The sequence below is a fragment of the Mesorhizobium sp. WSM4807 genome, assembly GCF_055811615.1.
Genome location: NZ_JBVVQY010000007.1, coordinates 250319 through 298109 on the forward strand (window position 1 = coordinate 250319; position 47791 = coordinate 298109).

General features: G+C 61.4%; 44 protein-coding genes and 1 pseudogene. 21 read left to right on the top strand and 24 right to left on the bottom strand.

Annotated features, from left to right (window positions below; all coding sequences use genetic code 11):
• Positions 1 to 208: 208 nt before the first annotated feature.
• On the bottom strand, positions 209 to 1096 hold the full coding sequence (locus AC0L3N_RS12190; protein ID WP_095496498.1) for a LysR substrate-binding domain-containing protein: 888 nt from the start codon (positions 1094 to 1096) through the stop codon (positions 209 to 211).
• Positions 1097 to 1171: 75 nt separating this feature from the next.
• Between AC0L3N_RS12190 and AC0L3N_RS12195 the strand changes: the two genes are divergently transcribed.
• The gene (locus AC0L3N_RS12195; RefSeq protein WP_473547875.1) at positions 1172 to 2764 is read left to right on the top strand and encodes a zinc-binding metallopeptidase family protein; all 1593 of its coding nucleotides are present in this window, start codon (positions 1172 to 1174) and stop codon (positions 2762 to 2764) included.
• Between the two features lie 22 nt (positions 2765 to 2786).
• Complete coding sequence (locus tag AC0L3N_RS12200; protein WP_473547826.1) at positions 2787 to 3719, top strand: dimethylarginine dimethylaminohydrolase family protein; 933 nt, start codon at positions 2787 to 2789, stop codon at positions 3717 to 3719.
• A gap of 74 nt (positions 3720 to 3793) precedes the next feature.
• Here AC0L3N_RS12200 and AC0L3N_RS12205 read toward each other — a convergent pair whose 3' ends face one another.
• Positions 3794 to 4801: an ornithine cyclodeaminase family protein gene (locus AC0L3N_RS12205; RefSeq protein ID WP_473547827.1), complete on the bottom strand. Its 1008-nt coding sequence runs from the start codon at positions 4799 to 4801 to the stop codon at positions 3794 to 3796.
• Between the two features lie 159 nt (positions 4802 to 4960).
• Between AC0L3N_RS12205 and AC0L3N_RS12210 the strand changes: the two genes are divergently transcribed.
• Positions 4961 to 5422, top strand: coding sequence for an Lrp/AsnC family transcriptional regulator (locus AC0L3N_RS12210; protein ID WP_473547828.1), 462 nt, complete (start codon positions 4961 to 4963; stop codon positions 5420 to 5422).
• A gap of 106 nt (positions 5423 to 5528) precedes the next feature.
• On the opposite strand, the gene AC0L3N_RS12215 is transcribed toward AC0L3N_RS12210, so the two are convergent.
• Both AC0L3N_RS12215 and AC0L3N_RS12220 read right to left on the bottom strand, forming a co-directional pair.
• Positions 5529 to 5912 carry a YybH family protein gene (locus tag AC0L3N_RS12215; protein WP_123148117.1) on the bottom strand — a complete coding sequence of 128 codons (384 nt, stop codon included), beginning with the start codon at positions 5910 to 5912 and terminating at the stop codon, positions 5529 to 5531.
• A gap of 160 nt (positions 5913 to 6072) precedes the next feature.
• On the bottom strand, positions 6073 to 6822 hold the full coding sequence (locus AC0L3N_RS12220; protein ID WP_473547829.1) for an SDR family NAD(P)-dependent oxidoreductase: 750 nt from the start codon (positions 6820 to 6822) through the stop codon (positions 6073 to 6075).
• A 97-nt stretch (positions 6823 to 6919) separates the two neighbouring features.
• Here AC0L3N_RS12220 and AC0L3N_RS12225 point away from each other — a divergent pair, with 97 nt between their 5' ends.
• A complete protein-coding gene (locus AC0L3N_RS12225; RefSeq protein ID WP_123148119.1) occupies positions 6920 to 7813 on the top strand; it encodes a LysR family transcriptional regulator in 894 nt (297 codons plus the stop codon).
• Positions 7814 to 7884: 71 nt separating this feature from the next.
• Here AC0L3N_RS12225 and AC0L3N_RS12230 read toward each other — a convergent pair whose 3' ends face one another.
• The gene (locus tag AC0L3N_RS12230; protein ID WP_123148120.1) at positions 7885 to 8307 is read right to left on the bottom strand and encodes a VOC family protein; all 423 of its coding nucleotides are present in this window, start codon (positions 8305 to 8307) and stop codon (positions 7885 to 7887) included.
• A gap of 212 nt (positions 8308 to 8519) precedes the next feature.
• Between AC0L3N_RS12230 and AC0L3N_RS12235 the strand changes: the two genes are divergently transcribed.
• From AC0L3N_RS12235 to galE, 3 genes are all read left to right on the top strand, one after another.
• A complete protein-coding gene (locus tag AC0L3N_RS12235; protein ID WP_473547830.1) occupies positions 8520 to 9722 on the top strand; it encodes an MFS transporter in 1203 nt (400 codons plus the stop codon).
• A 374-nt stretch (positions 9723 to 10096) separates the two neighbouring features.
• Positions 10097 to 11071, top strand: a complete 975-nt coding sequence (locus AC0L3N_RS12240; protein ID WP_473547831.1) for a UDP-glucuronic acid decarboxylase family protein — start codon at positions 10097 to 10099, stop codon at positions 11069 to 11071.
• Positions 11068 to 12042: a UDP-glucose 4-epimerase GalE gene (gene galE, locus AC0L3N_RS12245; protein WP_473547832.1), complete on the top strand. Its 975-nt coding sequence runs from the start codon at positions 11068 to 11070 to the stop codon at positions 12040 to 12042. Before AC0L3N_RS12240 ends, galE begins: the two co-directional genes overlap by 4 nt.
• A 238-nt stretch (positions 12043 to 12280) precedes the next feature.
• Here galE and AC0L3N_RS12250 read toward each other — a convergent pair whose 3' ends face one another.
• The 5 genes from AC0L3N_RS12250 to AC0L3N_RS12270 form a co-directional block, all read right to left on the bottom strand.
• On the bottom strand, positions 12281 to 13516 hold the full coding sequence (locus AC0L3N_RS12250) for an ABC transporter ATP-binding protein (protein WP_473547833.1): 1236 nt from the start codon (positions 13514 to 13516) through the stop codon (positions 12281 to 12283).
• Positions 13517 to 13521: 5 nt separating this feature from the next.
• Positions 13522 to 15150, bottom strand: a complete 1629-nt coding sequence (locus AC0L3N_RS12255; RefSeq protein WP_473547834.1) for a glycosyltransferase family 2 protein — start codon at positions 15148 to 15150, stop codon at positions 13522 to 13524.
• Between the two features lie 241 nt (positions 15151 to 15391).
• On the bottom strand, positions 15392 to 16342 hold the full coding sequence (locus tag AC0L3N_RS12260) for a glycosyltransferase (RefSeq protein ID WP_473547835.1): 951 nt from the start codon (positions 16340 to 16342) through the stop codon (positions 15392 to 15394).
• An 88-nt stretch (positions 16343 to 16430) separates the two neighbouring features.
• Entirely contained in the window at positions 16431 to 17276 is an 846-nt protein-coding gene (locus AC0L3N_RS12265) for an ABC transporter permease (protein WP_051695003.1), read from the bottom strand.
• The gene (locus AC0L3N_RS12270; RefSeq protein WP_473547836.1) at positions 17276 to 18247 is read right to left on the bottom strand and encodes a polysaccharide deacetylase family protein; all 972 of its coding nucleotides are present in this window, start codon (positions 18245 to 18247) and stop codon (positions 17276 to 17278) included. The genes AC0L3N_RS12265 and AC0L3N_RS12270 overlap by 1 nt, the downstream gene beginning before the upstream one ends.
• Before the next feature lie 368 nt (positions 18248 to 18615).
• Between AC0L3N_RS12270 and AC0L3N_RS12275 the strand changes: the two genes are divergently transcribed.
• The gene (locus tag AC0L3N_RS12275; RefSeq protein ID WP_473547837.1) at positions 18616 to 19752 is read left to right on the top strand and encodes a glycosyltransferase family 2 protein; all 1137 of its coding nucleotides are present in this window, start codon (positions 18616 to 18618) and stop codon (positions 19750 to 19752) included.
• Between the two features lie 78 nt (positions 19753 to 19830).
• Here the strand turns inward: AC0L3N_RS12275 and AC0L3N_RS12280 are convergent, their stop codons facing one another.
• Entirely contained in the window at positions 19831 to 20823 is a 993-nt protein-coding gene (locus AC0L3N_RS12280) for a glycosyltransferase family 2 protein (protein ID WP_473547838.1), read from the bottom strand.
• Positions 20824 to 21445: 622 nt separating this feature from the next.
• Between AC0L3N_RS12280 and AC0L3N_RS12285 the strand changes: the two genes are divergently transcribed.
• From AC0L3N_RS12285 to AC0L3N_RS12295, 3 genes are all read left to right on the top strand, one after another.
• Entirely contained in the window at positions 21446 to 22726 is a 1281-nt protein-coding gene (locus AC0L3N_RS12285) for a polysaccharide pyruvyl transferase family protein (protein WP_473547839.1), read from the top strand.
• A 13-nt stretch (positions 22727 to 22739) separates the two neighbouring features.
• Positions 22740 to 23348, top strand: a complete 609-nt coding sequence (locus tag AC0L3N_RS12290) for a class I SAM-dependent methyltransferase (RefSeq protein WP_473547840.1) — start codon at positions 22740 to 22742, stop codon at positions 23346 to 23348.
• A gap of 362 nt (positions 23349 to 23710) precedes the next feature.
• A complete protein-coding gene (locus tag AC0L3N_RS12295) occupies positions 23711 to 24499 on the top strand; it encodes a TylF/MycF/NovP-related O-methyltransferase (protein WP_473547841.1) in 789 nt (262 codons plus the stop codon).
• 92 nt (positions 24500 to 24591) lie between these two features.
• Here AC0L3N_RS12295 and AC0L3N_RS12300 read toward each other — a convergent pair whose 3' ends face one another.
• On the bottom strand, positions 24592 to 24732 hold the full coding sequence (locus tag AC0L3N_RS12300) for an asparagine synthase-related protein (RefSeq protein ID WP_473547842.1): 141 nt from the start codon (positions 24730 to 24732) through the stop codon (positions 24592 to 24594).
• A 320-nt stretch (positions 24733 to 25052) separates the two neighbouring features.
• Here AC0L3N_RS12300 and AC0L3N_RS12305 point away from each other — a divergent pair.
• Positions 25053 to 25365 (top strand): annotated as a pseudogene (locus AC0L3N_RS12305) (glycosyltransferase family 2 protein); the annotation flags it as partial.
• Positions 25366 to 25390: 25 nt separating this feature from the next.
• On the opposite strand, the gene ftsH reads toward AC0L3N_RS12305, so the two are convergent.
• The 3 genes from ftsH to AC0L3N_RS12320 all read right to left on the bottom strand — a co-directional run bounded on the left by ftsH (position 25391) and on the right by AC0L3N_RS12320 (position 28936).
• Positions 25391 to 27310: an ATP-dependent zinc metalloprotease FtsH gene (gene ftsH / locus AC0L3N_RS12310; protein ID WP_473547843.1), complete on the bottom strand. Its 1920-nt coding sequence runs from the start codon at positions 27308 to 27310 to the stop codon at positions 25391 to 25393.
• A gap of 305 nt (positions 27311 to 27615) precedes the next feature.
• Complete coding sequence (locus AC0L3N_RS12315) at positions 27616 to 28095, bottom strand: GFA family protein (protein ID WP_473547844.1); 480 nt, start codon at positions 28093 to 28095, stop codon at positions 27616 to 27618.
• Positions 28022 to 28936 carry an NAD(P)-dependent oxidoreductase gene (locus AC0L3N_RS12320; protein ID WP_473547845.1) on the bottom strand — a complete coding sequence of 305 codons (915 nt, stop codon included), beginning with the start codon at positions 28934 to 28936 and terminating at the stop codon, positions 28022 to 28024. The genes AC0L3N_RS12315 and AC0L3N_RS12320 overlap by 74 nt, the downstream gene beginning before the upstream one ends.
• A 143-nt stretch (positions 28937 to 29079) precedes the next feature.
• Between AC0L3N_RS12320 and AC0L3N_RS12325 the strand changes: the two genes are divergently transcribed.
• Positions 29080 to 29418 carry a winged helix-turn-helix transcriptional regulator gene (locus tag AC0L3N_RS12325; RefSeq protein ID WP_258123107.1) on the top strand — a complete coding sequence of 113 codons (339 nt, stop codon included), beginning with the start codon at positions 29080 to 29082 and terminating at the stop codon, positions 29416 to 29418.
• Between the two features lie 46 nt (positions 29419 to 29464).
• Here the strand turns inward: AC0L3N_RS12325 and AC0L3N_RS12330 are convergent, their stop codons facing one another.
• The 4 genes from AC0L3N_RS12330 to AC0L3N_RS12345 are packed head-to-tail and all read right to left on the bottom strand — an operon-like array spanning position 29465 to position 33797.
• Positions 29465 to 30289, bottom strand: a complete 825-nt coding sequence (locus tag AC0L3N_RS12330) for an ABC transporter permease (RefSeq protein WP_473547846.1) — start codon at positions 30287 to 30289, stop codon at positions 29465 to 29467.
• A 2-nt stretch (positions 30290 to 30291) separates the two neighbouring features.
• Positions 30292 to 31572 (bottom strand): ABC transporter permease, encoded by a 1281-nt coding sequence (locus tag AC0L3N_RS12335; protein ID WP_473547847.1) that lies wholly within the window; start codon positions 31570 to 31572, stop codon positions 30292 to 30294.
• A gap of 6 nt (positions 31573 to 31578) precedes the next feature.
• On the bottom strand, positions 31579 to 32628 hold the full coding sequence (locus AC0L3N_RS12340; RefSeq protein WP_473547848.1) for an ABC transporter substrate-binding protein: 1050 nt from the start codon (positions 32626 to 32628) through the stop codon (positions 31579 to 31581).
• Between the two features lie 5 nt (positions 32629 to 32633).
• Entirely contained in the window at positions 32634 to 33797 is a 1164-nt protein-coding gene (locus AC0L3N_RS12345; RefSeq protein ID WP_473547849.1) for an ABC transporter ATP-binding protein, read from the bottom strand.
• A gap of 311 nt (positions 33798 to 34108) precedes the next feature.
• On the opposite strand from AC0L3N_RS12345, the gene AC0L3N_RS12350 reads away from it, so the two are divergent.
• The 4 genes from AC0L3N_RS12350 (at position 34109) to AC0L3N_RS12365 (ending at position 39088) form a co-directional block, all read left to right on the top strand.
• A complete protein-coding gene (locus AC0L3N_RS12350) occupies positions 34109 to 35497 on the top strand; it encodes an aminotransferase-like domain-containing protein (protein WP_473547850.1) in 1389 nt (462 codons plus the stop codon).
• A 1-nt stretch (position 35498) separates the two neighbouring features.
• A complete protein-coding gene (locus AC0L3N_RS12355; RefSeq protein WP_473547851.1) occupies positions 35499 to 36749 on the top strand; it encodes an NAD(P)/FAD-dependent oxidoreductase in 1251 nt (416 codons plus the stop codon).
• Between the two features lie 275 nt (positions 36750 to 37024).
• Positions 37025 to 37267: a hypothetical protein gene (locus AC0L3N_RS12360; protein ID WP_473487536.1), complete on the top strand. Its 243-nt coding sequence runs from the start codon at positions 37025 to 37027 to the stop codon at positions 37265 to 37267.
• Positions 37268 to 37588: 321 nt separating this feature from the next.
• Positions 37589 to 39088, top strand: coding sequence for a thiol-disulfide oxidoreductase (locus AC0L3N_RS12365; protein ID WP_473547852.1), 1500 nt, complete (start codon positions 37589 to 37591; stop codon positions 39086 to 39088).
• Positions 39089 to 39278: 190 nt separating this feature from the next.
• Here the strand turns inward: AC0L3N_RS12365 and AC0L3N_RS12370 are convergent, their stop codons facing one another.
• Complete coding sequence (locus AC0L3N_RS12370; RefSeq protein ID WP_473547853.1) at positions 39279 to 39680, bottom strand: DCC1-like thiol-disulfide oxidoreductase family protein; 402 nt, start codon at positions 39678 to 39680, stop codon at positions 39279 to 39281.
• Positions 39677 to 39853 (bottom strand): hypothetical protein, encoded by a 177-nt coding sequence (locus tag AC0L3N_RS12375; RefSeq protein WP_473547854.1) that lies wholly within the window; start codon positions 39851 to 39853, stop codon positions 39677 to 39679. Before AC0L3N_RS12375 ends, AC0L3N_RS12370 begins: the two co-directional genes overlap by 4 nt.
• 370 nt (positions 39854 to 40223) lie before the next feature.
• Here AC0L3N_RS12375 and AC0L3N_RS12380 point away from each other — a divergent pair, with 370 nt between their 5' ends.
• A complete protein-coding gene (locus AC0L3N_RS12380) occupies positions 40224 to 41276 on the top strand; it encodes an acyltransferase family protein (protein WP_473547855.1) in 1053 nt (350 codons plus the stop codon).
• Between the two features lie 90 nt (positions 41277 to 41366).
• Here AC0L3N_RS12380 and AC0L3N_RS12385 read toward each other — a convergent pair whose 3' ends face one another.
• Positions 41367 to 42287: a VOC family protein gene (locus AC0L3N_RS12385; protein WP_473547856.1), complete on the bottom strand. Its 921-nt coding sequence runs from the start codon at positions 42285 to 42287 to the stop codon at positions 41367 to 41369.
• Positions 42288 to 42509: 222 nt separating this feature from the next.
• On the opposite strand from AC0L3N_RS12385, the gene AC0L3N_RS12390 reads away from it, so the two are divergent.
• Together AC0L3N_RS12390 and AC0L3N_RS12395 are read left to right on the top strand one after the other, a co-directional pair.
• Positions 42510 to 43313: a class I SAM-dependent methyltransferase gene (locus AC0L3N_RS12390; RefSeq protein WP_473547857.1), complete on the top strand. Its 804-nt coding sequence runs from the start codon at positions 42510 to 42512 to the stop codon at positions 43311 to 43313.
• A gap of 136 nt (positions 43314 to 43449) precedes the next feature.
• The gene (locus AC0L3N_RS12395) at positions 43450 to 43755 is read left to right on the top strand and encodes a hypothetical protein (protein ID WP_023799134.1); all 306 of its coding nucleotides are present in this window, start codon (positions 43450 to 43452) and stop codon (positions 43753 to 43755) included.
• A 143-nt stretch (positions 43756 to 43898) separates the two neighbouring features.
• Here AC0L3N_RS12395 and AC0L3N_RS12400 read toward each other — a convergent pair whose 3' ends face one another.
• Positions 43899 to 44159 carry a hypothetical protein gene (locus AC0L3N_RS12400; protein ID WP_473547858.1) on the bottom strand — a complete coding sequence of 87 codons (261 nt, stop codon included), beginning with the start codon at positions 44157 to 44159 and terminating at the stop codon, positions 43899 to 43901.
• A gap of 174 nt (positions 44160 to 44333) precedes the next feature.
• On the opposite strand from AC0L3N_RS12400, the gene AC0L3N_RS12405 reads away from it, so the two are divergent.
• Entirely contained in the window at positions 44334 to 46502 is a 2169-nt protein-coding gene (locus tag AC0L3N_RS12405) for an alpha/beta fold hydrolase (protein ID WP_473547859.1), read from the top strand.
• 117 nt (positions 46503 to 46619) lie between these two features.
• Here AC0L3N_RS12405 and AC0L3N_RS12410 read toward each other — a convergent pair whose 3' ends face one another.
• Positions 46620 to 47474 (bottom strand): aldo/keto reductase, encoded by an 855-nt coding sequence (locus AC0L3N_RS12410; protein WP_473547860.1) that lies wholly within the window; start codon positions 47472 to 47474, stop codon positions 46620 to 46622.
• Positions 47475 to 47791 lie beyond the last annotated feature (317 nt).

A 47791-nucleotide genomic window follows, 5' to 3' on the forward strand; every position in this document is an offset into this window, starting at 1 on the left:
GGCTCACCGAAACCTATTTTTTTGCGCCTCCCGGTAAATTTTGTTTAATATCGGGCGCCCCAGGGGGTCGAGGGCGCCTACGGCCACAGAGGGGTCGCTTCGGCCGGACTCGGCCCGGTCTGCTTTCAAAGAAAGAGGAAGTCGCCACTCCACGCGAGACGACCCCCTCTGTCGCCTTCGCGGCCATCTCCCCCTCAAGGAGGGGAGATTAACGCTGGTTCTCCGACAGCTTCGATCGCAACCATCCACTGAAAACATTCAGCACCGGATGCGCCGCCTTGGCATGTTCGGAGACGAGAAAATAGGAGCGCGGCGAACTGATCGCGATGTCGAATGGGCGGACCAGCCGGCCTTCGCTCAGCGCCCGGCGGCTGGTCAGCTCGTCGCCCATGGCGATGCCTTGGCCGGCGATCGCCGCCGAAAAGACCAGGTTCATGTCGGAAAAGAAGATGCCGCCCTCGATGTCGGGATTCTCGACCTTCGACAGCGCCAGCCAGCGCGCCCAGTCCTCGGTGTCGCCCAGATGCAGGAGATTGGCGCGCAGCACGTCGGCGGGCTTGGAAAACCCGCCGATCTTGTTGAGCAGGGTCGGGCTGCACAGCGGCGTGAACGAGATTTCGCACAACAGCTCGACCGCGCGGTTCGGCCAGTTGCCGACGCCGAAGGCGATGAAGGCGTCGGCGTCGGCATTGCTGACATCGTCCAGCCGCCGCGGCGTCAGGATACGCAGCGCGACATCGGGGTACATCTGCCGGAATTCGCCAATGTGAGTACACAGGAACAGCGAGGCGAAGCCCGGCGTGCAGCTGACGCTGAACGAGCCGCCGACGCCGGTGCCGGCATGGCCCGTTACCGCATCGCCCAGCACCGTCAGCGCCTTGCGCACGTCACTGGCATAGCGCTGGCCGCGCGGCGTCAACGCCACGCCCTTGCCGATGCGCTCGAGCAGATCGAAGCCGAGATCGCGTTCGAGCAGGCGAAGCTGATGGCTGACGGCGCTGCGGGTCAGATGCAGTTCGTCGGCGGCGCGCCAGACGCTGCCGTGGCGGGCAAAACTGTCGAGGGCGCGCAGCGCCTGCGTCGATGGAATTCTCAAGAGGTGAACCGAATTTGCATGAGCCGGGAAAACATATCACTTTTTGGCGAGGCGCTTCACTGCTTTCTTTCACCCATGGAGGAACCGGTGACCACCTCGGCCCAAGCAACCGCGCTTGCCTGTCTCGACGATATCCAGCCGTCGCTGTCGGCGTGGACGCGGACGATCTTCGATTTCGGCGAGACCGCCTGGCGCGAATACCAGTCGGCCGCCTGGTATGTCGAGCATCTGAAGCACGAGGGCTTTTCGGTCGAGGAAGGCTCCGGCGGCATGCCCACCGCCTTCTGCGCCCACTGGACCAACGGCGCCGGGCCGACCATCGGCATGTATGCCGAGTATGACGCGGTACCCGGCAATTGCCAGGATGCGGCGACCGTCAAGCGACCGCGTCCGGGTCTAGGCGCTGAGGCCGGCGGCCATACCGATCCGCATTCGGGGCTGGGCATTGCCAGCCTCGGCGGTCTGCTGGCGGCCAAGGCGGCGATGCAGCGCCACGGCATATCGGGCACGCTGCGTTTCACCGGCGAGCCGGCGGAGAAAGTGCGAGGATCGAAGCCGATCCATGCGGCAAAGGGCTACTATGATGGGCTCGCCGGCATGATCTCCTTCCATCCCTTCTACATGCTGCCGCTCTGCAACACGGCGCGCTGGGACACCCATTGCGGAGCGGCCTACGCGATGATCTACCGTTTTGTGTGCGACGAACCCGAAAATTGGGTTCGCGCCAGCGATGGCGCACCGATTCCGCAGGCGCATTCCGCGGTGAGGGCGCCCGGCGCCAACGACGCGCTCATGATGATGTACATGGCCTCCAAGGCGCTGCGCGATTCCATGCTGCCGCATCAGGGCGGCTGGTCGATCAGCGAAGCGGTCCTGACGGCAGGGCAGGCGACCGCCGACAATCTGCCGGCGGGTCTGGCCGAGATCCAGTACATGATCCGCGTGCCGACGCTTGCCATGGCCGAGCAGGTGACCGCCGTGCTCGACCGCAATGCCGAAGCCGCCGCGAAAATGAGCGGCTGCCGCTACGAGCGGCACTGGGTGTCGAAGTCGCGGCCGGGGCTGGCTAACCACGCCATGGCAATGATTGCCTACGAGGCGCTGTCGAAGGTCGGGCCGCCGCGCTGGGACGAGACGGCCAAGACGATCGCGCGCGAAATCCAGGTCATTGCCGGCGGCGCGGCGACCGATGAGCCGTTTATCGCCGAGTTGGAGCAACTGATCGCGCCTGAGGAGGCGGAGGCGTTGCTGCGCCGCGACCTGCCGCCATCGCAACTCAATTCGACCTCCGACGATTACACCGACATGTCGTGGCACGCGCCGACGGCGCGGTTCTATGTCGCCCGGCCGGCGCTGCGGTCCGAGAACGGCCAGGCGTATCCGTCCTGGGCGATGAACGCGCTGGGCGGCATTTCAGCCACCATCGATCCGATGGTTACCTGCGCCGCGAAGACGATCGCCCTGGCGGCACTTCGCCTGCTGGAAGACAAGGCCGCCCGCGAAGCCGCGATGGACGAATTCGTCAGCCGCACCGGCGGCGGCATTGGTGGCAGCAATTGGCTCGCGCCGCTCTGCGACTACGAACCGCCGATCCATTTCCGCTGGCCGGAATATGTCACCACCCCGCGCGGAAGGGACTGGTGGATACCAAGCAATCAAGCCGCGTGATCATTCAAGCCAGGAGAACCCCATGACCGTCCATGATCGCATCGTCACCGAGCCGTTTTCACTGCAGCGCCGCAATCCGGCCGGCGGCACCAAGCCGCTGACCGCCTGGGGCTTCGCCAACGAGACCGACGTCCTGACCGACGTGCTGCTCGGTTCGCCGAATTTCCTGCGCCACCTCTCGACCAGCTCGTTGTCGCGCAAGCATTTGCGCGAGGCGCCGTGCAACATCCAGATCGCGCAGGCGCAGCACAAGGATCTGGTCGCCGCCTACGAGCATTTCGGCGTCAACATCCACTGGCACGAGCCGACGCCGGAATTGCCGATGCAGGTCTATTCGCGCGATTCCAGCGTCATGACGCCGTATGGCGCCATTATCACCGCCATGTCCCAATGGTGGCGGCGCGGCGAGAACTATGCGGCGATCCGCACCTATGAGAAGCTCGGTATCCCGATCTACGACATGATCACCGCAGGCACCTTCGAGGGCGGCGATTTCAACGTCATCGAGGACGGCGTGGTGCTGATCGGCTGCGGCGGCGCCCGCACCCAGGAGGAGGGCGCCCGCCAGGTCCAGGCCTGGTTCGACAAGGAGGGCTGGGAGACCCGCATCGCCTTCATCGACGAATATTATGTCCATATCGACCTGATGGTGGTGCCGATCGCCGAGAAACTGACCGCCGTCTGCCTCGCCTGCACCGAGCCGGGCATCGTCGACTGGCTGAAGGGCAAGGGCCACGAGATCATCGACGTGCCGTTCCAGGACACGATGGCGCTCGGCTGCAACTTCATGTCGCTGGGCAAGGACCGGGTGATCGCGCCGACCTCGAGCCAGACGCTGATCGGCCAGCTCAAGGCGCGCGGCTTCGACGTGGCGGCCATCGACATGAGCGAGATCTCGAAGACCGGCGGCGGCATCCACTGCATGGCGCAGGCGCTGAAGCGCGAGCCGGCCTGAGGGGCCGGCCCGGCCGCTTCCGCGAAAGCGCCAATTGTCAGCAACGTCGATCCCGCCTGGCTCGCGGCACGCGCCTACAGCACGATGAGCTTTCCCCTGCGCAGACGCCTGGCGCAACGATAGGCGAGATCGGCGGCGACCATGTCTTCCATGGCAATGCCCATCGCCTTGTAGGTGGTGATCTGTCGATCCGAAACGCGACCGGACGCGCGGTCGAGCAGCATGGCGCCAAGCTCGGTGCCGAAATCCGGGTCGAAGCCGGCAAGCTCGCAAGAACCGACCGGGGTCGGTTTGAACGCATCCTTGGTTTCGACAAAAAGACTGGATTTGCCGATGAGCTCGATCGGCATTTCACCGTCGGGCGGCGCTACCCCGACCGACGAGACATGCGTGCCCGGCCGAACCCAGTCTGCCTTGATCACAGGCTCGTAGGAATGCGTCGCCAGGCACACCACATCGGAACTGCGCACTGCCGCCTCGAGGTCGGCGACCGCCACCACCGACGGATGCAGCCGGGCAAGCGCTGCCGCATCGTCGAAGCTCTTCGAGGTGACGCGGATTTCGGCAAAGTCGCGCACAAGCGGCAACAGATGCAGGTGCTGGTTGGCCTGCACGCCGGCGCCGACCACCGTCGCTATCTTGGCATCCCGGCGCGCAAGCGCGCGCACCGACAGCACGGCGGAGCCGGAGGTTCGCACCGCGGTTATGAAGGTGCCGTCCATGATGCAGACCGGCAGGCCGGACAGCGGATCGAACAGGCTGATGGTGGCGAGGTGGCTGGGCAGGCCGATTGCCAGGTTGCCTTCGAAGACGTTGACGATCTTGACGGTCAGGTTCATGCCCTCCATCCAGGCCGGCATGGCGAGGCTGTAGCCGGCCCCGGGGATGTCGAGTTGTGGTCGGGGTGGATTGACGACCTTGCCTTGTGACAGCGCCGTGAAGCCGTCTTCCAGAACATCGAGAAGCTGGCTGAGGTCGATGCACGTCATCACGTCGGCTTCGCTCAACACCAGGATCTCGGTCACTCCCTTGCTGATTTCCGCCGCACTCTTGCCGGCTGGGCTGAACGCTTCCTTGGTCATCCTGCACTCCTGTGTTCGTCGAAATCGGCTCACCACATTTGCTTTGAACGGGTGAGGGAAGCGCAGGCTATTGCGAGGTTTCATGTGATGAAATACGTTGATTTTGATCGCTCTGCGTGAAAGCGGCACACAAATCCCTGAAATAGCGTGGATTGTGAAATGGGCGACCTCGACCAGATAGACCGCACCCTGCTCCGGCTGCTGCAGGAGGACGGGCGCCGGACGACGCTTGATCTTGCCGGGCGTGTCGGGCTGTCGCCGACCGGAACCAGCCAGCGGGTGAAGCGCCTGTTCCGCGACGGGTTCATCACCGCGGTCCGGGCCATGCTCGATCCGCGCAAGGTCGGCCGGGGAACGCTGGTGTTCATCGAGGTCCGGCTTGATCACACGGCGCCGCACGTCTTTGACCGCTTCGCCGAAGCCGTGGCGAAAGCTCCGGAGGTTCTGGAGTGCCACATGGTGGTTGGCGGTTTCGATTATCTGGTCAAGGCGCGGATCGCCGATATGGCGGTGTTCCAGGATTTCCTGCAGCGGATCATCCTGCCACTGCCCGGCGTGCGCGAAACGCACACTTTCGCCTCCATCGCCGATGTCAAGCCGAACGCTCTCTTGCCGGTGTGATCAGGTGGACGAGGGGAACGCTGCTCAGGGCGATCTGTATCGCATCTTTGCCATCTTATCGCTCCCCATGGCGTGCCTTCCGGTGCAGAGATGCCGGAGACCGGCTCTAGCTTTGCTGGGTCAGCAGGTTTGCATCGCGCGCGAGCCGCCACGCACCATCAGCCTCCTTGCGCAGGAGCGTCAGCGTATATCCCGATCGACGCACCGGCTTCCCGTTCGGCGGCGTCGCGGTCATATCGATACGACCGCGCATGAAGGCCCAGTCGCCGAGAAGCTGTAGTTCAACGATCTCGTTCGTGCCGTCGACATGAACGCCGGCCATCTCCTGCGCGGCCGCCGCGAAGATCTCCTTGTCGAAGGGCTCCCGGCCGGGAACCATGAAGATCGCGTCGTCCGTCATCAAGCTGAGGACGGTCGCGGTGTCTCCACGCTTGCTCGCATCCATCCACGTCTCGACCAACTTTCGGATTGCTCTTTCGTCGTCCGTCATCCGTTATCTCCCCGGCTTCTCGCTGTCATCGATACCGCACGGCGCTCCTCCCTCGACGCAACATAGGTCTTAAATCGCTCCCGTCATCGATTGCAGTGTTTTATCGACGTTGCGCTGCGTTGGGCATGGTCCGTGAAACGGCGGTCCGCGCCCTCTATCCCTACCGCCAACCGCCCGATGCGGTGATGCGCTCGCCGGTCAGCCACGATGCCTCGTCGGAGGCGAGGAACACTGCGATGCGGGCGATGTCGTCGGGCTGTCCGAAGCGGCCGAGCGGGGTCATGGCGATGACCTGCTTCTCGAACTCGCTGCCGACGATGCCTATCCGCTTCAGGCCTTCGGTGTCGACGCCGCCCGGGGCGATGGCGTTGACGCGGATGTTGCGGGCGCCGAGCTCCCGCGACATGGACAGCGTGATCGAATCCACCGCGCCCTTGGTGGCGGCGTAGACCAGCGAGTTCGGCTGCGGGTTGAGGCTGGCGACCGAGCTGATGTTGATCACGCTGCCGCCTCTGGTGCCGAAATGGTTCACCGCTTCCCGGATGGCCAGGATCGTGCCCAGTACATTGGTGTCGAACTCGCGGTGGAACTCGGCCTCGGTCACGGCTTCCAGCGGTTCGAACGCGAACACGCCGGCATTGTTGACCAGTATGTCGACCGCGCCGAACGACGATTTGGCCGCCTCGAACAGGCGGCGCACGTCAGCCGCTTGCGACACATCACCGTGGACGGCGACGGCTCGGCCGCCTGCGTCCTTGATCTCGGCAACGACGCGGTCGGCGCCTTCCCGCGACGAGGCATAGTTGACGACGACGGCGGCACCGGCCGCCGCAAGGCCCTTGGCGATGCCGGCGCCGATACCCTTGGAGGCGCCGGTGACGATGGCGACCTTGCCGTTCAGCTTGCTCATCAAATTTCTCCTTTGTTGATGATGGGCGGTATTTAATAGTGATCGGATAGCGTATTAGGATTGCCTTGATCGGTTGTTTCGTGCCTGGAATTCTTGAATGACCACCATCCTCGAAAAGACCGCTGGTCTCGTCGCCTTCGTGCGCACGGTCGATGCGGGCTCGTTCCATGCCGCCAGCCGGCTGGTCGGCTCCAGCCCGTCGGCGGTGTCGAAGAGCGTGGCGCGGCTCGAGCGCCGGCTGGGCGTCAGGCTGATCCAGCGCTCGACGCGCCGGCTGGGCCTGACCAGCGAAGGCCTCGCCTATTACGAGCGGATCGCGCCTTTGCTCAGAGCGCTCGATGATGCCGAGGACATCGTCCAGATGGCCGATACAGCGCGCGGCCTGCTGCGCGTCACGGCATCCGTGGAACTCGGGCGGGGCCTGATCGCCTCTTGGGCGCAAGCGTTCCTAGCTCAGCACAGCGAGGTGAAACTGGAACTCAACGTTACCGACCGCCACGCCGACCTGATCCGCGAAGGTTATGACGTCGCGGTGCGCATGGGGGCGCTGTCGGACACCGGGCTCATCGCGCGCAAGATCGCCAATCTGCCGATCGTGCTGGTGGCCTCGCCGGCCTATGTCGAACAGCGTGGCCGGCCGGCCTCGATCGAGGCGTTGCAGAGCCACGACTTCATCCGCTATCAGATGGCCGGCCGGCCCTATCCGGTCATCTTGGCCGACGGCACGGTAGTCGCGCCGAACGGGCGGCTCGATACCGATGACGGCGGCGCCATCCGGCAAGCGGCGCTTGCCGGAGCCGGCATCGCGCATCTGATGCAGTTTGCCGTGCAGGACGATCTCGACGCCGGCCGCCTGGTCCGCATCCTGCCCGAGGTGGCGATGCCGACCATGCCGGTGCACATCGTCCATGCGTATGGGCGACAGCTACCGGTCCGCGCCCGGCTGTTCGTCGACTTCCTGGCGAGCCAGATGGCGGTGCTGACTCGATAGGGCGGGCGGGATGGCGCACGCAGTCGATCCGACGCCGTCGCAAGCAAGATCTTGCCCGGGTCACCCGGTCATCAGAACGTAATCTTCACCGAAGCAACGCTTCGGTTGGCTGGCCCGTGAAAGACAGCCTCGATGTTGTTGCCGTCGGGATCGAGCAGGAAGGCGGCATAGTAACCGGGATGGTAATGCTGCCGCTCGCCCGGTGCGCCATTGTCCGTGCCGCCACCGCCGAGGCCGGCCTTGTAGAAGGCGTCGACCATCGCGCGGTCCTTTGCCTGGAAGGCAAGGTGGTGGCGCCCCGTCAGTTGTCCGCTGGCCGCCCGGCTATCGATGCTGGAGACGAACAGTTCGTCGGCCCAGAAGTAATCCTCGGCGCTGCCGCCGATGGGAATACCGAGCACGCTGAAAACCGCCTCGTAGAAGCGGCGGCTGGCGGCAAGATCCCTAACCACCAGCTGGACGTGGTCGATGAGACGGCCGCGATGAAGTTCCATGCCTGTTAGCTCCTGATCGCCAGGTTGGAAATCTAGCTCGGGGCGGTGCACGGTCAATGCAATGGAGCAATCGAGTGGCGCGATTTCCTGACTGGATAAAAAATGCAACCGGATTGTAGGATTCGAAATGTCGCCATCGTCCTTCGGACGCAAGCGGTGTGACGAAGCTCGAAAGAAGTCGCGCCGTGTCCAAACGATCTCGGGAGAAAAATATGCGCATTTCCTATCGTTGGGTCATCGTCGCGGCTGGCGCCCTGATGACCTGTGTCGCCCTCGGGGCGATGTTCTCGCTGGCGATCTTCCTCGAACCGATGGCGCTCGACACAGATTGGTCGCGTGCCGGCATATCGAGCGCGATGACGCTGAACTTCCTGGTAATGGGCCTCGGCGGCTTCGCCTGGGGCGCCATTTACGATCGCTACGGCGCTCGCATTGTCGTGATGATAGGTGCGGTGCTGCTCGGGCTGGCGTTGGTACTGGCCAGCCGCACCGGCTCGCTGCTTGCCTTCCAGATCACCTATGGCGTGCTCGTCGGCCTCGCGGCAAGCGCCTTCTTTGCGCCGATGATCGCGCTGACCACGGCCTGGTTTGACAAGAACCGCAGCCTTGCCGTTTCGCTGGTTTCGGCCGGCATGGGCGTGGCACCCATGACGATCTCGCCCTTCGCGCGCTGGCTGATCTCGGCCTATGACTGGCGCACAGCCATGTTCGTCATCGGCGTCGCGGCCTGGGCACTGCTGGTGCCGGCCGCATTGCTGGTGCGTCAGCCGCCCAAGCCTGCCGCTGACGGCGCCGACTCCGATCTTGCCGCCGACGATACCGGCATGTCGGTTCCGCAGGCGCTGCGCTCGCTGCAGTTCATCGTTCTGGCACTGACCTTCTTTGCCTGCTGCGCGGCGCATTCCGGGCCAATCTTCCACATGGTGAGCTATGCGATGCTGTGCGGCATAGCGCCGATGGCGGCGGTCAGCATCTACAGCATCGAGGGCCTGGCGGGGCTGGGCGGCAGGCTTTTATACGGCGTGCTTGCCGACCGGCTGGGGGTCAAGCCGGTGCTGATTACCGGTCTGGCGATACAGTCCGTGGTCATCGCTGCCTATCTCGCCGTCAGTGAGCTTGGTCAATTCTACACGCTCGCCGTCATCTTCGGCGCCACCTATGGCGGCGTGATGCCGCTCTATGCGGTGCTGGCGCGCGAATATTTCGGCCAGCGCATCCTCGGCACGGTGTTTGGTGCTGTGACCATGCTGTCCAGCATCGGCATGGCCTTCGGCCCGCTCGCCGGCGGCATGGTGTTCGATGCCTATGCCAGCTATTCCTGGCTGTTCATCGGCTCGGCCCTGGTCGGGCTCGGCGCGGTGGCGGTGGCGATCGCCTTCCCGCGGCTGCCGCGCAGGGAGTTGCAACCGGCGTAGCACGGCGGAGAGAGGATGCAGGGGGTCGAAAGTGGACATCGCCTATGTCAGCTTTTGACCCCCAATCGCGAGGCGTTCATCGGCGGTGATAGGAGCCGGGTCAAGACTGTGCAGGATCTCCCTTAATTAGCAATCGATCATGCTGCGGCGCAGCGCGTTCACGTCCAAATGCCGATTGCCGGCAAGCCGACGTTCGGACGAAAACCGTCAAAACGGGCGAATGATCGGTTTTTTCGCGTATTTTTGCGCACACCTCACGCGACCATTTCAAGTGCGTTAACATTTTGTGTTTGCTGCGCAGCATTTTTTTCCTATCCTCGCCTCAGGGCTTTGCGCATTCGATTGCGTGAAGAACTGGCGTGAGGATCCCTAAAATGCAGCAGGCAAAGCGAGTCTTGGTGACGGGGGGCGCAGGTTTTCTGGGATCGTTCTTATGCGAGCGGTTGCTTGCTGAAGGCCACGAGGTTGTATGCGTCGACAATTTCTTCACAGGAAGTCGGAGAAACGTCTCGCATTTGCTCGACAACAGATCCTTTGAGATCATTCGCCACGACGTGACATTTCCGCTCTACATAGAAGTTGATGAAATATACAACCTTGCTTGCCCGGCAAGCCCGGTTCACTATCAGTTCGATCCGGTCCAGACGACAAAGACCAACGTCCATGGGGCGATCAATATGCTGGGGCTCGCCAAGCGGGTTCGCGCAAAGATCCTTCAGGCGTCCACGTCTGAAGTCTACGGCGATCCCGAGATTCACCCGCAGACCGAGGACTATTGGGGCAGGGTAAATCCGATAGGTCCCCGTTCCTGTTACGACGAAGGCAAGCGGTGTGCCGAAACCCTGTTTTTCGACTATTGGCGGCAGCACAGTCTGCGGATCAAGGTAGCGCGCATCTTCAACACTTACGGTCCGAGGATGCGTCCGGACGACGGCCGCGTCATTTCCAACTTCATCATGCAGGCACTGCGAAACAAGCCGATAACTGTGTACGGCACCGGCCAGCAGACACGCTCATTTTGCTACGTCAATGATCTCATCGATGGTCTGGTTCGCCTGATGCACACGGCCGACGATGTTACCGGTCCAATCAATCTCGGCAACCCGGTCGAATTCACGATGCTCGAACTTGCCAATCTCGTGATCGAACTTACCGGAAGCCGATCCAAGATCAGGTTTTTACCTTTGCCCGTCGATGACCCAAGGCAGCGACAGCCTGATATCGGGTGTGCCTTGCGCGATCTCAACTGGAAGCCAAGAATTGCATTGCGCGATGGCCTCGCCACGACCATTGCCTATTTCGAAGACTTGGCCTCATCGGGATATGCTCGGTCCGCTGAAGCCGAATGAAAACAGTCTTGGTCACTGGCGGGGCGGGCTATATCGGCTCACACTGTTGCAAGGCATTCGCCGAATCCGGTTGGTCGGTCATTGCGTATGACAACCTCTCGCGCGGCTGGCGCGACGCGGTCAAATGGGGACCGCTTGTCGAGGGCGATATTTGCGATGTCGCAGCGGTGGCAGCAGCGCTGCACCAGTATCGGCCGGATGTGGTGGCGCATTTCGCCGCTTACGCCTATGTCGGCGAGTCCGTCGAGCGCCCGGAACTCTACTACCGAAATAACAGTTTTGGGACGCTGGTCTTGCTCGAGGAAATGCTGAAGATCGGCGTCGACAAGCTGATCTTGTCGAGCACCTGCGCGTGTTACGGCGTTCCCGTTCGTTCTCCGATCGACGAAACGCATCCGCAGTCGCCCATCAATCCCTATGGATGGTCGAAATTCATCGTAGAACGAATGGTGGACAATCTTTCGGATGCCCATGGCCTCAACGCGGTTGTGCTGCGGTATTTCAACGCGGCCGGATGTGATCCGGACGGCGAGGTCGGTGAGCGGCATGAACCGGAAACGCATGTCATTCCGCTCGCGATCGAGGCGGCGGTCAGGTCGGGCCGTATTTTTACCATTAATGGCACCGACTTCGACACAAGGGACGGAACCGCGGTGCGGGACTATGTCCACGTCACCGATCTCGCCCGTGCGCATGTTCTGGCAGGGGAGAAACTTCTGCGCGATCCGGGAGTCCACGTCTATAATCTCGGCACCGGAACCGGAACGACGGTGAACGAGTTGGTCGATGCGGTGAGCCGGGCTTCTGGAAAGCGCCTTCCTGTGGCCTACGGTCCGCGCAGGGCAGGCGACCCGCCGGCGCTAGTGGCCGCGGCCGGCAAGGCGACCCGGGAACTCGGCTGGATGCCTGAGCAATCCGGAATCGACCGGATCGTCGAAACGGCGCTGGCCTGGTATCGCCGCCGGTTGTGACGATCTTTTTTGCGGAAGAGCCCTGCCGCCTGGTCAACAAGCAATCGAGAGCGGCGGCCACTGCGGCAAGCGAGAAATTTTCCCTTATCCGTTTTCGCGATGCCTGACCGAGGCGTTGCGCAACCCTAGGTTGTCCTTCAGTCTTTGAGTCTTTGCAGGGCGCGCGATTTCAGCGTTGCGGTCGTGCGGTCAACGGATTGAACTCCATCGAAGATTTTTTTGCCACGACCACGCGCCTTCAATCCACCTTAAGCAACTGGGCAGAATGCGACAGTCGCACAATCCCGTGCTCTTTCTGATATGGCCAATATGAGTCATTGACTGTTGCTGCAACAACGTCGAACGTTAGCAAGTTGTCGCTGGCGAGGTCCGGGTCATCCTCTCCCCACGCATAGAGAGCCGCTCCAGCGCTATAAGTGCCAGGCAACAATCCCAACGATCGCACGCTGAATACGACCTTGGCCTGCCCAACTATGTCAAATTGACCAACACCTTCCGCGAGGCTTTCGAGCACAGAGATCAAGTTGCCTTCCTGGTCAAAAATCGGGATATTAACCACGCTTCGGTGAAACGAATTCCTCGCGCCCAGCGTCAGCACAAAATCGTAATCGCCGCCAAACTTGAGCTGGCTGCAACGCTCGCGCGTACCCGGATGCACAATAGCCACTTGCATCCAGAGGTCATCATCGCCAACGCGCTCGGATCCGTTGCTGCTCGGGGCGGTGTTCGACAGGTACGCATCGATGATCGATGATGCCTCGCCAAAATCCTTCAGAAGGCCGCGGTCCAGATAAAGCGCTTTTGTGCAATGCTGCCGAACCATGGCCAGGTTGTGGCTCACGAACAGCACGGTCCGACCTTCACCCGCGACGTTCTTCATCGTGCCGAGACATTTCCTTTGAAATTCAGCATCGCCGACAGCAAGCACCTCGTCGACGACGAGAATCTCCGGCTCCAGATGAGCTGCGATCGCGAAGGCAAGCCGAACATACATGCCGGACGAATAGCGCTTGACCGGCGTTTCGAGAAAGCTGCCGATATCGGCAAATTTGATGATCCGGTCTAGCTTGCGCGTGATCTCGGCCTTGCTCATGCCGAGGATCGCGCCGTTGAGGTAGATGTTCTCGATCCCGTCGAGATCCGGATGGAATCCGGCCCCTACCTCCAGCAAGCTTCCGATCCGGCCTCGCATCACTGCCTCGCCCTCATCCGGAGCTGTGATCGAGGTCAAAACCTTGAGCAGCGTGGTCTTTCCCGAGCCGTTGCGCCCGATGATACCGCACACGGTGCCAGTCGGAACGGAAAAAGTGATGTCCTTGATGGCGAAGAATTCGTTGAGGGAAGGTTCGGCTTCCCGCGAGCGCAAACGGGCGACAAGTTGTTCGACCTCCTCACGCAATGAGCGCACGCCGATCGCGCCGCGCCGGTAGCGCTTGGAAAGTCCTCGGACCTCAACGGCTGGCAATTCTGTCATCGATCTCAAGCCGTAACATTTGCGGTTCGACTGCCGGGTTGATCCGCGGTCAGCCCGTCCTTCACGACGCGCGCCGTGACAACGATAGGATAGGCGGTATCCCGGACGTCGAGCTTCTGGTCAGAAACTTCTTCCTTGGCGAGTCCCTGAAGAAAACAAACTGCCGCAAAGACGTTGCCGTGGGTTTCGAGCGCCATGTTCGCGGTGCTGAAGGATTTCGCAAGCAACTTCGCCAACGCCACCTGCGTCAATGACCAGAACCACGTGCTGCCCCACTCGCCGCGATCGACCGGGGTGATGCCAGGAACAGTTAGCAGCAGCACGCCCCCGGGCTTGAGCGCTTCGGCCAGTGCAGCGACCGCGGCCGACATGTCGAAGATCAGATGAAGTGTTTGCGTGAGGATGATGCAGTCGAAGGCGTTTGACGGCAGCACTCCGGGCTGCGACAGGTCGCCTATGATGGTCGCGTTTGGATCATCGGGATCAACATGCAGCACGTCGCTCTTGACGACATGAGCACCGCCAAAATGCATCGTGTAGCTGTTGTCGCCGATTTCCAGCACACGGCCATGTATGTCGGCCGCATTCGATTGAAGGAAATTCTCGATATAATACCGATCTATCGGCTTGCCCCGATCATATCCAAATGAGTGGCTCATCGGCATCGTGCGTGCGAAATCCCCAAACCGCACCGAACCGACGCGCGGAGCCCGCCAATCGGCGCCGGAAGCTCCGAGCAGCCGTTGCACATGCCTGCCGATCTTGCGTGTAATCCTAAATGCCGCCGTTTGCAGCGTGATCGGCGGCGACATCTGCAAAGCCTGCCGCAGCATGCGAATCGCTTTGGCGGGTTCGGCGCGGATCACGCGCAAGGCCTCGGTAGTCAACTCTCCGGTATAGTAGGTCTTCCAGAACCGCCTACCATCGCGGACTGCAAGACGCACATCGTCGTCAACCGGGCCTGCCAACTGCTTGTCAAGCACCGACAATGCTGCAGCGAGCATCATCGATCGATTCTTCGACATATTGTCGCCGTGCATGCGATACTCGGCGACGACATCGTCGTGCGTTACGATCGAACCGCGCTGGGCGATTCGCAAGAATAGCTCATAGTCTTCGCAGGAGCGCATTGAAGCGTCGAACCCGCCCATGGCCGCGAGCCTCTCCCGCCGATAAACCACGGTCGCATGCATCGCAATGAAGTTTCCCGTCCGCAGTAACTGAAGATAAGGATCTTCAATAAGCGCGATGTGATGCTTGTCTGACTCGATCGCACCGTTTCCATTGATGAAGCGATGAGCTCCGTAAGCGAGAACCGCATCTGGATGCGCAACCAGCACTCGCACGCCCGTCTCCATGGCATTCGGAAGGAGACGATCATCCGCGTCCAGAAAGGTGATGTAATCGGATCTGGAAGCCGCCAGTCCGGTGTTTCGGGCGGCAGCGAGCCCGCAATTGTCCTGCCTGATCAGGCGCACGCCTGGATGACGCTCGACAACCGATGCCGGATTGTCGGTGGATCCGTCGTCGACGACAATAATTTCATCCATCGGCCGGCTTTGACGGAGACAGCTCTGAATGGCTTCCTCGAGAAAGCGAGTGTGATTGTAAGTTGTTATGACGACTGCGATCATGAAACAGCCAAATTCTCCTTAGCTTCCCAGAGAGGCAACGGGCTGGTGTTCGTTGCCAGAAATCGAACGCGACCGTAGGCCTCACAAACAGAATTTTGGCACAGAAATGATGGACACTCGTCAGTTTTAGCACGTCGCCCCCAGCGAGGCGATGCGACTTGTCATTCACGTAAAACGGTATCGTTAATATCAGACATGTCAGGCTCGGTCGCGATCCAATCCGCGCCACCGGTCCCGCCCACTACTTCCGTGCTCTCGTCAGCAGCCTGAACGCCTTCGACAGGATGCGACGTGGCGTCAGCCGCCGAGCGAACCGGCGTCCGGCTTCGATGGCGAGGTCAAACCTATCGCGAAGTGTCAGGGGCCGACGCTGGGCCGGATAGCGCGCAAATGCGAAGCGGAGCGCCCGCTGCAACTCCGGCGTCATCAATCCCGAGGCCGACGCATGCATCTCAACCCATTCGAGGAAGCCGATGCGAGCCGCATGCGGGCGCAGTCGATCGTAGATGCCGGAAGCAGTCGCCTTGGCCGATGTCGAATCGAGGTGCTGCCTGTACCGGCCGGTGGGTGTGGATGTCACGAATACCGGATAGCGCAACAGCAGCTTCACTAGAAGGGTCTGGTCTTCGTAGAGCTCGAACGCCTCATCGAAGCCACCCACCGCTACCAAAGCTTCGCGGTGAACCATGATCGAGCAGATGCACGGCACATGAGCCCGCTGGCGCACGATGACCTGGTCGAGCAGGTCGGGCGGCATGTGCAGACGGTCCGATTGGCGTGGCATCGAGTCGGTCCAGTTCCTGTGCGGCTCATCGGGGAACCACCACAGGGTCGGTCCGTAAAGGACCTTGGCGCGAGGATGCGCATCAAAGATCGCAAGTTCCGTTTCGAATTTTTCCGGCTCAAATATATCGTCGCCATCCAGGAACGTGAAGAACGTCCCCGACGCGGCCGCGATTCCAGCATTGCGCGCCGCGGCGGCGCCGCGACGCTGGCCGGTCGATCGAATGAAACGGATTCGCGGATCGCCGGTTGCTGCAACCACCGCGATTGCAACGCTGCCGTCGGATGATCCGTCGTCAATGAGAAGCATTTCCCAGTCGGTGAAGGTTTGCGCGCGCACGCTTTCGATCGCGTCCGGAAGAAACCGCTCGACATTGAGGAAAGGCGTGATGACGGAGATCAATGGCATCGGCGTCGTGCCCATTGTGCAGAATGCGCGGCGGCCGACGAAGGGCGACCTTCACTCTCTACGGGGCGGCAAGGGTTGTCATTTCTCTTCACAGCATGTCCATGGCCGTTCGTTCGACGCGTTGAAAGATCACGACCCCGATGAACAGCACGACCGAGGTCGTGACAAGCGCTGCAGCGATTTGTGGCGCACCGACCGCCGAAGTGCCGAAGAAGCACCAGCGCCATTCATCAATTATGACAGCGAGAGGATTCAGAAATCCAGTCAGCGTCCGGTACTGCTCGGGAATAGCCGAAAAAGGAAAGATGATCGGCGTCACGAACAGCCAGATCTGAATGAGGAACGGAGTCATATGAGCTGTATCGCGGTACTTCGCGGTTGACGCTCCTAGGCAAAGCCCAACAGCCAACGAGAACGCCGCGATCTGGATGATCACCAGCGGAAAAAACGCGAGGCGCCACGACAACCCGTCCACTTTTCCTGTCAGCTGGTACCAGAGCAAGAAGGCCAATGCGACGCCAAGCTGGATCGCTAGGGCCACACTGTTCGACAGCAGCGACGACACGGGAACGACGAGTCGCGGGAAGTAGATCTTGCTGAAAAGATGACCGTTCGCAATGAAGACCTGGCTCGCGGTGGAGACGACTTGGGAAAAATACGACCACAGCACCAGCGCTGTCAGATAAAAGATTGGCGCGGGATGGCCACCCGTTGAAATGCCCGCGATACCGCTGATGACGGTGGTCAAGGCTGCGGTAAGCGCCAGGGGCTGCAGGATCAGCCAAGCCGGACCAAGCAAGGTCTGCTTGTAGCGGACTTTGATGTCGCGCATCGCGAACAGGAGCAGCAGATCGCGATAGCGCCACAGGTGCCAGAAATCGAGGTCAAACCAGCCGCGTCGAGGAGTGATAATGGTAGTCTGCTGTGCGTTCATCAGAACAGATGATCCTCGATTTTTCGCAAGAATTCGTCCCCTGACCAGTTGCCGACATACAATCGAGGTAAACGCAGCACGTCTGCCTCGGGCGCAACGCACCCGGCGCGCGTCGTGCATGCGAACTCAAATCCCGCTTCCCTGACGGCAGATACCGACAGAGCGTCATGGTCTCCGAATGGATATGCAAAAGAGAGAACGCGTTTCCCGGTCATTTGCTCACAGGCCGAACGGCCGTCGACGATCTCGCGAAGCTGGGTCGCGAAGGAATGGGCCGGAAGCGTGGGATGACTAACAGTATGACCGCCGATCGTGATCAGGTCGTCACTGATGTCGCCAACCTCCACGGGAGTCATAATACAGTGCTCTGGCCTGGCGTCGAGACCAACGCCCGCCCATTTCGCAATGTCTTCGACGTGTGCGTTCTGACGCTCATACGGCAGCGTTCGGAGCGCCGACCACACCTCCCGGTAGACTTTGTCACGGCCGGCCTGATCCACCATCTTCGGGATAAGCCAGTGATGCCTGCCTCCCTCGATCGTGATGTCGAGTTGGTCAGGCAGTTCAGGCGTCTCAAGACAGATGCGCGTGAGCGCATCCCACCAGAACTCTCTGCCGCTTCCGATTGCTCCCGTCGCAACAAACAGCGTCATCGGGCAGTCGTGACGCTGCAGGATCGGGCGAGCGTTGCTGTAGACGTCGTGATAGCCGTCGTCAAACGTGACAACCGCAAGCGGTTTGCCTGGCTTACCCCGTGCGATGACATCAAACAGCTCATGCAAATGCACCACCCGCCGGCTCCGCGTCAGCGCTTCGATTTGTTCGTCGAACCTCGCCGGATGGACGGCCAGGCTCCACGGGTCGACGGCGATGTCTGCAACGCGATGGTACATCAGTATGATGGGAGCACGGCGCAGGCGTCGACGCCGCACAAGCCGACCAAGCTGCAGGAGAACGCGCGGGATCACCATCGGTCTCCCGCCGCAGGAACCGTAAAAACCACGCTCACGTCCGATCGCGGATGCCATCCCGATCGGCCGAAACGCGATACATGTGAGTGTTCAAGCATATAGCTGATGGCAATAAGACCATGAGGCCACGGACACGGATGTGAGCGAAATGAGGAAGCATGAAGGCATCCACGAGTTTCGGCGGATTGAAACCAGCATATTAGCACATGTCGCCGCCGTAAGTGCGAATACCGGGCGAATTCTCAGACGTTGAAGTAGCCGGTAGGGACAGGCGGCTTGATACTATCCCGCTCGAGCATGCTAGTATTTGGGCCGGTGGCGCTCCCGTCTTTCTTTCATCCTTCATCAAAAGCAGGCTTTTTTTCGATATGCAACCCGCAGTTTCCGTCATCATTCCTGCCTACAATGCGGAAAAGACCATCCGACATACCCTTCAGTCGGCCGCCTCGCAAACTTTCAAACAGCTAGAGATCATAGTGGTCGATGACGGGTCGACCGACCGGACCGCTGAGATCGTCGAGGCATTTGCAACCAGTGATCCGCGTATTTCCCTTCTGAGACAGCAGAACCAAGGGGTTGCTGTCGCCAGAAACCTGGCAATTCATGCGGCGAAGGGTGAATTTATAGCGCCACTTGATGCGGATGATGTGTGGCACCCGACAAAGCTGGAAAAGCAGCACAGCCTCTTTCAGTCGCGGCCGTCTCTCGGCCTTGTCTACGCATGGTATCGGGTCATCGATGATGATGATTGGGTGATCGAATGCTCCCCGCCAACTCTCGGTCGCGGGGACGTCCACAACTGGCTGCTGGTTGAGAATTTTATCGGCAATGCAAGTTCACCGCTAATCAGGCGATCAGTTCTTACGGCAACCGGGGGATACGACCCCTCGCTCAGAGCCGCAGGCGCCCAAGGAGCCGAAGACTTGCAGATGCAGCTCAACATTGCCGCGATCTGCGATTATGATGTCGTTCCCGAGTATCTGATTGGTTACCGGCGATCACTGTCTTCTATGTCGACCAGGTATGTCGTCATGCTGACATCGCACCGGATCGTCCTTGAAACAGTCCGCACGCGACATCCCAAGCTAGCGTCTTTCTTGTTTCGTTGGTCCGATGGCGTGGCCTCAGCGTATTATGGCAGCGAAGCCGCCCGCACGTCGCCAGGCGCGGCCATCGCTCCGCTTGTCCACGCAACACGGATCGATCCGGCCGCGCTGTTTCATGTCTTCGCAAAGCCGTCCGCACAAGACCTGTGGCGGCGGCTGCGTCGCTTTGTGCCAAGAATGCTTGCCGTTAAACAGCGCATGGTTCCGACCTCGCCGCATTCCATCTGTACCTCCGCGCGTTTTTTCGACTCCGATCCGACCTTCATCTGCCAGCCATTTCCTCCGGAGTGGCTTCGAAGGCGAGTCCAGATGGCCCTCAAGACGCCAACGCCGCGCCAGCTTCGCGAGTCAGGTCCGAGGAGTATTGATACGTCCGCTCTCGTCGAAGACGGCGCTTAAGGTCTCAAACACGAGGTGCACCCAGACCCCCGTGGCGGAAGAGCCGCTGCAAGCGCGCGAGCAGGAATACGCTCACATTCACCAGATAGTCTCTTCATAAAGGCGCCGAAACTCGGCGTTCTTGTTTCGCATCCGTTTCACTCCAACCTTCATCCAGCGAGGAACCAGCCTGGCCCGGCAGTACATGTCGATCATGTTGGGCAGGCGGGAAATTGCCGTGCGCGGTTCCAGGACGAAGTATCTCCTCAGCAGGTCGCCGGCTGCGAACAGCCGCCCGCCGACCAAGGCTCTGATGGCAAGCCAATGGATCATGTCGACCAGATGCGCATCGAGATCGCTGCCGAACTGCGGATATTTTTCGCGATACTCGGCAAGGACGATTTCACACGAACGGAGCATCTGCCTGACGTCGCTCGACATGTTGACGTTCGTCATCCGATAGCCCACCAGGTGCTGATGCACGACACGGAATTCGTAACTTTCCGCTATCCTGAGGCACATGAGAAGGTCCTCGCAGCCTTGTGCATTCCTGGCCCTCAGGGAAGGATCGAATTGTCCCGCCCGCTCGAATGCGGAGCGACGCATCAGCATCGAACTTCCGTTGCCGACGAAATTCATTCTGCACATCCGTTGCAGAACGCGGCCATCGGCATCGGGTCGGTATAGTGAGAATACCCGGCCGTCCTCGTCGATTTGGGCAAACCAGCAATATGCCAGACCCGCAGAAGAGCCGCCTTCCTGCAGGGCGCGCAGTTGCAGTGCGATCTTGGATGGGGCCCAGAGATCATCCGCGTCGACAAACGCCAGAAACTCCGCATCGGTAGAAGCGGCGCCATTGTTGCGAGCCTGCGCAACACCCGCGTTCGGCTGCTTTATCAGGCGTATGCGCCGATCTTTCGCGGCATGGGAGGTCACGATTGATTCGGACAGGTCCGTAGATCCGTCGTCGACCACGATGATGTCAAGTGCCTGGTGGCTCTGCCTGCAGATGCTGGCCAAGGTAGCACCGATGGTTCTCTCAGCATTGAACATTGGTACCACGACGCCTACCGTAGCATTGTCATCAATCATCAGGCCTTCGTTTCCGCAGTTGGGGAATGGTTAATTTGAGTATTCTATTGGATATGCATTGCTGGCCAACAACCGGGGCGAATTCGGGGCAAGTCAGACCGATTGTTCTCCTGCCAGCCTGGCCCTAACGGGCTTCGATCGTGGCAAATCAAATCTCGAATCCGGGAATTCGAACTTGGATCCGGGAACGCGCCGCGGATCCGCCGCGCCCCGATGCAACATTAGTTCCCTCTGAACAGGCGCGTCAACCAACGCTGTCTTGATCGCTTCGCTCCCGATACGCGCGGTTTTCCGGGGACCCGGTGTCGATGGAATGCGAAATGTGACGAGTTGGCGGAGGGAGAGGACTTGAAATCCAACCTTCTCCGCGGATCCGCGATCACCTTCGTAGTCGGGGTGTTCGGCTGATGCTGTTCAGTCGACGTGTTCAATCTGCGGACCTGGGTCAACCGGCGGAGCCGGCGTGCAACCTTGCCCCTAGCCTGCCAGCAGGTCGGCGCAAGCATCATCGTGATCTGATCCAAGCAGACGTGTCAGTAAAATCCGGCGTCGCACAAATGGGCTCGATTGCCTCAGACGTTGTGCTAACCTTCGGTCCTCCACTCGGATCTAGGGGAAAAGGATGCGCTTTAATCATCGCCCAATCCAGATACTCGTAGAGCCGAGCGACTATGTGCTGCGTAATATCGGTGACATGGCAATGCTCTATGCTGCCACGGAGCGGCTTGCGCGGCTGTGCGACAATTCGACGATCAACGTTCTGACTGACGATCCGGACGCGCTTCGCCGCTTCTGTCCCTTTGTCACCCCCCTGTCCGCCGAAGGGCGCGCCCTATGGCTCAAGCCTGATTTCAGGCCGGCCAAGTTGAAGCGGTTCGTGCCCAAGCACTGGCCCGATCGCATTCGCCGACACGCGCCGAGGCTCGTTTCTTTGTTCTGGCGCCTTAAGTTTAGGCACATGCCGGATGCGCGCGCGGCACTTCTTCGCTTCACCGATGCTGTGGACAGGGCAGACCTTGTGCTTGTAAGTGGAATGGGCGGAATCACAGACGCTTTCCCAGAATATGCCCTGTCGGTACTCGAAACTCTGAATCTCGCGCTTGCAAGGAAAGGACGGCCGGTGGTCATGGTCGGCCAGGGGATGGGCCCGCTTGCCAATGCCGAGCTGAGAGCGCGTGCATCGGCCATATTGCCAAGGCTCCACTTGATTGCGCTTCGCGAAACGCGAGCCGGGCTTCCTCTGCTCGCGGAGCTGGGTGTTTCCAAGGACAGGATCTGCGCAACCGGCGATGACGCCATCCAAATGGCGCATGAGATGCGAGTGGATGAGCTTGGCACCGGCATTGGCGTCAATCTACGTCTTTCCTCCTATTCAGGAGTATCAGCGGATATTCTCGAAGGGCTGCGACATGTCTTAGGCGCCACATCGGATTCGCTCGAGGCACCCTTGATCGCCGTTCCAGTCTCATGGGTGCCTTGCGAAGCGGACATCGACGCAATTCGTGGACTGATGCCAACCGATGAGACCGAGCTGAACCGGGCACTCGCGATCCGCACACCGATCGACCTCATTCGGCAAATCCAGCGCTGTCGGGTCGTAGTCACTGGCAGCTACCACGCCGGCGTTTTCGCGTTGGCCAACGGTATCCCGACGATCGGGCTAGCCAGATCCGACTACTATGTCGACAAGTTCCTTGGCCTCGCCGATATGTTCGGCACGGGCTGCGAGATGGTGGCACTCGATCATCCGAACTCTGTCGAGAAGCTTCGATCGGCGCTCCGGCGCCTGTGGGAAGAGGCGCCCGCTATTCGCCCGGCGATATTGGCCAGGGCCGAAGCTCAAATCGCTGCCGGCCATACCGCTTACCGTCGCATTCGCGACGCGATTGGGGACCAAGGCTGAATCAGGGGCCGCCATGCTGGAATACAACAGTTGGTTGACAAGACTAAAAGCGCTCAGATGCAAGCTGTTCGGAAAGACCGACTTTGAGCGGTGGACCGATGCATCGGAATTCGAGGACTGGGAGGAAAGGACGAAAATCATTGCCCGGTTAGTGCCACCTGGGGCGAGGGTGATCGAGTTTGGCGTGGGAATGGGCAAGCTTCAACGTCATCTCGACCCAAGCTGCCAATACACCCCGTCCGACCTCGTGAGCCGCGGACCTGGCACGATCGTGCTGGACCTAAATCAACGACCCTTGCCTGATCTGACCGCCCATGCATTCGATCTCGCAATTTTTGCTGGGGTTCTCGAATACGTTCACGATCTACATTCCTTTATAGAATGGCTGAGGCAGCAATCGCCGGCTTGTATCGCTTCATATGGTTGCGCGGCTCACCCCCGACATAGCCTGGCCAGGCTGCCGGAAACGTTCCGCCGCGCTGGCGCAGGCTGGACCAACACATTTACGGAAACGGAGCTGATCCGCCTCTTTGCCGATGCCGGATATGGGCTAGCGCACGCTGTCGACTGGCACACCGCGGAAGGCGACGAGCGGATTTTTCACTTTCGAGACAATGACTGAACCCAGGCCGGTTCGATGTTTCGAGCTCATCCGATCCTTTCATAAGACGTTCCAGTTCATGCGCTACGGACCGGCGGCATGACCTCAGCCTCATTGCAGCTAGCCGTCCGGCTACTATCCTGGATCGGCGTCAATCCTAGCCTGCTCTGCGGCCGTCTGGAGAGATGGAAGTCAGGTTTCTGCTGATTGCGGTATTCCAACGCCCCTTGTGTGCGACCTTAACGGCACAAGCTCGATCAGGTGATCGAACTTGATGGTGTCTTTGCGGTTAGATCTAAACTCTGTAAGCTTGACAGGGCGTTTGATTGCCATGCGGCGGTGGCAGCGAACACGATTTCCGCTTCAACCATCTTGCGAGTAGCATGATGACTCTCAGCTCAGTGAAACGCCTCGTGCGGGCTTCGTTCAATGCGATCGGCCTCGAAGTAAGTCGCGTCTCCCGGTCACGGGCTCCGCACAATCGGTTTGAGATGATCTACGAGAAGTACAAGGACAGCACCATGCTTGGTCGCGAGCAGTATATCGCGAACCTCGCTCTTACTGGTACGGCGCCAGCGCATGGCTGCGTCATCGAGTGTGGCGTCTGGAAAGGCGGCACTTGCGCCGGCATGGCTGAGATTCTAGGACCGCAGCGAGAATATTTCTTATTCGACAGCTTCCAAGGCCATGTTGATCCACAGCCTATCGACGGCCCCGCTGCCCTTGCCTGGAAGGCTGGTACGAACGGCCCGTGGTACTTCAACAATGCGATCGTCGGAACCGAGCATGCCGATGCGGCCATGAGGAAGTCCGGCGCAACGCGATATCAGCTTGTCAAAGGCTACTTCGAGGAGACATTGGCCAAATTCGAGCCGCCATCACCCATCGCGGTGCTACGAATCGATTGCGACTGGCATGCCTCCGCAATGACTTGTTTTCGGGCCCTTTTTCCTTACCTGGCCGACGATGGGATCATGATCGCAGACGGGTACCCCGACTGGGATGGTTATGCACGGGCGATCCACGAGTATCTTGCCAGCTACGAAGGTATGGCTCGCATCAAGCAATTCGAAGGCGGCTTATACTACGTCGTCAAGGGTGAGCGAGATTGGTCGACGGCTGGAAACGGTGTTTTTGCAGCGCGCCAAAACGGCAACGCCGCAGAAGGCTGATGACAACGCATTCCACTTTCGATCACTTCCCTCCAAGCCGAAGAGCGTTGACCACGGTTGAATTTCTGCACGCCGCTCTGTTCACGCGTTGTCTATCGGAGTGAAGCGCGCGCTGCCGAGCCCTTTATCACTGCGATTCCGCAACCGCGACAAGCCCGCCCCCCATGCGTAGCGGTGATCGAGCTGTCGAGCCCGCCCGACAGGAACGATCGGAGCTCCACGTCGGCCACCATACACTTGCGGACCGCCTCCTCGAGTACGAGGCGCAACTTGCGCCAGATCGCCTCTCATCGACATTCTCTTCCGCCTCGGCAGCGCCGTGGGGCGTGCGAACCAGCGCCGCGGTTCGTGAAGACTGTCGAGCAGGCCGCCGGGCGGGATTGCCTCGACGGCCTCGACCCCTCCCGTCGAAGGCCTTCAACTCGGAGGCGCGAAGGCGAGCCCTCTCCGAGCCGCGCCCCCATCGCAGATCGAGGCGAATTCGAGGCAAATGAGGTCGGTCATTCAGCCTGGCCTATCGTAGCTGACGTGTTCGGACCTTGACGAAGCACGCGGATTGGCGGCCGCCCGCAACGCCGGCCGGGCGCGTGCGAGAGGCCGTGCCGGTCTTCGTTGTTGATGATTGCCAGGTCCTGGGCGACTATCTCAGTGACTGGCAGCGACACTATGCCTGGGAACGGGTCACCTGGGGAGGCCGCGTCGAGATTGGCGATGCCAGCGATCTGCCGTTCACGATCAAACGGTCGCCGGTCCGCGAGCGACTGACCCTGATGTCCATCCCGGCGGCTTTGTGCTGGGCTGCTACATGACGATGTACGGCGATCTTGCTGCCCGTATCGGGCTTGGACGAGCGGTTCGGACCCGGGGACCATGTCGGGACGGGGAGGGGCATCACTCGGCCCGGCGCGAGAGGTTTGTAGCCGCAGCCTTGCCTCGTCGTACCGGTCGCTTCCCCGATTGCGGATCGGATGCCTCCGTTGTCGCGCGATCCGGTGCCGAGACGTTTCCGACGAGCGATGCAAGTTCAGCCTCGCTGAGCGTCTCGATTTCGAGCAGCTTGCGCGCCGTCTTTTCCAGCAGATCCCGTCGCTCGGTGAGGAGCCCGACGGTTCGCGCGAAAGCTGTGTCGACGATGCTTCGAACTTCCGCGTCGATAGCTTCGGCGGTGGCCTCGCCGTAATCGTGCTCGCGCGGACCGCCGGCGAGTGGGTTGGGGCTCAGGAAGGAGCGCTGGTCCTTTTCCAACGCCACATGGCCGAGCTTTTCCGACATGCCGTAACGCGTAACCATGGCGCGGGCGATATCGGTCACTTTGGCAAGGTCATCGGCGGCCCCCGTCGACAGATGCCCGAACACGATCCACTCGGCCGCCCTGCCGCCGAGCAGCACCACCATCTTGTTCTCCAACTCCTCGCGCGTCATGAGGAATCGGTCCTCGGTCGGCCGCTGGATGGTGTAGCCCAACGCACCGACGCCGCGCGGGATGATCGATACTTTGTGCACGGGATCCACGCCGGGCAGCGCCATGGCTATCAACGCATGGCCCATTTCATGATAGGCGACGACTTCGCGTTCCCTGGGGTTCAACAACCGGTTGCGCTTCTCGAGCCCGGCCACGATGCGCTCCACCGCATTGTTGAAATCGTCCATGGTGACGACATCCGCCTTCCGGCGCGTGGCAAGCAGGGTCGCCTCGTTGACCAGGTTGGCGAGGTCAGCGCCGGTAAAACCCGGCGTCAGCGCGGCGACTTTCTCGGCATCGACATCCGCTCCCAGCTTCGCCTTCTTCATGTGGACTTTAAGGATCTGGACGCGACCTTGCTTGTCCGGCCGATCAACCAGCACCTGCCGATCGAAACGGCCGGCGCGAAGAAGTGCCGGGTCGAGGATTTCCGGGCGGTTCGTCGCGGCGAGCAGCACGACGCCGATCTTCGGATCGAAACCGTCGAGCTCGACCAGGAGCTGATTGAGTGTCTGCTCCTTCTCGTCGTGGCCGCCCATCATCGGGCCCGCACCCCTGGCGCGGCCCAGCGCGTCGAGCTCGTCGATGAAAATGATTGCCGGGGCTCTGGCGCATGCCTGCTCGAACAGGTCGCGCACACGGGCGGCGCCGACGCCCACGAACATCTCGACGAATTCAGAGCCTGAGATCGAGAAGAACGGAACTTTTGCCTCGCCTGCAACGGCCTTCGCGAGCAGCGTCTTGCCGGTGCCTGGCGGTCCGACCAGCAGCACGCCCTTGGGCATGCGCCCTCCAAGGCGGCCGTATTCCTGCGGGCTCTTCAGAAAATCCACGATCTCCTGCAACTCGGCCTTGGCCTCATCGACACCCGCCACGTCGTCGAACTTCACGCCGGTATTGGCCTCGACATAGACCCTGGCCTTGCTCCTGCCGATTTGCATCAAACCGCCCATGCCACCGCCCATGCGTCTCATCAGCAGCATCCACAAGCCGAAGAAGACGAGGATCGGGACGACCCAGGAGAGCAGGTCGCTCAGGAATGTGCTTTCGATCTGGCCAGTGACGGTGACGCCGTGTTCCTGCAGCTGCCGCGCCAGATTCGGCTCGACGCGCGTGGTTATGAATAGCGGCTTCCCGTCCTGCGGCTGCTTGAAGCGGCCCTGGATGAAGCGATCGGAAACCTGCACGTCGGCGATCTTGCCGTCGCGCAGCAGGGTCTCAAACTGGCTGTAGGGAATCTGCGCGACGTGCTGGGTGGCAGTGTAGACATATTGGAAGATCATCAGCCCGACGAAGGCGACGATCCAGTACCAGATATTGAACTGCGTCTTCCTGTTGCCCATGTCCATGGCATGTCCTCCAGCGTCACATCGATGCAGGTTACCTAACCGCCACGGCATGCTGGGTGCCGTGGCCAGCGGCGAAGCCGTCATGGCTCCCTCGACAATCGGCTTCGGAGCGTGCCTTGGGAGAACGTCGGGGAGCGCAAAGTGTTGCAAGGAGTGCTGCGAGGGAGCCTTGGGATTCGCAGTCGCCCGCGACAGCTATCCCCCAATCGGGACCTTCTTGAACGGAAATCGATTGCCGAAGGAGACGTTGCCGGACTCACGATGCCGAGCCTGCCGCAAGCCAGGCATCGCTTGGTGATCCGCCTTCAGGAGGCGGCTGCTTCGGGCACGCCTTCCAAACAAAGCCATCCATGCTTTCTGTGAGGCCAATGGAGCATTATCGGGGGTGGGAATTCCGGGTCCTCCAGGCAGCCGACCGATACCGACAGCGCATCCTTCAGCCCTTCTGCCCGCATGAAGACGACCGACCCGCATGTGGTGCAGAATGTCTGCTCCAGCCATTGTCCCGACGAGCCGGTTCTGCGCCAGGACCTGGTCTCGCCTTTCTGGCCGACGAGGGCGGAACCGGCGTAGATGGCCCGGTATGAGAACGCCGTTCCGGTGCAGCGCTGGCAATCCATGCAACTGCACGCATAGACGCGTCGCGGCTCTCCGGCGAGGACAAGTTCCACGCCCCGGCATGAGCAGGTCGCGGTTCGTTTCCTCTTGCCGCTATGCATTCGCTGGCTCCCGGCTCTGGCGCGACGAGCCATTTCTAAACAGCGGCGCGAGAGATGAAAAATCATCTTCCATGCGCCCGAGCGAAAGCGCCTGTCGAAAGATCATATCCATGGCGCGCGGCATAGCCGCGTCGAGCCCTCGCTCCTCGCATGCCTCAAGCAGATGCTGGAAGGCGCTGTAGTGGGCGCCCAATGATGCCAGGGTCGCGTCGTCGCCGGCAAAACGGCGTGCATTCGTTCTATCCACCAGGTCGAACAGAGCGGCATCGACAACAGGCTTGAATCCGGAAAGATGGCTCCTGAACGTCGCCAGGTCGAGACCTTCGGCCTCGGCGACAGCCATGCCCTGGAGTGCTCCGAAAAGCCCGCCCCACATCTGGGTGAGCAGAGCGGTATCAAGCGCAGAGGCTTGACCCGGCAGCTCCCCGACATAGCTCGTGCCGCCGCCGAGTGCGAAAAGCAGGGGCTTGTGCTTCTCATAAACGTCGCGGGAACCCGAATAAAGCAGTGCGGTTTCGGGTTTGCCGATAAAATCCGGAGTGGCCATGATCGCCCCGTCCAGATAGCCGGCACCATGCGCCTCCACCCTGCGCGCGTCTTCCCGTGCCAGACGCGGTGAGCCGGAGGTGAGTTGCACGACGGCTTTGCCGGCCAATGCCGAAGCGATGCCCTCCCGCTTCAGCAAAGCGTCGCTGGCGGCATAGTCGAGAACATTGATGATCACGACGCCGGCCGCTCGGATTCCATCCTCCACCGAGGGGGCGACCTTCGCGCCAAGGGCCGCCAATGGATCGCACTTTGCCGCGGTTCGATTCCAGACCCATGTTGGATAGCCGCGGTCGAGCAGCGTTCGAGCAATGGACGAGCCCATTCGGCCCGCGCCGAGCACGCAGACATTCGATGCCATAGTAACTTCTCCGATAGATTGATGGCCTCTCGACGAGAGTCCGCTTTATGTTTGGCGCGCTCGATCCGAAGATATAAATTCTTGCTGCGTTGAGAAGTACGCACCTTGAGGTAAGCTATCGCCATCATGACAGGAGCTGCCAAATGAGGCGCAAGGAACCAGACAGCTGCGGTTTTGCTGCCGCGCTGCAGGCCATCGGCGGAAAGTGGAAAACCTCGCTGCTATGGGAACTGCACCTGCGGCCATACCGCTTTGCCGAACTGCGCCGCTTGTTGCCTGGCGTCAGCGAAAAGGTGCTCACGCAACAATTGCGGCAGATGGAAGCCGACGGGCTGATCAGCCGGCGCGCCTATGACGAGGTGCCGCCTCGCGTGGAATACTCGATCACGCCGCTCGGCTTTAGCCTGAACGATGCGGTGACAGTCATGTCGGCGTGGGGCAAGCACCACGAGACATGGAAATCGCACCGCAAAGCGGCCTGACGCGGGCAGGCCTATGGAGGCTTTGGCCGACCGCCGCACGACATTCTTACTCGATGCGCGGTCGCTGCCTGCCACGGCGGGCCAGAAGATTGGCAACGACGAGCAGGATGATCGACAGTGCCATCATCAGCGTCGCGGCAGCGGTGATTGCCGGGCTCAGCTTCTCGCGCAGGCCGATGAACATTTCGAGCGGCATGGTGCGCTGATTGGCGCTGGCCAGGAACTGCACCACGACGACCTCGTCGAAAGACGTGACGAAGGCGAAGGCGGCCCCTGACAGCACGCCGGGCAGGATCAGTGGCAGCATCACCCTGAAGAACGATGTGATGGGCCTTGCTCCGGAGATGGCGGCGGCGCGCATCAGATTGCGGTCGAAGCCGGTGAGGCTCGCTCCCACCGTGACGACGACGAAGGGACTGGCGAGCGCGGTGTGCGCCAGGATGATGCCGGCATAGGTACTGGCAAGGCCGACGCGTGCATAGAACAGATATGAGCCGACGGCGGTGATCACCACCGGCACGATCAGTGGCGACAGCAGCAGCGGCATGACGATGCGGCGGCCGGGAAACTTTTCGTCGGAAAGCGCAATAGCCGTCAATGTGCCGAGTATCGTTGCGATCAGCGTCGTCCCGAACGCAACGATCAGGCTGTTGCCGATTGCTGCTTGCCAGCGCTGGGTTCCAAGCACGACCTCGTACCAGCGCGTCGAAATTCCCTCCAGCGGAAAGATGAAGAAGGCGCCGCTGTTGAATGACAAGGGAACGGGAATGAGGATCGGCACGAGGAGGAACAGGATCACCATGCCGCACCACAGCCAGAGCAGGGTGATGCGGATTCTCTCGCCTGTCGTCGGATAGGGAGACAGCAACATGGCTACACCAGCTTGAGACGGTCGAGGCCGAGGATGCGGGCGAAGATGCCGAACAGCGCCATTGTGAAGACGAGCAGGATGAAGCTGAGCGCCGCCGCCATCTCCCAGTTCAGTTCGACATTGACGTAGCTGGCGATGAAATTGCTGATCAGTTGGTCGCTGGCGCCGCCGATCAGAGCCGGCGTGATGTAATAGCCAAGGCAGAGGATGAAGGTGAGCAGGCAGCCAGCCATCACGCCAGGAAAGACCTGTGGAAGGTAGACGCGGCGAAACGCGGTAAAAGGTTTTGCGCCAAGCGAATAGGCAGCCTTCATCTGCGAAGGCTGGATGGTGCGCATGACGCTGTAGATCGGCAGCAGCGTGAACGGCAGCTGGATGTGGGTCATGGCGATGATCAGTCCGATGCGGCTGTACATCAGGTCGAGCCGGTCGTCGGCAACGCCGAGCCACAGCAGCAGGTCGTTGACCAGGCCGAATTTCTGCAGGAGCACCGTCCAGGCCGCGGTGCGCACCAGGATCGAAGTCCAGAACGGCAACAGCACCGCAACGATGAGAATGGCGGCGAGGCCCTTGGGCACGGAGGCGATGAGATAGGCGAGGGGGAAGCCCAGTATCAGCGTGGCCAGCGTCACCGCTGCGGCGACGAAGAATGTGCGCATGAACACCTGCAGGAAGATGGCCTGTTCGGGCGGCACCCTTTCGATGCTGCCATCGGCATTCCAGCGCAGATCAAGCGCGCTCAGCAGGTTGAACGACGTCACGCTATGGGTGCCGCTCTCGATGACCGGCCATGTGCCCGGCGCCGACCAGAACGGCACGGCTTTCATCACCTCCAGCGGCGGCCTGTCGGCGGCCTCGAGTTGACGCACCGTCTTGAGCACCTGGCTGCGTGCACCTGGCAGGCGGGCGTTGAGGCTCTTGGCGAGTTCGTAGGCGGTGCCCTTGGCCTGGTTGCTCCGGAGGTCGGCGGCAAGGGCCAGGAAGGCAGCATCGTCGGGCAGTCCCGTGCCGTTCCAGCCGACCAATGCCTGGCTGGTCTGCGGCAAAGCGTCGGCAATCGTCGGATCATAAACAGCGCGCGACAGAAGCAGGACGATCGGGATGCCGAAGCTCAGCGCCAGGAGCACAAGCAAAGGTGCCGCCAGCGCCAGCGACCGCAGCCGGTCGCCGAGATCGGCGCGGCGAAGCGCCGCCGCGACCGACCTTGCTGTGCCGGAATCGGCGGCCGACCAGTCGCGGCTTGCCCCCGGCCGGTCCAGTTTCGTGGGCTCAAGCGCCGACATTTTCCCCTACTGCGCGAGCCAGGCGTTGAAGCGCTTGACCAGATCCTCGCCATAGTCGCCCCAGAATTCGGTATCGGCGACCAGGTAAGCGGTCATGTGGTCAGGTGCGTTCGGCAATTTCGGCAGGGCGTCCGGCGCGACGAAGGAAGCCGCATCGATGCGCACCGGCCCGTAGGTGATGTAGCTGGCGAGCTTGGCGTTGATTTCCGGCTGGCTGATATAGGCAAGATACTTGTAGGCCAGGTCCGGGCTCTTGGCGCCCTTCGGAATGGCGATCATGTCATATTCGAGGATCTGGTTGTTCCAGACGATCTTGAACGGCGCCCCGTCCTTGTCGATGGCGTTCTGGATACGGCCGTTCCAGGCGGTGGTCATCACCACTTCCTTGGATGCGAGGAGCTGCGGCGGCTGTGCGCCGGCATCCCACCAGACGATGTCCTTCTTGATGGTGTCGAGCTTCTTGAAGGCACGATCGACACCTTCGGGGGTTGCCAGCACCTCGTAGACATCGGCCGGCGCGACACCATCGGCCATCAGCGCCCATTCGAGGTTCTGCGCCGGAAACTTGCGCATCGCGCGCTTGCCCGGAAACTTGGTCGTGTCGAAGATGTCGAGGACCGAAGTCGGCGCCTCCTTCAGCACGTTGGGATCATAGGCAAGCACGTCGCCATAGGCATCAAGGCCGACGCCGCAGTCGAGTGCCGAACCTTCGATGAACTTTTCGCGGGGGGCGATCTTGGAATAGTCGAGCCGCTCGAGAATGCCGGCGTCGCAACCCTGCAGCACGGTCGCGGTCTCGACCGTCACCAGATCGATCGGCACGTTGCCGGTGTCGACCATCGCTTTGACCTTGCCGAGATCGCCAAGATATTCCTGCTCGACGATCTTGATCCCGGTCTCCTTGCTGAACGGCTCGAACCACGCCTTGCGCTGGGCATCCTGCCAGGCGCCGCCGCTGGCCATGATCGAAAGCTCTTCGGCGAAGGCAGCGTGTCCTGACATGATGAATGCTGTGGCTGCCGCGAAGGCGAACAGCCGGGTTTTTGTGATTTTCATTGTTCTTATTCCCCTGTTTTCGAGATGGAACCGCCCGTTCCGACATCGGCCGGAAAGGCACGGCAGTCGTTGGGCGCGCAGGAAACCGTGACCGGTTCCCCGCTACCCATGGTCGCTTCGGGGCCGACTTTGACGGTCAGCACCTGTCCGTTCTCAAGCCTGGCCAGAAGACGCTGGTGGTCGCCGAGATAGATGCGGCCATCGACCGTGGCGGCTAGCGCATTTGCTCCGTTCGAAGCGGGCGCAAGCTTCAGCCGCTCCGGGCGGATGGCGACATGGCAGGCCGCACCCTCCGCAACGCCGATGGCCAGCGCGGTTACCGAACCGCCACCGTCCAGCGCGACGCGGCACTCCTTGCCGGAGATGCGCTCGACCTTGCCTTCCAGCGTGTTGTTCTCGCCGATGAAGCTCGCGACGAACGAGCTCTCCGGCGTGTTGTAGAGATCATCAGGCGAACCGAGCTGGGCAATCCCGCCATTGTTGAACACGGCAACGCGGTCCGACATGGTCAGCGCCTCGCTCTGGTCGTGCGTCACGTAGACGATGGTGACGCCGAGCATGGTGTGCAGTTGCTTGATCTCGAGCTGCATATGCTCGCGCAGCTTCTTGTCGAGCGCGCCGAGCGGCTCGTCCATCAGCACCAGGCTCGGCTCGAACACCAGCGCGCGGGCAAGCGCGACACGCTGCTGCTGGCCGCCGGAAAGCTGTGCCGGCCGCCGGTCGCCGAACTGCAGCAGCCGCACCATGTCGAGTGCGCGGCCGACGCGGGATGCAACGTCCGCCTTGGTGATCTTGCGGACCGAGAGGGGGAAGGCGACGTTCTCCTCAACGCTCATGTGCGGAAACAGCGCGTAGTTCTGGAACACCATGCCGATGTTGCGTTCGTAGGGCGGCAGCCTGTCGACCGACTGGCCTTCAAGCGTAATGACGCCGCTGGTCGGCCGTTCGAAACCTGCAAGCATGTTGAGCGTCGTCGTTTTGCCCGAACCGGAGGGGCCGAGAAGGGTGAGGAACTCGCCGCGCGCCACACGGAGGTTTAGCCGTGTCACCGCGAAAGTCCGGCCGTCATAGGATTTTTCGACATCGACGAATTCGACAAATCCCTGCCGGCGGGCGTCCGGTGCCGCAGCGGCGCTGTCGGCTGGCACGACTGTCGCTTCGGCGATCACGAACGGAAATCCGTTGAGCGGCGGCAATGGCCGCTTGTCGAAACGAGGTGGTGCTTGCCGTGCATGTGTCGGTCTCGCATGACGCTGGCCGCGCAAGGGCGGCAACCAAACTTGTATGCTCACACAATCAATCGCTAAAGCAGCATAGGTGCAGACAAGTTTGCCCGTCAAGCGGCTTTCTTCGGAATTGTGTGAGTTTTTTCAGCCGGATTTTGAAAACATGTACCGGACAAGTGCTATTGTCCGGAGCGTTGTCTTATGCTAGATGCGCCGGTAGCCAGAGTGTCAACACACCGAAACCGCCAATCCGCATGCTTCAGGACCTGCAACTCGCCTCGGATGAAGGCCCGGTCTACCGGCGCCTTGCTGACGCTATTGCCGAACGGATTACAGCCGGCACGCTTGCCGTTGGAGACCGGTTGCCGCCGCAGCGCGAGATTGCCCGCGCACTGGGCATCAACGTCACCACGGTGACGCGCGCGCTGTCGACACTGCAGCAGCGCGGCCTGCTCGAAGCGCGGCCCGGACGCGGCACCACTGTCGCCGCCCGCAACGGCGGCGAAGGACCAGGTTTCGTGTCGGCGCCGAGCGAAGACACCGGCGTCATCGATCTTTCCGTGAACAGACCTGCGACCTCGGCCTATCTCGACGCGCTGGCGCTGCTGCTGCCGCGCCTGTCCAAGGACCGGCACTACGTCACGCTTCAGGACTATCATCCGCCCGAGGGGCCGCTGTGGGCGAGGGAGGCAATCGCCGAGTGGATGCGGCCGGCGGCGGGTGACGGCGATCCCGGCCGGGTGGTGCTGGCGGCGGGCGCCCAGCATGGGCTGGATTGCGTGCTTGGCGCGGTGACCAGGCAGGGCGAGGTCGTGCTCGCCGACGAAGTGACTTATCAGGGCATCAATGCACTGTGCCGGGTGCATGGGCTCGATCTCAGAGGCGTCGCCATGGACCGTGGCGGCATGCGGGCCGACGCGTTCGAGGCGGCCTGCGCGCAGCTGCGCCCGCGCGCGGTTTTCCTGGTGCCGACCCTGCACAACCCGACCACCATCACATTGGGCGAGGAACGCCGTCACGAACTGGTGGCTGTGGCCCGTCGCCATAATGTGCTCATCATCGAGGATGACGTCTACCGGCCGCTGGCGGACAATCCGCCGCCGTCGCTTGCCAGCCTCGAGCCCGAATTGACGGTTCACATCGGCGCCTTGTCGAAATGCCTTGCCCCAGGGCTGCGCCTCGGTTTTGTGATCGCGCCACGCGCCATAGCCGGCCAGGTCGCCGCGGCTTTACGCATCAACTGCTGGAGCATCAGCCCTCTGACGGCGCTGATCGGCGCGCGGCTGATAGAAGAGGGCTCGGCGGCGCGCATCATCGAAGCCCAGAAGCAGGAGCTTCGTCAGCGCCAGGCCATCCTCATCGAAATCCTCGGCCGCTACGATGTCCAGAGCCACGCCACCTCGACCCATGCCTGGCTGCGCCTCCCGGAGCCGTGGCGGGGCGCGGGTTTCGCTCGCACCTGCCTGGAACGTGGCGTTGCCGTTCTTCCCGGCGACGCCTTCGCGGTTGGGCGCGAGCCGGTGCAGCACGGGGTGCGCATCAATGTCGGCGCCGCGCGCTCGCTCAACGACCTGCGCACGGCCCTGAACACCATGGCCGAACTGCTCGCGGCCGGGCATCTGCAACTGCCTGGCTTCGTCTAGGATGGCTGCACCGGAAACCGTGGAAGTCGCCATAGTCGGCGCCGGCATTGTCGGTTTGGCAACGGCACTCCGGCTCGCGGCCGAGGGGCGCGAGGTGCTGCTCATCGACCCCAACGAGCCTGGCTCCGGCGCCTCGTTCGGCAACGCCGGAACGCTCGCCGAATATGCCTGCATGCCGGTCGGCAATCCGGCCGTGCTGCGCCAATTGCCAAAACTGCTCCTCGATCCGGACAGCCCTTTCGCATTGCGTTGGGCAGCGTTTTTCCAGCTGGCGCCCTGGCTGGTCCGCTTCGTGCGGCAGTCGCTTCCGGCGGCCACCCGCGCCAACGCGATGGCACTCGCCGGGCTTCTGGCTGAGGCCCTGCCGGCCTGGGAGAAGATGGTGAAAGAGGCCGATATGGCCGACCTGATGCGCCGCAACGGCTGTCTCTACCTGTATCGCCGCAAGAGCGATTTCGCCAAGGCCGCTGGGGGCAGGGCGCTGCGCGCCGGGTTTGGTGTGCATCAGGAGGTTCTGACGCCGGGAGAGATGGCCGCGCTGGAGCCCGGCCTGCCCCCGACCGGGGCCTGCGGCCTGTACTTCCCGGACTCGATGAACGTCACCGATCCGAAGACGCTGATGCGGCGGGTGCTCGATGCAGCGACCGCCCGCGGCGTGTCGGTGGCGCAGGCTGCAATAACCGGGCTGCGGGTCGAGGCGGACGGTGTCAGGCTCGGCGGTTCCGGCCTTCGCATCAAGGCGAACACTGTGGTGATCGCCGCGGGCGCGCAATCGCGGGCGTTGGCGATGCAGGCCGGCGACAGCGTCCCGCTCGAGACCGAACGCGGCTATCATCTCGAATTCCCGACCGAAGCGCCTCTGCTCAGTCGTCCGGTCTGTCCTGTCGATCTCGGCTTTTACATGACGCCGATGACCGGCCGGCTGCGTGTCGCCGGAACCGTCGAGCTCGGCGGGCTTGCAGCACCGGCAAATCCGCGCCGGCTGGCTTTGCTCGATCGCGGCGTCAGGCAGTTCTTTCCCCAACTCGGCCGGCATTCATCCGAATGGCTCGGGTTCCGGCCGTCGCTGCCCGATTCCCGGCCGGTCATCGGTCTGTCGCGTGGCAGCCGCAGGGTGATCCATGCCTTCGGTCACGGTCATCTCGGCCTCACGCTGGCGCCGATCACGGCCCGCTTGGTTGCCGACCTGATTGCCGGACGCGGCGATCCTGACCGCCTCGCACCCTTTGCAGTGGACCGCTTCGGTGCATGAAGGTACGTCGGCTCGGCCGCAGCAGCGCAGCGTGAGCATTGGATAGGCGTTCGGCATCCTCTTCTGTTCCCCAACCGACGCCTGCCTGCGCCAATTGCGGATGCCGGCTTCGACCCGAAGCACCATTCAAGCAAAAACCCGCCCCGGTCTCCGGAGCGGGTCTGTTGCCTGAGGCGGAACTCAACACATGTCCGCAGCAGCAAGGTCGCCTCGCGATGCTGAAGATCTGGTTAACCGGCCAAAGTTGATTCAAATCCAGCTGTGGATATTCGCCTTTGGGTAAATCGAAATGGGTCATCCTTGTCGGACGGCGGGCAAAAGGAGAATCCATGACTAGCGACTTTGCCGCCGCCCACCTCCATCTTGAACGAGCCTGCCACTATTTGCGCGGCGATGACGAGACGAGCAGCGCTGCTCGCGCGGCTCTGGATATTCTGATCGATGCAATTGCCGCAGCCCAGTACAAGCGCCCGCCGGCGGACGTAGTGGAATTTCCCAAAACGGCAAGACAGCGATAGTCGGCGAAATGTTAAAGCGCGTCGCATCCGAAGGGCTCCGTGCGTGGCTTTAAGTTTGGCGTCGCAGAAATACAGCTAAACAATAGATAGAGCGGGATGGCCAGTTCAATTTGAACGCATCCCGCTCTACACCGTGCCTGCTAGCAGTTTCTCAATGGCTGATGCCCAGTAGGAGGAGCTACCGACGACACCGAATTGACTCTTATCTAAACCCGTGCTGATGTTGCAGTGCAACATAGAGCAACGGTTCCGAAGGCGGCAAGCCGTCCCCAGTTGGACGTCGAAAGAACCGCCAAAAGGATCTTTGAGGGGGTCTAACTAGTGTCTATAGGGCAGCAGCAGTTCTCAGGCGCCATACCGTTATGGAACATTGGTCGCGGCAAAGTCGCGAACGTCAGCGGTCGGGACGACACATTTGACGGGTTGACCGCATTTACCCCTTTCTGGGCAATGGCGGCGATCTTCAGTATCGCCGGTGATATCTACTCGATGCTTGGCTACAAGGGGCCGCTTTTTGCCGCTCTGAGCTGGTCGGTCGTCCTGTTCAGCTTGCTACTCCTGCTGTACCCACGGCGGACCGAATTTTTGATCGGGCTCGTGATGGTATCGCTTGTGCTATACGCGCTGCGCATGCCGGTCGCTTCGAATAACAAGACGATCACGGCGGTGATGAACGGGGCTATCCTGCTCAGCGCAGCGGTGCTCTATCTGCGGGCCGCCGGCCGTGGCGCCGCCCTGGCCCGGATGGACCTTTATCAACAGATCCGGATCGTCGCCCGGTCGCTGCTCGCCATCATGTATTTCTACGGCATCTTCCACAAGATCAACACCGACTTCCTCGATCCTTCCGTGAGTTGCGCGGTGGGTTTATACGCTCCGCTGGCTCGTCCGTTCGGCCTCGAGGACAATCTCTTTGGCCGGTATCTTGCGATCTTCGCCACCTTCGTCATTGAGGCGATCGCGATCGTGTCCCTCTACTGGAAGCGCTATTTCGCCGTGGGGTTCATCCTAGCACTCGTCTTCCATTACGTGATCCCGATCTCGGCTTATTCCTGGTACATGGACTTTTCCAGCCTGGTGTTCGCGCTGTATGTGCTGAGCATCCCCACGCCCACTAGCGAGGCGCTCTATCGCACCTCGCTGGAGTTTACCAATCCGCTGCGCGAAACGTTCGGCCGGATCGGTATCTTGCTGCCGGGCGCGGCCGTGATGCTATTCGCGGTCACTCTCGTCATTCTGCTCACCTATACTTTTCCCGGGCGGTCCTTCGACATGATGGTCCACTCTGTCTGGATCCTCATTTGGGCGGTAGTGGCTGGCGCGGCGATGGTCGTGCTGGCCTATGTGGCTCTGCAGAACCTGCCTTGCCGGACCGTTTCCTCGCCGCGCCAGCCGCTCTGGGTCTATTTGGTGCCGGGCTTGTTCTTCCTCTCCTGCCTGTCACCCTATGTCGGACTCAAGACGGAGAGTTCTATCAACATGTTCAGCAATCTGCACACGGAAGCCGGCCAGACCAACCATCTGCTCTTTCCCAAACCACCATACCTGTTCAACTATCAGAACGAGGTGGTGAAGATCATTGATTCCTCGGAGCCCCATCTCGTCCGGCAGTCGCGAGCGGGCAATTACCACGTCCTCCTCGATCTGAAGAAACAACTGCGCCTGAAGCCCGAGGCTTGGGTGACTTACGTGAAGGATGGCGAGACAATTACCCGCGCCAACGCGTCGACCTTCGCAGGCGAAATGCCCAACCTCCTCGAACGAAAGTTCCTTACCTTCAAGTTGGTGGATTTCTCGCGGCCGAAGGTCTGCACCCACTGAGCGCCGCTCTGGGAGGAGAGCTGTTCGAATGTTCACGAACGAAATTGGTAGACGTCGCCGGGCAGTCGGCTTCAGCCATCCATTTCGCCGGGAAATGTCTAAAGCGCATCGCGTTTGTAAGGATTCACGCGTCACGCTTTAGGTTCATGTCGTTATCGCAAAACCGCTGCGCACTTTTGCGCGACATGAATTAGCGCCGGTCAAGGTCGGCAGGGATGAGCGAGCGGCCGCGCAGCCTCAGGGTGGCCCGGCGTCCGAGCTTGAGCGCCGGATAGATCAGCCGTGCGGCCGTCCTGTTTGAGAGAATCCTGCGGTTAAGCCAGCCGAAAAAAGTAGAAGAGGAACTGAGGATCGCCAGGAGATTGATGGCTTCCTCGCCGTGGTAGACGTGGTCCTCGAAAACGAAGAGCATGCCCTCGTTCAGGTCGAAGCCTTGGCGCTGAAACCCGACAACACGCGGGTCGGCGGAGCGCGCGTCGAGCAACTCGACAGGACCGACCGCGTCGCGCAGCCGGGCAAAGCGGACATAGCTCTGGCAGAAGATGCAATCGCCGTCATAGACGATAAGCGCCATCTTCCCGGGTGGCTTCATGGCTCTGTCGGGTCCAGGCTGAGCTCGATCGGTGCTTCGGCGGAGCCATCGATCGCGCAGTTGCCGTAGAACGCACAGCCGGAAACGACCGGCAGGTTGCTGAAGGCATCGAGGACAGCGACGAACAGCAGCCCGATAATGCCGAGCATCATCATTTTCTTGTAGGCGGACAAGTCGCGAAGCATCTTGGTATGTGATCCCTTGCTGTCTCAAATCGGACCTGGCCGATCCGACGTCAAAGCACGATCGATTTCAACAGCCTGCCGCCTCTCGCAAGAACGGTAACCGGTGCCGGTCAACGTTTCCTATCGAAAGGCCCTGAACTGACACATCGGCACTATCCCGAAATTGTGCAGCGCAACAATGCGTGAGGATCGGCGGAAAATCAAGCGGAATGCTGAGTCTCGCCGACTGAATGGGACTATCGGCAATCCGGGAAGCCGAGCCAATTCGCACTTGCCACAAAGTATGATGCAATGCACAATCGCCATCGAAACCGAAGGACCGGGCCGGCCGATAAGCCGTATCCAGGAAACGCTGAAGTTGAACCTGCCCATGCGTGAGACCTGGCTGGACACCGCCAAGGGCTTGGGAATCACCCTCGTCGTCATGGCCCACGTCCTCGACCACAGCACCTGGCGATGGGCGCACCCGATTTACTTTGCGGCATCGCTGTTCTTCATGCCGTTCTTCTTCATCATATCCGGCTACCTTTTTGCCGTTACGGACAGGAAGGCGCTTTTCCGGAAGCGCGCCCAGGGCCTGCTCATCCCCTATGTGACGTTTCTCGGCGTGATCATGGCGAGCGTGCTCGTTGTGGACTTTTTGCGCGGCGACACCCCGGCGCCCTGGCAGATCAGGGAACTCGTCACCGACGCCCTGCTGGGCGGACGGCACCTGACGCGCGAACTCGGCGTGTTCTGGTTCGTCACCTGCCTCGTCGCCACGCAACTTGTCTACAACGAGGTCGCGATCAGGACGAGCGGACCGACCGATCCCGGCATGCTGATCTTCGTCGGCGCATCCGTCGGCCTCGCCTATTCAATCCAGGCCTATTGGCAGGAAGTGCGCGCGCCGCTGGCTCTGACGAACGTGCCGCTCGCCATCGGCGCGTTCTGGTTCGGACATTTCCTGCGCGAACGCGGCATGAGCGCGCTGTGGTCGGCGGTGTTTGTCGTGGCGGTTGCCGGGGTCGCGCTCGCGGCGGCGCTGACGGGGTCCGACTTTACCTTCAGCATGAAGAACGCCATCTTCGGTCCCCCACTTCTCGGCCTGCTCGTTGCATTGGCGATTTCGACCTTTATCCTCGGCCTCATCCGCTTCATGGAGATGCCGAGCTTGCGCATCGCTCCGTTGGCGGAAATCGGGGCGGCCTCGCTGGTGATCATGTTCGTCCATCAGTTCGTTCATTTCACGCTGCGTGACTTCGGAATGTCTTCCGAGTTGGCGCTGATCGCCCTGTCGCTCGGATTTCCCTATCTGCTCTATCGCGGACTGAGATCGTCCCGGATACTGTCTCCCTGGTTCATCGGAAGCGGAGACCTGTCGCTCAGCATTCAACTGATGAGGCGGAGCCTCGCGTTCCGGGCAGGCTGAGCACGAACGCGTCCGGTGACGTCAGCAGCAGGCGATTTCCTTCTGGATTGGATCCTTGTCGGACGGCAAGCTCGGGTTACTGGAAGCCGCTTAGCGGACCGATGGCCAATCAGTCCCTGCGGCTACCATTCGCAGGTGATTTCCTTCCGGATCGAAGACGTCCAGCGCCCGCTCCGCCTGCCTAGCAGGGATGTTGGCATGGCGTAGCCGCTGCGCGACCGCTGCCATATCCTCCTGGGAAGGAAGCATGACTGTGAAATGCTCGAGGCCCGCCGAGCCGGGCGGAGGTTCCTTCAGTTCGGCGCCGGCCCAGATGTTGAATGCGACCATGTGCCGGCGCTCGTCGGTCCCGCAGTCAAACAATCCGAACGATCTGGACTGGATGTGCGGCTTGAAGCCAAGCACGCCCAGATAGAACGCCATCAGCGTTTCGGGCGAGCGTGCGCGCATATGGATGTGGCCGATGAAGGCATCCGCCGCCAGCGGGGCTTCGACACCATCCGCACTGTCGAGCTCGAGCAGCAGCCGGTCGAGGTCCAGCGGCTCGAGGCCGGAATGCGTGGTGCCGTCCCTGGCAACAAGCGCGACGCTGCCGTCCGCCGTCACCGCGCTGGATGCGAAGCGGTCGGGCGTATCGAAACAGACCTCGATGCCGTTGCCGGAAAGATCGGAGACGTACAGGGATTCTGATACCAGATGATCTTGGGCGCCGTGCCTGACGCCAGACGCCCGAAGCCGGGCGGCAACGCGGGCCAATTCCTTGCGCGTCGTCACGTGTACCGCAACATGAAAAAGACCGCGCGACTTTGGCGGCAGGGCGGTCGTCGCTCCGGTGTGCAGCACAATCAGAGATTTGCCGTCGACGCCGAGATCGGCCGTCCGGCCATCATTGGCGAGGACAGCGAGACCGACCACGTCACGCCAGAGCGGCAAGGCAGCTGGAATATCGATGACGCGCAGATGAACCGGGCCGAGACGGGTGGCGTTGGCGAGCAAATCTTCGCTTTTCATCGAACACCGTCCGGATTGCAGCCTGAGGAGATTAACCGCGAACGATAAAGCTGTCTCGCGCAAAGTTCGGGTTGATCCGCTTCTGGTGGGCGGAGAACTGGTCGAGGCATCCGAGTGCGTACGACCCGGGTTACACGTTCCTGGGCCTCTGTTCCTGCGCGAGAGGCGAGCGTATTCTTGCGGCGACCCAATGATCTGAATTTATCTCGGGAGGGGATTGCGATGACTGAGGCGACACGTCACGACGCCTGGCAGGCCGGGGATAGCTACGACCTCTATATGGGGCGCTGGAGCCGTCAGATCGCTCCACTGTTCCTGGATTGGCTCGATCCGGCGGAGGGTCTCGACTGGCTGGAAGTGGGTTGCGGAACGGGAGCGCTGTCCTCAGCCATCTTGGCGCGCTGCAATCCCAGTAGCCTGGTATCCATAGATCCATCGGAGGGTTTTCTCGCCAAGGCGCGTGCAAACGTGCCAGATAAACGTGTCGAGTTTCTCGCAGGCGATGCGCAGGCCCTGACTGTCGAATCCGGCAGCAAGGAGATCGTCGTGTCGGCGCTTGTTCTCAACTTCATCCCCGACAAGGAAAAGGCGCTCGCGGAGATGCGGCGGGTGGCCGGCCCCGGAGCGACGATCGGGTTCTACGTGTGGGATTATCCTGGCGGCGGGGTGGAATTCATGCGGGCCTTCTGGACCGCTGCGACGGCGCTTGACCCCGGTGCCATCGACCTCACCGAAGACAGGCGTTTTCCATTTTGCACACGAGATGGACTGACCGATCTCGCGGAGAAGGCCGGCCTCGTTTCCATCGAGTCCACCAGGATTGAGATGCCCGCTGTGTTCAAGGACTTCGAAGACTACTGGTACCCCTTCACCCTGGGGGCGGGGCCGGCGCCCGGCTATTGCATGAGTCTCGAACCCGCAGCTCGCCGGAGATTGATGGAGAGGCTCCGCGAGAGTCTGCCGCGCGGCGAGGACGGGTCCATTCCCCTGAAAACCAGAGCCTGGGCAGTCAAGGCCAAGGTCTGACCGCGAGCCCACGTCGCGCCAGACCGGCAGGCGGCCAACTATAGACTGTCCTGCGCAAAGTTCGGGTTGACCGGCCTTGTACGCGAAGCGACTATTCGTCTGGACGGCCGAGATGCTGGCTGCAGGAGGAAACACGATGGACGAGCCCGATCGGTGGCGTCACATGTCAAGCGCGCCAAGGGATGGCAGCCGAATCCTTGTCACGGTTCGGCCCTCCGAACAGGGGCCGGCGGAAGTCGACCTGGCTTACTGGTCTCGGGCCGACCAGTTCGGCAGCGAAGGATGGCGCGCTTCCGACTCGTCGCCCGGACGCGTGGTTGAATACGCCGAACCCGAGCTGAAGTGCTGGATGCCGCTGCCGACAGCCAATCTGAGCAAGGGTTCATTGCCGAGCCCCTGGGATGAAGAAGATGTCCCGCTGCTGGATGGGTCGGGGATATGAGGCTGAGCGGGAAGGGGAGCTTTTCACTGTAAACAAGGCATTGAGATTGAGCCGAAACCCGCTGCCGTGCTAACCGACCCCAGAACGACTTGCTTATCTCTGCTTCGATCTGCGCCAGCCTCAAGCCAATATCGTCGATCAACTTAGTTGCATTTTTCGATGCGCCGTTTGAATGGATGCAGTCGCCGGAAAAAATCACGCCCAAGTCGCGCGATCAGCGCGAATGCGCGGATCGCGGTGGTCCGGAAATCGAACGAGCGGACCGTTGATACCCGGCAGGCCCGCTGCTTCTCGAGGTAATGCGTAAGCGCAATATCGTGGCGTAACGGGCCGCCGCGCGGCTGCGCATTTTGACCGGGATCATCATGCCAGATGGGCCATTCGGCTGAACTCGGGCGTAGCATAGTGTCCTCCTGAAATAAGGGCTGCTCGTCCGGACAATTTCCACCGCGGCCGTGAGAGGCGCGTTGCAGCCAGCGTGAAGGATTCGTGAAAACGCCAGGCCGGTGAAAATGACGGTTGAATTAGGGGCAACTACAGGAAAGGATCGCAAACAAAGTTGTGGCGTGGCGGATCCGATGGCGCACCCTCATCTCTGTCTGCTAGGCGGTTTCGACTTCGCCGGAGGCGCAGCGGCGGCCCCCGTTTTCAGCCGCAAGGCGCGCGCCATGGTGGCTTATCTCGCCTTGCAATCCGGGCGCTGCCAGTCACGCGAGAAGCTCGCAGCGCTTTTGTGGGGCGGCAACGGTGAGGCGCAGGCCCGGATGAGCCTTCGACAGGCCCTATCGGCCATCAGGAAAGGGATGGACGCATCCGATGGCCGAACGTTCCTGACCGACGGCGACAGCATTACCCTCAATCTCGACGATCTTGATTTCGATGTCGTGCGGTTCGAGGCGCTGGCCGCCGGTTCCGAACCGGAGCAACTCGAACAGGCGCTTGTCGTCTATCGCGGCGACCTGCTCGACGGCTTCGGCCTGAAGGAGGAGCCGTTCGAGGATTGGCTGCGGGTCGAGCGCGAGCGCCTGAGGGCGATGGCTGTCGCGGCACTGGACAAGCTCGTCGCGCATTACTGCACCACGAACGATCCTGCCTCATGCGTGCGCTCGGCAACGCGCCTGCTCGCCATGGAGCCGCTGAGGGAGGATATCCACCGCGCCCTGATGCGAGCCTATGCGGTCCAGGGCCGGCTCACTCTCGCGCTGAGGCAATATGAAAATTGCCGCAGTGCGCTGCAGCGGGAACTCAACGTGCAGCCCGAGCCGGAAACCCGACATCTCTATGAAGACCTGCGGACGCGCCGCATGACGTCGCAAGCCGCCTCCCGGATAGCCGCCTCGGCGCCGCCTTCCCAGACACCGCCACCGTCGCCAGCCCGAACTGGCGCGCGGCCGGCGTTCCCGGCCGAGCCGATGCGCCCCGCGACCCATTATGTCAAATCGGCCGGGATCAACATCGCCTATCAGGTGACCGGCGACGGGCCGGTCGACCTGATCTATGTGCCTGGATGGGTCTCCAACCTTGACCTTGCCTGGTCGTCGCCGCGGCTTTCGCATGTGCTCCATCGCCTCGGCGCCTTCTCGCGCCTGATCCGCATGGACAAGCGCGGCACGGGACTGTCCGATCGAAATGTCGGTTTGCCAACGCTGGAAGAGCGAATGGAAGACATGCGGGCGGTGCTGGATGCGGTCGGCTCGAAGCACACGGTTCTGTTCGGCAGCTCGGAAGGCGGCCCCATGTGCATGCTGTTCGCGGCGACCTATCCCGAGCGGACGGCGGCTCTCGTCCTCAACGGAACCTATGCCAGCGGCCGATGGTCGAAGGATTATCCCTGGGCAAGGACAAGCGAGCAGGTGGAAGAAGATCTGGCCGCCGTCGAGAGACAATGGGGGGAGCCGGCAGATATGAGCAACGCTGCGCCCAGCCTGATGAATGATAGTTTCGAGAGGGAATGGTTCGCCGCGTATCTCAGGAATTCGGCCTCGCCTGCCGACGCGATCGCGCTGTGGCGCTGGGGCACCGAAATCGATGTTCGCGCCCTTCTCCCAGCCATTCACGTCCCGACACTGATCGTCCAGGCGGCAGGGGACCGCTGGGTGAAACCGGAAGAGGGGCGCTATCTGGCAACGCATATCGAGGGCGCCAGATACATCGAGCTTGCCGGCCGTGATCACGTAATCTGGGGCGAGAATTCCGATCGCCTGGTCGACGAGATCCAGACCTTCGTCACCGGCGCCTTGCCGGCAGCGCCGGGCGAGCGCGTGCTTGTCACGGCGCTGCACGTGGAAGTCGTCGGGTTGCCGTCGGCTCTCGTCAACACCAGCAACCAGACGTGGCGCGATCTGATGCAGCGACACGATGACGAGATACGCAAGGAATTGCATCATGCGGACGGTGAGGAAATCAAGCGCACCGGAAACGGGTTTCTAGCGGTATTTCAGCGGCCAACGCGAGCGATCCAATGCGCATTGGCGATCCGTCGTCGACTGGGCGAATCCGGCCTTCGGGTTCGCGCGGCAATCCATATTGGCGAATGCGAAAGGCGCGGCGACGACGTCACCGGTATTGCAATTCAACTGACATCGCGTCTGCTCGATCATGCCGGACCGGGTGAGATCATCGCGTCCCGGACCGTTCGTGATCTCATGGCCGGTTCGGGCCTGACGTTTGAGGAGCATTGCGAGACAGAACTTGCAGGTGTTCCCGGTGGCCTGCAGCTTTTTTCCGTCAGTAAACCGGCTGTCTGACATTGGCCGACAACAAATCGCAGCGTACAGGTTCGGCATCGGGCAGCCGGCCGTCGCCAAGCGGCCGCTACCCTCACGCCATCCGCCTTCGCTGATCTGGCCGAGTCCCGTCGCTCGTCAGAACAGGAACGCAGCCGTGACGGGGTTCGGCCCGGTGCGGCCGTCTGATGAATCCATGCCTCGAATGAGCTCGAGGTCTGCCGCGTCCAGCTCGAAATCGAAGACGTCGAAATTGGCGGCGATGCGGTCCTGGTGGATCGACTTGGGAATGACGATCAGTCCTTCCTGAAGGTGCCATCTGATGATCACCTGCGCCACGGATTTGCGGTGTTTTCCGGCGATTTTTTCTAGGGTCGGGTCGCTCAACAGCCGGCCGCTGCCCAGCGGGCTCCAGCTTTCGATGCGGATGTTGTGCGTGCCATGAAATTCCCTGATGTGGCGCTGTTGAAACCGGAGATGGAGTTCGATCTGGTTGACCGAGGGCGTGACTCCGGTCTCGCCGATGATCCGCTCCAGATGGTCCTGGTTGAAATTCGAAACGCCGATCGACCTGATCCGGCCGCCATTCCTGAGTTCGATCAGCGTCTTCCACGCCCCGACATATTTGCTCTGGCTGAGCACTGGCCAGTGGATCAGGAACAGGTCGATCTGTTCGATGCCGAGCTTGCTCATCGTCTCGTCGAAGGCCCGCAGGGCGGCGTCACGCTGATGCGCGCCGTTGCGCAGCTTCGAGGTGATGAACAACTCGCTTCTCGGCACGGCAGCCGTGCGGATCGCTCGCCCGACGCCTTCCTCGTTCTGGTAGCCTTCGGCGGTGTCGATCAATCTGTAGCCGGTCTGGATCCCCCAACTCACAACCTGGGCCGTGATGGCTGGATCGACCTGCCACACGCCAAGGCCGATCTGGGGAATGGCTGAGCCATCATTCAATGTGATCTGTTCAGGTTTGTTCAGGGTAATCTGTTCAGGCATGCTCAGGTCCTTCTGCATCGTTTCGCCCAGCGCAGTGTGCTTATCTAGGCACGACGTCCGCCAAGGCGAGTCGACAGGTGGAGAAAGTAGAAGTGCGCCGTGAAGCCGCGATGAGATCCGATTCGCACCGACCAGCAAATAGTTTCCAGAGATCAATGAATTGGACCGGGGGATGGCACGCCAATCCGGATCGATCTCGAAAAATCTGGCGAAAGGCCTGACTCCCGCGCACGGCCGTCAATGTGGGCTAACGCTCTTAAGTCTGACAATGGCAAGCGGGTGTCGAGTGCACCCCGTGCATACGCGTATTCGGGAAG

Coding starts and splice junctions, on each gene's coding strand:
- AC0L3N_RS12195 (WP_473547875.1), top strand. CDS start 1,172: ATGGAGGAACCGGTGACCACCTCGGCCCAAGCAACCGCGCTTGCCTGT.
- AC0L3N_RS12200 (WP_473547826.1), top strand. CDS start 2,787: ATGACCGTCCATGATCGCATCGTCACCGAGCCGTTTTCACTGCAGCGC.
- AC0L3N_RS12205 (WP_473547827.1), bottom strand. CDS start 4,801: ATGACCAAGGAAGCGTTCAGCCCAGCCGGCAAGAGTGCGGCGGAAATC.
- AC0L3N_RS12210 (WP_473547828.1), top strand. CDS start 4,961: ATGGGCGACCTCGACCAGATAGACCGCACCCTGCTCCGGCTGCTGCAG.
- AC0L3N_RS12215 (WP_123148117.1), bottom strand. CDS start 5,912: ATGACGGACGACGAAAGAGCAATCCGAAAGTTGGTCGAGACGTGGATG.
- AC0L3N_RS12220 (WP_473547829.1), bottom strand. CDS start 6,822: ATGAGCAAGCTGAACGGCAAGGTCGCCATCGTCACCGGCGCCTCCAAG.
- AC0L3N_RS12225 (WP_123148119.1), top strand. CDS start 6,920: ATGACCACCATCCTCGAAAAGACCGCTGGTCTCGTCGCCTTCGTGCGC.
- AC0L3N_RS12230 (WP_123148120.1), bottom strand. CDS start 8,307: ATGGAACTTCATCGCGGCCGTCTCATCGACCACGTCCAGCTGGTGGTT.
- AC0L3N_RS12235 (WP_473547830.1), top strand. CDS start 8,520: ATGCGCATTTCCTATCGTTGGGTCATCGTCGCGGCTGGCGCCCTGATG.
- AC0L3N_RS12240 (WP_473547831.1), top strand. CDS start 10,097: ATGCAGCAGGCAAAGCGAGTCTTGGTGACGGGGGGCGCAGGTTTTCTG.
- galE (WP_473547832.1), top strand. CDS start 11,068: ATGAAAACAGTCTTGGTCACTGGCGGGGCGGGCTATATCGGCTCACAC.
- AC0L3N_RS12250 (WP_473547833.1), bottom strand. CDS start 13,516: ATGACAGAATTGCCAGCCGTTGAGGTCCGAGGACTTTCCAAGCGCTAC.
- AC0L3N_RS12255 (WP_473547834.1), bottom strand. CDS start 15,150: ATGATCGCAGTCGTCATAACAACTTACAATCACACTCGCTTTCTCGAG.
- AC0L3N_RS12260 (WP_473547835.1), bottom strand. CDS start 16,342: ATGCCATTGATCTCCGTCATCACGCCTTTCCTCAATGTCGAGCGGTTT.
- AC0L3N_RS12265 (WP_051695003.1), bottom strand. CDS start 17,276: ATGAACGCACAGCAGACTACCATTATCACTCCTCGACGCGGCTGGTTT.
- AC0L3N_RS12270 (WP_473547836.1), bottom strand. CDS start 18,247: ATGGTGATCCCGCGCGTTCTCCTGCAGCTTGGTCGGCTTGTGCGGCGT.
- AC0L3N_RS12275 (WP_473547837.1), top strand. CDS start 18,616: ATGCAACCCGCAGTTTCCGTCATCATTCCTGCCTACAATGCGGAAAAG.
- AC0L3N_RS12280 (WP_473547838.1), bottom strand. CDS start 20,823: ATGATTGATGACAATGCTACGGTAGGCGTCGTGGTACCAATGTTCAAT.
- AC0L3N_RS12285 (WP_473547839.1), top strand. CDS start 21,446: ATGCGCTTTAATCATCGCCCAATCCAGATACTCGTAGAGCCGAGCGAC.
- AC0L3N_RS12290 (WP_473547840.1), top strand. CDS start 22,740: ATGCTGGAATACAACAGTTGGTTGACAAGACTAAAAGCGCTCAGATGC.
- AC0L3N_RS12295 (WP_473547841.1), top strand. CDS start 23,711: ATGATGACTCTCAGCTCAGTGAAACGCCTCGTGCGGGCTTCGTTCAAT.
- AC0L3N_RS12300 (WP_473547842.1), bottom strand. CDS start 24,732: ATGGTGGCCGACGTGGAGCTCCGATCGTTCCTGTCGGGCGGGCTCGAC.
- ftsH (WP_473547843.1), bottom strand. CDS start 27,310: ATGGACATGGGCAACAGGAAGACGCAGTTCAATATCTGGTACTGGATC.
- AC0L3N_RS12315 (WP_473547844.1), bottom strand. CDS start 28,095: ATGATTTTTCATCTCTCGCGCCGCTGTTTAGAAATGGCTCGTCGCGCC.
- AC0L3N_RS12320 (WP_473547845.1), bottom strand. CDS start 28,936: ATGGCATCGAATGTCTGCGTGCTCGGCGCGGGCCGAATGGGCTCGTCC.
- AC0L3N_RS12325 (WP_258123107.1), top strand. CDS start 29,080: ATGAGGCGCAAGGAACCAGACAGCTGCGGTTTTGCTGCCGCGCTGCAG.
- AC0L3N_RS12330 (WP_473547846.1), bottom strand. CDS start 30,289: ATGTTGCTGTCTCCCTATCCGACGACAGGCGAGAGAATCCGCATCACC.
- AC0L3N_RS12335 (WP_473547847.1), bottom strand. CDS start 31,572: ATGTCGGCGCTTGAGCCCACGAAACTGGACCGGCCGGGGGCAAGCCGC.
- AC0L3N_RS12340 (WP_473547848.1), bottom strand. CDS start 32,628: ATGAAAATCACAAAAACCCGGCTGTTCGCCTTCGCGGCAGCCACAGCA.
- AC0L3N_RS12350 (WP_473547850.1), top strand. CDS start 34,109: ATGCTTCAGGACCTGCAACTCGCCTCGGATGAAGGCCCGGTCTACCGG.
- AC0L3N_RS12355 (WP_473547851.1), top strand. CDS start 35,499: ATGGCTGCACCGGAAACCGTGGAAGTCGCCATAGTCGGCGCCGGCATT.
- AC0L3N_RS12370 (WP_473547853.1), bottom strand. CDS start 39,680: ATGAAGCCACCCGGGAAGATGGCGCTTATCGTCTATGACGGCGATTGC.
- AC0L3N_RS12385 (WP_473547856.1), bottom strand. CDS start 42,287: ATGAAAAGCGAAGATTTGCTCGCCAACGCCACCCGTCTCGGCCCGGTT.
- AC0L3N_RS12390 (WP_473547857.1), top strand. CDS start 42,510: ATGACTGAGGCGACACGTCACGACGCCTGGCAGGCCGGGGATAGCTAC.
- AC0L3N_RS12395 (WP_023799134.1), top strand. CDS start 43,450: ATGGACGAGCCCGATCGGTGGCGTCACATGTCAAGCGCGCCAAGGGAT.
- AC0L3N_RS12400 (WP_473547858.1), bottom strand. CDS start 44,159: ATGCTACGCCCGAGTTCAGCCGAATGGCCCATCTGGCATGATGATCCC.
- AC0L3N_RS12405 (WP_473547859.1), top strand. CDS start 44,334: ATGGCGCACCCTCATCTCTGTCTGCTAGGCGGTTTCGACTTCGCCGGA.
- AC0L3N_RS12410 (WP_473547860.1), bottom strand. CDS start 47,474: ATGCCTGAACAGATTACCCTGAACAAACCTGAACAGATCACATTGAAT.